The 56,982-nt window shown below is 71.3% G+C and carries 51 protein-coding genes and 1 pseudogene; 31 read left to right on the top strand and 21 right to left on the bottom strand.

The genetic code is table 11. The features are described from left to right. The 13 genes from AIIKEEIJ_RS14385 to atzF all read left to right on the top strand — a co-directional run. Window positions 1-1,165, top strand: a 1,165-nt coding sequence (locus tag AIIKEEIJ_RS14385) for a short-chain fatty acyl-CoA regulator family protein (protein ID WP_161995936.1), incomplete at its 5' end; no start/stop codon positions are given. A 197-nt stretch (window positions 1,166-1,362) separates the two neighbouring features. After that, the gene (locus AIIKEEIJ_RS34030) at window positions 1,363-1,725 is read left to right on the top strand and encodes a hypothetical protein (protein WP_338020955.1); all 363 of its coding nucleotides are present in this window, start codon (window positions 1,363-1,365) and stop codon (window positions 1,723-1,725) included. Next, the gene (locus tag AIIKEEIJ_RS34025; protein ID WP_338020954.1) at window positions 1,698-2,255 is read left to right on the top strand and encodes a hypothetical protein; all 558 of its coding nucleotides are present in this window, start codon (window positions 1,698-1,700) and stop codon (window positions 2,253-2,255) included. The genes AIIKEEIJ_RS34030 and AIIKEEIJ_RS34025 overlap by 28 nt, the downstream gene beginning before the upstream one ends. Window positions 2,256-2,517: 262 nt before the next feature. Beyond that, window positions 2,518-3,786, top strand: coding sequence for an urea ABC transporter substrate-binding protein (urtA, locus tag AIIKEEIJ_RS14375; RefSeq protein ID WP_006932975.1), 1,269 nt, complete (start codon window positions 2,518-2,520; stop codon window positions 3,784-3,786). A 37-nt stretch (window positions 3,787-3,823) separates the two neighbouring features. Further along, window positions 3,824-4,708, top strand: coding sequence for an urea ABC transporter permease subunit UrtB (urtB, locus tag AIIKEEIJ_RS14370; protein WP_006932965.1), 885 nt, complete (start codon window positions 3,824-3,826; stop codon window positions 4,706-4,708). Beyond that, on the top strand, window positions 4,708-5,826 hold the full coding sequence (gene urtC / locus AIIKEEIJ_RS14365) for an urea ABC transporter permease subunit UrtC (RefSeq protein WP_006932963.1): 1,119 nt from the start codon (window positions 4,708-4,710) through the stop codon (window positions 5,824-5,826). Before urtB ends, urtC begins: the two co-directional genes overlap by 1 nt. Then, window positions 5,823-6,605, top strand: a complete 783-nt coding sequence (gene urtD, locus AIIKEEIJ_RS14360; RefSeq protein WP_006932961.1) for an urea ABC transporter ATP-binding protein UrtD — start codon at window positions 5,823-5,825, stop codon at window positions 6,603-6,605. The genes urtC and urtD overlap by 4 nt, the downstream gene beginning before the upstream one ends. A gap of 1 nt (window position 6,606) precedes the next feature. Beyond that, complete coding sequence (gene urtE / locus AIIKEEIJ_RS14355; protein ID WP_006932959.1) at window positions 6,607-7,299, top strand: urea ABC transporter ATP-binding subunit UrtE; 693 nt, start codon at window positions 6,607-6,609, stop codon at window positions 7,297-7,299. Then, the gene (locus AIIKEEIJ_RS14350; RefSeq protein WP_006932958.1) at window positions 7,299-7,988 is read left to right on the top strand and encodes a GntR family transcriptional regulator; all 690 of its coding nucleotides are present in this window, start codon (window positions 7,299-7,301) and stop codon (window positions 7,986-7,988) included. Before urtE ends, AIIKEEIJ_RS14350 begins: the two co-directional genes overlap by 1 nt. Before the next feature lie 5 nt (window positions 7,989-7,993). Continuing rightward, window positions 7,994-8,524: a carboxymuconolactone decarboxylase family protein gene (locus AIIKEEIJ_RS14345; protein WP_006932956.1), complete on the top strand. Its 531-nt coding sequence runs from the start codon at window positions 7,994-7,996 to the stop codon at window positions 8,522-8,524. A gap of 70 nt (window positions 8,525-8,594) precedes the next feature. Beyond that, window positions 8,595-9,290, top strand: coding sequence for a GntR family transcriptional regulator (locus tag AIIKEEIJ_RS14340; RefSeq protein ID WP_029545262.1), 696 nt, complete (start codon window positions 8,595-8,597; stop codon window positions 9,288-9,290). 53 nt (window positions 9,291-9,343) lie between these two features. Then, window positions 9,344-12,949: an urea carboxylase gene (uca, locus tag AIIKEEIJ_RS14335; RefSeq protein ID WP_161995935.1), complete on the top strand. Its 3,606-nt coding sequence runs from the start codon at window positions 9,344-9,346 to the stop codon at window positions 12,947-12,949. Next, a complete protein-coding gene (gene atzF / locus AIIKEEIJ_RS14330) occupies window positions 12,946-14,673 on the top strand; it encodes an allophanate hydrolase (RefSeq protein ID WP_161995934.1) in 1,728 nt (575 codons plus the stop codon). The genes uca and atzF overlap by 4 nt, the downstream gene beginning before the upstream one ends. 53 nt (window positions 14,674-14,726) lie before the next feature. Here atzF and AIIKEEIJ_RS14325 read toward each other — a convergent pair whose 3' ends face one another. Continuing rightward, window positions 14,727-15,620, bottom strand: coding sequence for a hypothetical protein (locus tag AIIKEEIJ_RS14325; RefSeq protein WP_161995933.1), 894 nt, complete (start codon window positions 15,618-15,620; stop codon window positions 14,727-14,729). Window positions 15,621-15,779: 159 nt separating this feature from the next. Further along, window positions 15,780-16,628: an SDR family oxidoreductase gene (locus tag AIIKEEIJ_RS14320; RefSeq protein WP_050035653.1), complete on the bottom strand. Its 849-nt coding sequence runs from the start codon at window positions 16,626-16,628 to the stop codon at window positions 15,780-15,782. Between the two features lie 115 nt (window positions 16,629-16,743). Between AIIKEEIJ_RS14320 and AIIKEEIJ_RS14315 the strand changes: the two genes are divergently transcribed. Next, entirely contained in the window at window positions 16,744-17,124 is a 381-nt protein-coding gene (locus AIIKEEIJ_RS14315) for a winged helix-turn-helix transcriptional regulator (protein ID WP_029545273.1), read from the top strand. 9 nt (window positions 17,125-17,133) lie between these two features. Here AIIKEEIJ_RS14315 and AIIKEEIJ_RS14310 read toward each other — a convergent pair whose 3' ends face one another. The 7 genes from AIIKEEIJ_RS14310 to AIIKEEIJ_RS33055 form a co-directional block, all read right to left on the bottom strand. Continuing rightward, a complete protein-coding gene (locus AIIKEEIJ_RS14310) occupies window positions 17,134-18,543 on the bottom strand; it encodes a fatty acid desaturase (protein WP_161995932.1) in 1,410 nt (469 codons plus the stop codon). Between the two features lie 16 nt (window positions 18,544-18,559). After that, window positions 18,560-19,657 (bottom strand): 2Fe-2S iron-sulfur cluster-binding protein, encoded by a 1,098-nt coding sequence (locus AIIKEEIJ_RS14305; RefSeq protein WP_161995931.1) that lies wholly within the window; start codon window positions 19,655-19,657, stop codon window positions 18,560-18,562. A gap of 150 nt (window positions 19,658-19,807) precedes the next feature. Next, window positions 19,808-21,211, bottom strand: coding sequence for a dihydrolipoyl dehydrogenase (gene lpdA / locus AIIKEEIJ_RS14300; protein ID WP_029545277.1), 1,404 nt, complete (start codon window positions 21,209-21,211; stop codon window positions 19,808-19,810). A 281-nt stretch (window positions 21,212-21,492) separates the two neighbouring features. Continuing rightward, on the bottom strand, window positions 21,493-22,332 hold the full coding sequence (locus tag AIIKEEIJ_RS14295) for an SDR family oxidoreductase (RefSeq protein WP_161995930.1): 840 nt from the start codon (window positions 22,330-22,332) through the stop codon (window positions 21,493-21,495). A gap of 105 nt (window positions 22,333-22,437) precedes the next feature. Beyond that, window positions 22,438-23,754: a wax ester/triacylglycerol synthase domain-containing protein gene (locus AIIKEEIJ_RS14290; protein WP_161995929.1), complete on the bottom strand. Its 1,317-nt coding sequence runs from the start codon at window positions 23,752-23,754 to the stop codon at window positions 22,438-22,440. 123 nt (window positions 23,755-23,877) lie between these two features. After that, on the bottom strand, window positions 23,878-24,546 hold the full coding sequence (locus AIIKEEIJ_RS33060; RefSeq protein WP_338020957.1) for a transposase: 669 nt from the start codon (window positions 24,544-24,546) through the stop codon (window positions 23,878-23,880). A gap of 27 nt (window positions 24,547-24,573) precedes the next feature. Then, the gene (locus AIIKEEIJ_RS33055) at window positions 24,574-25,062 is read right to left on the bottom strand and encodes a hypothetical protein (RefSeq protein WP_238406361.1); all 489 of its coding nucleotides are present in this window, start codon (window positions 25,060-25,062) and stop codon (window positions 24,574-24,576) included. On the opposite strand from AIIKEEIJ_RS33055, the gene AIIKEEIJ_RS14280 reads away from it, so the two are divergent. Beyond that, entirely contained in the window at window positions 24,975-27,170 is a 2,196-nt protein-coding gene (locus AIIKEEIJ_RS14280) for a prolyl oligopeptidase family serine peptidase (RefSeq protein WP_338020953.1), read from the top strand. The genes AIIKEEIJ_RS33055 and AIIKEEIJ_RS14280 overlap by 88 nt on opposite strands. Before the next feature lie 10 nt (window positions 27,171-27,180). Here the strand turns inward: AIIKEEIJ_RS14280 and AIIKEEIJ_RS14275 are convergent, their stop codons facing one another. Next, complete coding sequence (locus AIIKEEIJ_RS14275) at window positions 27,181-28,032, bottom strand: alpha/beta hydrolase family protein (RefSeq protein WP_006932928.1); 852 nt, start codon at window positions 28,030-28,032, stop codon at window positions 27,181-27,183. A gap of 9 nt (window positions 28,033-28,041) precedes the next feature. Continuing rightward, window positions 28,042-29,073 carry a patatin-like phospholipase family protein gene (locus AIIKEEIJ_RS14270; protein WP_161995927.1) on the bottom strand — a complete coding sequence of 344 codons (1,032 nt, stop codon included), beginning with the start codon at window positions 29,071-29,073 and terminating at the stop codon, window positions 28,042-28,044. A 174-nt stretch (window positions 29,074-29,247) separates the two neighbouring features. On the opposite strand from AIIKEEIJ_RS14270, the gene AIIKEEIJ_RS14265 reads away from it, so the two are divergent. The 3 genes from AIIKEEIJ_RS14265 (at window position 29,248) to AIIKEEIJ_RS14255 (ending at window position 30,383) form a co-directional block, all read left to right on the top strand. Further along, window positions 29,248-29,595 carry a PASTA domain-containing protein gene (locus AIIKEEIJ_RS14265; protein WP_029545288.1) on the top strand — a complete coding sequence of 116 codons (348 nt, stop codon included), beginning with the start codon at window positions 29,248-29,250 and terminating at the stop codon, window positions 29,593-29,595. A gap of 112 nt (window positions 29,596-29,707) precedes the next feature. Further along, window positions 29,708-30,091, top strand: coding sequence for a phage holin family protein (locus tag AIIKEEIJ_RS14260; RefSeq protein WP_029545290.1), 384 nt, complete (start codon window positions 29,708-29,710; stop codon window positions 30,089-30,091). Window positions 30,092-30,176: 85 nt separating this feature from the next. Then, window positions 30,177-30,383 (top strand): PspC domain-containing protein, encoded by a 207-nt coding sequence (locus tag AIIKEEIJ_RS14255; RefSeq protein WP_029545293.1) that lies wholly within the window; start codon window positions 30,177-30,179, stop codon window positions 30,381-30,383. An 81-nt stretch (window positions 30,384-30,464) separates the two neighbouring features. Here the strand turns inward: AIIKEEIJ_RS14255 and AIIKEEIJ_RS14250 are convergent, their stop codons facing one another. After that, window positions 30,465-31,322 carry a LysR family transcriptional regulator gene (locus AIIKEEIJ_RS14250; RefSeq protein WP_029545295.1) on the bottom strand — a complete coding sequence of 286 codons (858 nt, stop codon included), beginning with the start codon at window positions 31,320-31,322 and terminating at the stop codon, window positions 30,465-30,467. An 84-nt stretch (window positions 31,323-31,406) separates the two neighbouring features. On the opposite strand from AIIKEEIJ_RS14250, the gene AIIKEEIJ_RS14245 reads away from it, so the two are divergent. Then, complete coding sequence (locus AIIKEEIJ_RS14245; RefSeq protein ID WP_029545298.1) at window positions 31,407-32,396, top strand: bile acid:sodium symporter family protein; 990 nt, start codon at window positions 31,407-31,409, stop codon at window positions 32,394-32,396. A gap of 1,182 nt (window positions 32,397-33,578) precedes the next feature. Here AIIKEEIJ_RS14245 and groL read toward each other — a convergent pair. From groL to htpG, 4 genes are all read right to left on the bottom strand, one after another. After that, on the bottom strand, window positions 33,579-35,204 hold the full coding sequence (groL, locus tag AIIKEEIJ_RS14240) for a chaperonin GroEL (RefSeq protein WP_006932397.1): 1,626 nt from the start codon (window positions 35,202-35,204) through the stop codon (window positions 33,579-33,581). Between the two features lie 249 nt (window positions 35,205-35,453). Beyond that, the gene (locus AIIKEEIJ_RS14235) at window positions 35,454-35,981 is read right to left on the bottom strand and encodes a DUF6764 family protein (RefSeq protein ID WP_065923411.1); all 528 of its coding nucleotides are present in this window, start codon (window positions 35,979-35,981) and stop codon (window positions 35,454-35,456) included. 109 nt (window positions 35,982-36,090) lie between these two features. Continuing rightward, entirely contained in the window at window positions 36,091-36,867 is a 777-nt protein-coding gene (locus AIIKEEIJ_RS14230) for an HAD-IIA family hydrolase (protein WP_006932403.1), read from the bottom strand. Window positions 36,868-36,973: 106 nt separating this feature from the next. Beyond that, on the bottom strand, window positions 36,974-38,905 hold the full coding sequence (gene htpG, locus AIIKEEIJ_RS14225) for a molecular chaperone HtpG (protein WP_161995926.1): 1,932 nt from the start codon (window positions 38,903-38,905) through the stop codon (window positions 36,974-36,976). 212 nt (window positions 38,906-39,117) lie between these two features. Between htpG and hutU the strand changes: the two genes are divergently transcribed. From hutU to AIIKEEIJ_RS14205, 4 genes are read left to right on the top strand one after another with little or no spacing between them, the layout of a single operon-like run. Beyond that, the gene (hutU, locus tag AIIKEEIJ_RS14220; protein WP_161995925.1) at window positions 39,118-40,800 is read left to right on the top strand and encodes a urocanate hydratase; all 1,683 of its coding nucleotides are present in this window, start codon (window positions 39,118-39,120) and stop codon (window positions 40,798-40,800) included. A 4-nt stretch (window positions 40,801-40,804) separates the two neighbouring features. Further along, a complete protein-coding gene (gene hutI, locus AIIKEEIJ_RS14215; RefSeq protein ID WP_161995924.1) occupies window positions 40,805-41,989 on the top strand; it encodes an imidazolonepropionase in 1,185 nt (394 codons plus the stop codon). Continuing rightward, window positions 41,986-42,981 carry a formimidoylglutamase gene (gene hutG, locus AIIKEEIJ_RS14210; RefSeq protein WP_161995923.1) on the top strand — a complete coding sequence of 332 codons (996 nt, stop codon included), beginning with the start codon at window positions 41,986-41,988 and terminating at the stop codon, window positions 42,979-42,981. Before hutI ends, hutG begins: the two co-directional genes overlap by 4 nt. Window positions 42,982-43,018: 37 nt before the next feature. Next, window positions 43,019-44,257, top strand: coding sequence for an NAD(P)/FAD-dependent oxidoreductase (locus AIIKEEIJ_RS14205; RefSeq protein ID WP_065922271.1), 1,239 nt, complete (start codon window positions 43,019-43,021; stop codon window positions 44,255-44,257). 3 nt (window positions 44,258-44,260) lie between these two features. On the opposite strand, the gene hutH is transcribed toward AIIKEEIJ_RS14205, so the two are convergent. From hutH to AIIKEEIJ_RS14190, 3 genes are read right to left on the bottom strand one after another with little or no spacing between them, the layout of a single operon-like run. Further along, window positions 44,261-45,808: a histidine ammonia-lyase gene (gene hutH / locus AIIKEEIJ_RS14200; RefSeq protein ID WP_161995922.1), complete on the bottom strand. Its 1,548-nt coding sequence runs from the start codon at window positions 45,806-45,808 to the stop codon at window positions 44,261-44,263. A gap of 17 nt (window positions 45,809-45,825) precedes the next feature. Continuing rightward, entirely contained in the window at window positions 45,826-46,389 is a 564-nt protein-coding gene (locus AIIKEEIJ_RS14195) for an AAA family ATPase (protein WP_037201076.1), read from the bottom strand. Beyond that, a complete protein-coding gene (locus AIIKEEIJ_RS14190) occupies window positions 46,386-46,958 on the bottom strand; it encodes a helix-turn-helix transcriptional regulator (RefSeq protein WP_161995921.1) in 573 nt (190 codons plus the stop codon). Before AIIKEEIJ_RS14190 ends, AIIKEEIJ_RS14195 begins: the two co-directional genes overlap by 4 nt. A 111-nt stretch (window positions 46,959-47,069) precedes the next feature. Here AIIKEEIJ_RS14190 and AIIKEEIJ_RS14185 point away from each other — a divergent pair, with 111 nt between their 5' ends. The 6 genes from AIIKEEIJ_RS14185 (at window position 47,070) to AIIKEEIJ_RS14160 (ending at window position 53,178) form a co-directional block, all read left to right on the top strand. Next, the gene (locus AIIKEEIJ_RS14185; RefSeq protein WP_161995920.1) at window positions 47,070-47,582 is read left to right on the top strand and encodes a DUF1707 domain-containing protein; all 513 of its coding nucleotides are present in this window, start codon (window positions 47,070-47,072) and stop codon (window positions 47,580-47,582) included. Between the two features lie 52 nt (window positions 47,583-47,634). Continuing rightward, window positions 47,635-48,102, top strand: a complete 468-nt coding sequence (locus tag AIIKEEIJ_RS14180) for an SRPBCC family protein (RefSeq protein WP_006932414.1) — start codon at window positions 47,635-47,637, stop codon at window positions 48,100-48,102. Between the two features lie 74 nt (window positions 48,103-48,176). Next, a complete protein-coding gene (locus tag AIIKEEIJ_RS14175; RefSeq protein WP_006932415.1) occupies window positions 48,177-48,890 on the top strand; it encodes a phosphatidylserine decarboxylase in 714 nt (237 codons plus the stop codon). Beyond that, a complete protein-coding gene (locus AIIKEEIJ_RS14170) occupies window positions 48,887-49,801 on the top strand; it encodes a CDP-alcohol phosphatidyltransferase family protein (protein WP_317550423.1) in 915 nt (304 codons plus the stop codon). Before AIIKEEIJ_RS14175 ends, AIIKEEIJ_RS14170 begins: the two co-directional genes overlap by 4 nt. 21 nt (window positions 49,802-49,822) lie before the next feature. Continuing rightward, complete coding sequence (locus AIIKEEIJ_RS14165) at window positions 49,823-52,003, top strand: AAA family ATPase (RefSeq protein WP_161995919.1); 2,181 nt, start codon at window positions 49,823-49,825, stop codon at window positions 52,001-52,003. 2 nt (window positions 52,004-52,005) lie between these two features. Beyond that, a complete protein-coding gene (locus AIIKEEIJ_RS14160; protein WP_161995918.1) occupies window positions 52,006-53,178 on the top strand; it encodes a hypothetical protein in 1,173 nt (390 codons plus the stop codon). A gap of 11 nt (window positions 53,179-53,189) precedes the next feature. Here the strand turns inward: AIIKEEIJ_RS14160 and AIIKEEIJ_RS14155 are convergent, their stop codons facing one another. Continuing rightward, entirely contained in the window at window positions 53,190-53,612 is a 423-nt protein-coding gene (locus AIIKEEIJ_RS14155) for an NUDIX hydrolase (RefSeq protein ID WP_006932425.1), read from the bottom strand. Between the two features lie 229 nt (window positions 53,613-53,841). Here AIIKEEIJ_RS14155 and AIIKEEIJ_RS14150 point away from each other — a divergent pair, with 229 nt between their 5' ends. Next, a complete protein-coding gene (locus AIIKEEIJ_RS14150; RefSeq protein WP_029545324.1) occupies window positions 53,842-56,679 on the top strand; it encodes a Na+/H+ antiporter subunit A in 2,838 nt (945 codons plus the stop codon). Continuing rightward, window positions 56,676-56,867 (top strand): annotated as a pseudogene (locus AIIKEEIJ_RS14145) (NADH-quinone oxidoreductase subunit K); the annotation flags it as partial. The gene AIIKEEIJ_RS14150 and the pseudogene AIIKEEIJ_RS14145, both read left to right, overlap by 4 nt. Here AIIKEEIJ_RS14145 and AIIKEEIJ_RS33050 read toward each other — a convergent pair. Next, window positions 56,812-56,979 carry a DUF4913 domain-containing protein gene (locus tag AIIKEEIJ_RS33050; protein ID WP_338020956.1) on the bottom strand — a complete coding sequence of 56 codons (168 nt, stop codon included), beginning with the start codon at window positions 56,977-56,979 and terminating at the stop codon, window positions 56,812-56,814. The pseudogene AIIKEEIJ_RS14145 and the gene AIIKEEIJ_RS33050 overlap by 56 nt on opposite strands. Between the last annotated feature and the right edge of the window lie 3 nt (window positions 56,980-56,982).

Below are 56,982 nucleotides of genomic sequence, written 5' to 3'. Positions count from 1 at the left end.
GGAGATGGGCATCGACGCCGACGCCCAAGAGATCGCCGCGATGGTGTCGGCGCACCCCGGGCTGGCGCGGGCCATGGTCAACATGCACCGGCGGTTCCGCAACACCACCGCCCAGCTCGCCGCCGCCACCGAGGACCGCTACAGCGACGGCAGCGGCAGCGGCACCATCACCATGCCGCACGAAGAGGTCCGCGACTACTTCTACCAGCGGCAGAACTACCTGCACGATCTCGACACCGCCGCCGAGGAACTCGCCACCCGGATCCGCTTCCACCGCGGCGACATCTCCGGCGGCATCATCAAGCGCATGGAGACGGTGCACGACGTACAGCTCGTCCGTCGCGTCGACCTCGGCGAGAACGTCCTGCACCGGTTCGACCCCACCACGCGCGTCCTCGAGATCTCCGCGCGGCTGTCGGGCGGCCAGCAGGTCTTCAAGCTCGCCACCGAGCTCGCCTACCTCGAGTGCGGGGAGCTGATCGAGAAGCTGGTCGCCGAGGGCGCGTTCACCAGCGAGGCCTCCCTCGCCCTGGCCCGCCACGGCCTCGCCAACTACTTCGCCGCGGCGATCATGCTGCCCTACGCGCAGTTCCACGAGATGGCCGAGGACTTCCGATACGACGTCGAGCGGCTCTCCGCCTTCTACGCCGTCAGCTACGAGACCATCGCCCACCGGATGTCGACCCTGCAGCGGCCGAAGCTGCGCGGCGTGCCGTTCTCGTTCGTCCGCGTCGACCGGGCGGGCAACATGTCCAAGCGCCAGTCCGCCACCGGCTTCCACTTCTCCACCAGCGGCGGTACCTGTCCCCTGTGGAACGTGTACGAGACCTTCGCGTACCCGGGCAAGATCATGACCCAGCTCGCGCAGATGCCCGACGGGCGTCGCTACCTGTGGGTCGCCCGCACGGTCGAGCGCCGCGCCGCCCGCTACGGACAGCCGTCGAAGACGTTCGCGATCGGCCTCGGCTGCGAGCTGCGCCACGCGCACCGCCTCGTCTACGCCGACGGCCTCGACCTCGACGACAGCAACCCCGGTACCCCCATCGGCTCCGGCTGCCGTGTGTGCGAGCGGCTGAACTGCCCCCAGCGCGCGTTCCCGCCCCTCGGGAAGGAGCTCGTCATCAACGAGCACCAGAGCTCCGTGTCCCCCTACCTCATCAAGTGACACCCGCGCGACGGCCGGACAGCCGCGCGCCCAACCCGGCTGATTGCCAGGATGGTCGTGAGACGGCGCGGCAGTGCGTCATCGATCTTCTCCACAACCGGACGACCGCTCCCCAGATCCGGTCCGGAGCGCGGAGTTCACGCCGAAGGGCCCCTCCGTCGGGGCACCGTGTTCGCCATGACCGACCACACCCGATCATGCGGCGCGACGCTGTCCGCTCCGGGCTCACCGAGGACGAGATCCGCCGAGCACTGCGCACCGGCGCCCTCGAGCGTCTCGACGCAGGCGTCCACCTGCCCAGGGAGATCGCAGCCGACCTCGACGACGCCGGCCGGCACCTGGTGCGCGTACGCGCGGCCGCCGCCAAGCTCGGCCCCGAGGCCGTGATGAGCACACCTCCGCCGCCGTCGTGCACGGGTTCGCTCTGTGGCGTCCGGACCTCACGCTGGTCCACGTCAGCCGGAATCGACCCTCCGGTGGCCGTCGCACCTCCCAACTACACGTGCACGCAACACCTTTCGCACCAAGCGATGTGGAGATCGTGGACGGGATACGGGTGACCTCGGCGGCGCGCACGATCGTCGACACGGCACGCTGCCTGGATGCCGACCGTGCAGTGGTGCTGGGCGACTCTGCACTGAGGCTGCGGCCTGCGGCCCACCCCGCCCTCCCGGCCGCCTTGACAGCAGCCGACACGCGAACCGGAATTGCGGCGGCTCGACGAATGTGCGCATTCCTGGACGGACGAAGTGGGAGTCCGGGCGAGTCGATCAGCCGCCTCCGCATTCGGGCGGCAGGTCTGCCCGACCCGGTCCTGCAATTCGAGATACGGACAGCCGGTGGCGCATTCGTCGCGCGCACCGACTTCTTCCGGGAGGAGTTCGGCGTCGTCGGCGAGTTCGACGGCATGGGCAAGTACCGGTCTGCGGACCCCGGCGCAAGCGCCGAGACGGTGCGTCGCGAGAAGCTTCGTGAAGACGCGATCCGGGCACAGGGATACGAAGTGGTGCGCTGGACGTGGTCGGAACTCTTCCACTTCGACGACGTTCGCGCGCGAATCGACGCCGCCGCCCGTCGTCGCTGGCGGTAGGTCGTCCGGAAACCCGCACGGCGGCAGGACAGCCGCGCGATGAAAGGAGCGCGCCGCTGTCCTGCGGAGGCGCGGATACATCCGGACCTCGGCGTGTGCGCGTTCGGAAATCGAGCCGTAACACGGGTCACGAACTCGTCACCGCAGGACATTCCCATGCAACACCGGCCGCCTACTCTTCGGTCCACGGATACAGCGCTGTATACGCAGCCCGGATACACCGGGCCCCGTCCGGCTCCCACCTTCGAAGAAGGGCACCTCCATGCCAGTTGCCACGTCCAAGTTCGCCAAGCGCGCCGTCGCCGCGCCGGCCGCGCTGGCCGCCGTCGGCCTCGTGCTCAGCGCCTGCGGCAGCAAGGCCACCGACAGTACCGACGCTGCCGGGTCCGCCTCGTGCGTCGACACCTCCGGCGACACGATCAAGGTCGGTTCGCTGAACTCGCTGTCCGGCACCATGGCGATCTCCGAGGTCACGGTGCGTGACTCGATCGCACTGGCCGTCGAGGAGATCAATGCGAACGGCGGCGTTCTCGGCAAGCAGATCCGGATCGTGGCCGAGGACGGCGCGTCGGAGCCGACGGTGTTCGCCGAGAAGGCCGAGAAGCTGATCAGCTCCGACTGTGTGGCCGCGGTGTTCGGTGGGTGGACGTCGTCGAGCCGCAAGGCGATGCTGCCGGTGTTCGAGGACAACAACGCGCTGCTGTACTACCCCGTGCAGTACGAGGGCCTCGAGTCGTCGCCGAACATCTTCTACACCGGCGCGACCACCAACCAGCAGATCGTGCCGGCGCTGGACTACCTGAAGGAGAAGGGCGTCAAGTCCCTCTACCTCGTCGGCAGCGACTACGTCTTCCCGCAGACCGCGAATCGCATCATCCGCGCGTACGCCGAGGCCAACGGCATCGAGATCAAGGGTGAGGACTACACCCCGCTCGGGTCCACCGACTTCTCCACGATCGTCAACAAGGTCCGCACCGCCGACGCGGACGCGGTGTTCAACACCCTCAACGGCGACTCGAACGTCGCCTTCTTCCGCGAGTACTCCAACGTCGGCCTCACCGCCGCCGACATGCCGGTGATCTCGGTGTCGATCGCCGAGGAGGAAGTGGTCGGAATCGGCGCGCAGAACATCACCGGCCAGCTCACCGCCTGGAACTACTACCAGACCGTGGACGGCCCCGAGAACACGGCGTTCGTCGACGCGTACAAGGCGAAGTACGGTGCGAACAAACCCACCTCCGACCCGATGGAGGCCGCGTACGCGTCGGTGTACCTGTGGAAGAACACCGTCGAGAAGGCGGACTCGTTCGCCGTCGCCGACGTGCAGGCCGCGGCCGACGGCGTCTCGTTCGACGCACCGGAGGGCACCGTCACGATCGACGGGGACAACCACCACATCACCAAGACGGCTCGCATCGGCGAGATCCGGGGCGACGGACTGATCTACACGGTGTGGGAGTCGAACGGGGCGATCGAGCCGGACCCGTACCTCGAGAGCTACGACTGGGCCGCCGGCCTGTCCGGCAGCTGACCACCGTGACCGGGAAGCCGACGAGAAGGGAGGCGACATGGATGTCGTTGTAGGACAGTTGTTCACGGGCCTGAGCATCGGTTCGATCCTGCTGCTGGCGGCGCTGGGCCTGTCGCTGACGTTCGGGCAGATGGGCGTGATCAACATGGCCCACGGCGAGTTCATCATGGCCGGCTCCTACACCGCGTACGTGGTGCAGCAGGTGGTCTCGGCCGCCGGGGTGTCCCTGCTGGTGTCGCTGCTCGTCGGTTTCCTGGTCGGCGGCGTGATGGGGGTGCTGCTCGAGGTCACCCTCATCCGCCGTATGTACCACCGCCCGCTCGACACCCTGCTGGTGACCTTCGGCGTGGGCCTGCTGCTGCAACAGGCCGCCCGCGACATCTTCGGCGCACCCGCCGTCAACGTGGTTGCGCCGCAGTGGCTCTCCGGTGGCGTGGAGATCCTCGGGGCGGTGGTGCCCAGGACCCGGCTGTTCATCCTCGCGCTGGCCGTGGTGTGTGTGGTGATCCTGATCGCGGCGATGAAGTTCACCCCGATGGGCCGGCGCATCCGGGCCGTCGTGCAGAACCGCGATCTCGCCGAGACCGTGGGCATCTCGTCGCGGCGCACCGACATCACCACCTTCTTCCTCGGCTCCGGCCTGGCCGGCCTGGCCGGAGTGGCGCTGACCCTGATCGGCTCCACGAGTCCCACCATCGGCCAGTCCTACCTGATCGACGCGTTCCTGGTGGTCGTCATCGGCGGCCTCGGACGGATCGAGGGCGCCGTCATCGCGGCCGTCGCGCTCGGCCTGCTCAACTCGTTCATCGAATACTCCACCACCGCATCGATCGCGAAGGTGATCGTCTTCGTGCTCATCGTGATCTTCCTGCAGGTCCGGCCGCAGGGCCTGTTCGCGGTCAAGACAAGGAGCCTGGTCTGATGCCTGCCCCGACACGTCTGCCGGCGCTCACCCGACCCGGACCGGCCCGCACGTGGGCCGGGTTCGCCCTCGCCGCACTCGTTCTGTTCGCCCTCGCCCCGGCCGTGCTGTCGGACTTCCGCCTGAACCTGCTCGCAAAGTTCCTGTGCTTCGCGATCGTCGCCGTCGGCATCGGTCTCGCGTGGGGCCGCGGCGGCATGCTCACCCTCGGCCAGGGCGTCTTCTTCGGCCTCGGTGCCTACCTCATGGCGATGCACCTGAAGATCGCCGACGCCGGGCTGCGCGGCGACACCGTCCCGGACTTCATGCAGATCGCCGGCATCCGCGAATTGCCCGGCTACTGGGCGCCGTTCGCCTCTCCGCTGGTGACGATCGTCGCGATCCTGGTGCTGCCCGCCCTGGTGGCGGTGCTGCTCGGGCTCGGCGTGTTCAAACGCCGCGTCAAGGGCGCGTACTTCGCGATCCTGTCCCAGGCCCTGACCGCCGCCTTCGCGATCCTGCTGATCGGCCAGCAGTCGATCGGAGGATCGAACGGGCTCAACCGCTTCCGCAGCTTCTTCGGCCTGTCCCTCGCCGACCCGGCCAACAAGCGGATGCTGTTCTTCGTCGCCGCGGGCGTCCTGCTCGCCGTCGTCGCGCTCACCCGGCAGCTGATGTTCTCCCGCTACGGGGAGCTGCTCGTGGCCGTGCGCGACCAGGAGGAGCGGGTCCGCTTCCTCGGCTACGACCCCGCCAACGTCAAGGTCGTCGCCTACGCCGCGGCGGCCTTCTTCGCCGGCATCGCCGGGGCGCTGTTCGTGCCCATCGTCGGCATCATCTCCCCCGCCGATGTCGGCATCGTCCCCTCCATCGCATTCCTCATCGGCGTCGCCATCGGCGGACGCACGACCCTGCTCGGCCCGGTCCTCGGCGCCATCGGCGTCGCGTGGGCCCAGACCGCCCTTTCGGAGAACTTCCCCTCCGCGTGGACCTACGCCCAGGGCCTGCTGTTCATCGTCGTCATCGGGTTCTTCCCCGCCGGCCTGGCCGGGCTGGCGACGTTGCGCCGGCGACGCACCCGCACCGGCCCGGCACAGCCGATTCCCGAACCGACCACGACGATGGAGCCGGTGAGATGACCGAACCCCACTACGGCGGCAACGCCGGCATGTCCAGCGAGTACCTCGAGATCCGCGACCTGCGGGTCAGCTTCGACGGCTTCACCGCCGTCGACGGGGTGGACCTGACCCTGTTGCAGGGCGACCTGCGCTTCCTCATCGGCCCCAACGGCGCCGGCAAGACCACCCTCGTCGACGCCGTCACCGGCCTGGTGCCGGCCACCGGGTCGGTCACCAAGTCCGGCATCGAACTGCTCGGCAAGAAGGTGCACAAGATCGCCCGCCTCGGTGTGGGCCGCACCTTCCAGACCGCGTCGGTGTTCGAACAACTCACCGTGCTGCAGAACCTCGACATCGCCGCCGGCTCCGGCCGCTCCCCGTGGTCGCTGCTGCGCCGCCGCACGACGGTGCTGCCGCAGATCGAGGAAGCCCTCGAGACGATCGGCCTGACCGACCTGCGCGACGTGCCCGCCGGCATCCTCGCGCACGGGCAGAAGCAGTGGCTCGAGATCGGCATGCTGCTCGTGCAGAACTCCGACGTGCTGCTGCTCGACGAGCCGGTCGCCGGGATGAGCCACGACGAACGCGAGGAGACCGGCCAGCTGCTGCGCCGGATCGGGGCGCAGCGCACCGTCGTCGTCGTCGAACACGACATGGACTTCATGCGCGCCTTCGCCACCTCCGTCACCGTCCTGGCCCGGGGCCGGGTCATCGCCGACGGCACCGTCGAAGAGGTGCAGAACAACCCCCAGGTCCAGGAGGTCTACCTGGGCACCGCGACCGCCGCGCAGGAGGCCTGACATGCTCGAGCTCGTCGACGTGCGCACCGGCTACGGCCGCACCGAGATCATCCACGGGGCCACCCTCACCGTCCCCGCCGACGGGGTCGTCGCCGTCATGGGCCACAACGGGGCCGGCAAGACCACCCTGCTGCGCGCCGCGGTCGGCCTGCTGCCCACCACCTTCGGCCGGATCGTGTTCGACGGCGAGGACGTCACCGCGCTGCGGCCGTCCGCGCGCGTCGCCCGCGGCCTGGCCTACGTCCCCCAGGGACAACAATCCTTCGGCCAGCTCACCTGCGCCGAGAACCTGCAGGTCGTCGCCGACGGGCGCAGACGCGGCAAGCAGCTCGTCGCCGAGATGCTCGACCTGTTCCCCGCCCTCGTGCCGCTGCTGGACCGACGCGCCGGCCTGCTCTCCGGCGGCCAGCGCCAGCAGCTGGCGATCGCCCGCGCCCTGATCACCGAGCCCCGCATGCTCATCCTCGACGAACCCACCGAGGGCATCCAACCGTCGGTCGTCGCCGAGATCGAGAACACCGTCGTCGAACTCAGCCGGCGCGGCGACCTCGGGGTGCTGCTCGTCGAGCAGCACATCGGCTTCGCCCTGCACGCCGCCCAGCGGTACTACGTCCTCGAATCCGGTCGCATCACCGCCACCGGCGACGGCGGCACGGATGCCGCCGGCACCGTCCGCGCGGCCATGGCGATCTGATGAGCACCGGTGGCACGCGGCGCGACCGGGTCTACCGGGCGCTGCGTTCGGACCTGATGACGGGCGTCCTGCCGCCGGACGCACGGCTCGGCGAGGAACGCCTCGCCGAGCAGTACGGGGTCTCCCGCACGCCGGTGCGGGAGGCGCTGGCGCGGCTGGTGTCCGACGGGCTGGTCGAGCGGCGCGAGCAGGGCCTGTTCCCCTACCGGCCGCGCTTCGACGACCTCGCCGATCTGTACGAGCTGCGGACCACGTTGGAGCTGCGCGGGATCCGTCGCGCGCTGGCCGATCCGTCGATCCGGCACGATCCCCACGTGCTCGGCGCCGAGCTCGACCGGTGGTATGCGCTGCGCCGTGACCTGCCCGAGCCGGATGCGGGCTTCGTCGGCCTCGACGAACAGTTCCACCTGGCGTTGCTGGCCTCCGCCGGCAATCCGGCCCTGTGCGACGCGCTGGCCACCGTGAACGCGAAGGTGCGGCCCGTGCGCATGTTCGACTACCTGACGCACGACCGGATCACGGCGACCGTCGACGAGCACATCTGCGTGGCGGAGTCGGTGCTCGCGGGCCGCCTCGAGGACGCCCACGCCCAGCTCCTCGCCCACATCGACACGTCCCGGGCGGTGGTGGTGCAGCGCGCCGAGCAGGCCCGGACGATGGCCCGATTGGCGCGCGCCGTGCGAGACTGACCGGCATGTCACCTCGCATCCGGCCCGGACGGTTCAGGGAGCTCGGCCCGCTCAACTGGGCGGCCTGGCGCGTGCTCTCGACGGTGGCCGGCACGAAGGACGCGCAGCTGTTCAGCACCCTGGGCCGCACCGGTGGCCTGTTCCGCGGCTGGCTGCACTACTCCGGGAAGCTCATGCCGTTCGGGCGGTTGCCCCGGTTCGAATCCGAACTGGTCATCCTCCGCGTGGCGCACCTGCGCGAGTGCGGCTACGAGCTGGACCACCACACCCGGCTCGGCCGCCGCGCCGGGATCACGCCGGAGATCCTGCAGCGCATCCTCGACGGGCCCGGGGCCCCCGGCTGGAGCCCGCGGCACCGGGCGATGCTCGCGGCCGTCGACGAGCTGGTCACCACCAGGGACCTCGCCGACGGGACGTGGAAGGCGCTGGCCGCTCACCTCGACGACCGGCGGATGGTCGAATTCTGCCTGCTGGTAGCGCAATACGACGGACTTGCCACCACCATCGGCGTGCTGCGCATCGAGCGGGACTTCTGAGAGTTCTTCCTAACCGCCGCTTTACCGCGGGCAATCTCGGCGAAACACGACGTCCATAGCGTATACAGCTATGTCGACACGTACGGATACAGCCACGGCGCAACCGCTCCGGACGCGGGTGTACCGGGAACTGCGCACCGAGCTGATGAACGGCTCGATCCCGGTCGGTGAGCGGCTGACCGAGCCGAAACTGTCCGCGCGCTTCGGCATCTCCCGCACCCCGGTCCGGGAAGCCCTCGCGATGCTGTGCGCGGACGGCCTGCTGCGCCGCGAGGAGTACGGATTCTCGCCGGTGCCGCCGAGCATCCCCCGCATCCGCGACCTCTACGAGCTGCGGATCACCCTGGAACTGCAGGGCATTGCGCGGGCGATCGACAATCCCGATGTGCGGCACGACCGCGCCGCCCTCACCGCCGAACGCGAACGGTGGTTGCGCCTGTCCGCCGACCCGCCGCAGCAGGAACCGGGCTTCGTGGTGCTCGACGAGGAGTTCCACGTCGCACTGCTCGCCGCATCGGGCAACGCGGAACTGGCGGGCTCGCTCGAGTCGGTCAACTCCCGGATCCGGCACGTGCGGATGTACGACTTCATGGTCAACAGCCGGATCGAGACGTCGATCGCCGAGCACCTCGCCATCGTCGACGCCGTGCTCGGCGACGAGCTCGAGCGTGCCCACCGGTTGCTGCACCGGCACATCGGTGAATCCCTCGCGGTGGTGCTCGACCGGGTGACCCGCGCCGTCACCGCGATGTCGTTCGCGCGCTGACATCCGGTTCCGCCCCCATACCTTCCTCTTCCCCGTCACCGAAGGAGCCTGTCGTGACGTTCGCTTTCGACACCCTGCTCGTCGCCAACCGTGGCGAGATCGCCTGCCGGATCATGCGTTCGGCGCACACACTGGGGCTGAAGACCGTCGCCGTGTACTCGGATGCGGACGCGTCCGCCGCCCACGTCGAAATGGCGGACATGGCCGTGCGCCTCGGTCCCGCCCCGGCCGCGGAGTCGTACCTGCGGGCGAATCTGGTGATCGAGGCCGCCCTCGCGACCGGTGCCGGCGCGGTCCACCCCGGGTACGGGTTCCTCTCGGAGAACGCGGAATTCGCGGCCGCCTGCGAGGCGGCCGGCATCGCGTTCATCGGGCCCACGCCCGAGCAGCTGCGGGTCTTCGGCGACAAGCACACCGCTCGCGAGGCGGCGCGCGCCGTCGGCGTCCCGCTCGTCGAGGGCAGCGGCCTGCTCGCGTCCGTCGACGCCGCCGTCGCCGCGGCCGAAACCGTCGGATACCCCGTGATGCTCAAGGCCGTCGGCGGCGGGGGCGGCATCGGCATGCAGGCCTGTCACACCCCCGACGAGCTGCGGGACGCGTACGAGCGGGTGCAGCGCCTCGCGTCCGCGAACTTCTCCTCGTCGGGCGTGTTCCTCGAACGGTTCGTCGCCCACGCCCGCCACATCGAGGTGCAGGTGTTCGGCGACGGCTGCGGCCGCACGATCAGCCTCGGCACGCGCGACTGCTCGCTGCAGCGTCGCAACCAGAAGGTCGTCGAGGAGGCGCCCGCCCCGAACCTGCCCGACGCGGTCGTCGAGGAACTGCTCGCGGCGTCGCGCCGGCTCGCCTCGTCGGTGAGCTACCGCTCCGCCGGGACCGTCGAATTCGTCTACGACGTCGAACGCGGCGAGGCGTCGTTCCTCGAGATGAACACCCGCCTGCAGGTCGAGCACCCGGTCACCGAGGAGGTCACCGGTGTGGACCTGGTCGAGTGGATGCTGCGGCTGGGCCGGGGCGAGACCGAGATGCTCGACGCGCTGCCCGACGGCGGACCGCGGATCACCGGTCACGCCGTGGAGGCGCGCGTGTACGCGGAGGACCCGGGGCACGACTACCGGCCCAGCGCCGGACTGCTCACCGCCGTGGAGTTCCCGGCCCACACCCGCGTCGAGACGTGGGTGGACACCGGCACGGAGGTGAGCTCGTTCTACGATCCGATGCTCGCCAAGATCATCGTGCGCGGCGAGTCCCGGCGCACCGCGTTCGCGGCGCTCGCCGAGGCGCTCGACGACACCCACCTGTACGGCGTGCAGACGAACCTGCCACAGCTGCGGCGCATCTGCACCGCCGAGCCGGTGCTCGAGGCCGCACACACCACCGCGACGCTGCGGGACATTCGGGCGACGGGCCACCGCATCGACGTGCTGCGCGCGGGCACCATGACCACGGTGCAGGACTTTCCCGGCCGGATCGGCCTGTGGGAGGTCGGCATTCCGCCGTCGGGCCCGATGGACGACCTGTCGATGCGCGCGGCCAACGGCGCCGTCGGCAACCCGGAGGGGGCACCGGCGCTGGAATGCACGCTGCAGGGCCCGCGCCTGAAGTTCTCCGACCCGACGCTCGTGTGCGTCACCGGCGCCCCGGTCGTCGCCACCGTGGACGGGGTGCCCGTGCCGATGTGGGAGCCCGTGGAGGTGCCGGCCGGCGGCGTGCTCGACGTCGGCGCCCCGGCCGAGCAGGGCCTGCGCACCTACGTCGCGGTGCGGGGCGGGCTCGACGCCCCGCTCTACCACGGCAGCGCCGCCACGTTCACCCTCGGCGGCTTCGGCGGCGTCACCGGTAGAGCCGTGGCCACGGGTGATGTGCTCGGCGTGGCGGAGTCGCCCGCCCCTGCCGGCCCGGCACCCGTACCCGTGGACCGTCGCCCGGAGTTCACCCACACGTGGCATCTCGCCGTCACCGAGGGTCCGCAGCCCGCCCCGGCCTACTTCACCGAGGACGACCTGGCCCAGTTCTACGACACCACGTGGACGGTGCAGTCCCACGCGAACCGCACCGGCATCCGCCTGGACGGCCCCAAGCCCACCTGGTCGCGGACGGACGGCGGCGAGGCCGGGCTGCACCCGTCGAACCTGCACGACAACCCCTACTCGGTGGGCGCACTCAACGTCTCCGGCGACACCCCGATCCTGCTCGGTCCGGACGGCCCGAGCCTGGGCGGGTTCGCGTGCCCGCTCACGGTCGTCTCCGGTCACCGCTGGAAGATGGGGCAGATCCGGCCCGGGGATTCGGTGCGGTTCGTTCCCGTGACCGACGAGGCGGCGGTCGAGCTGCGCGGCGCGGCGGCCCGCGCCCGCGACGTCCCGCCCGTGGCGCGGCCCGCCACCCTCGACGGCGGCCGGCTGGCCGGTACCCCGGCGTTCCTGGACCGTCCCGAGGTGGTGTACCTGCGCGGCGGCGACGACAACATCCTCGTCGAGTACGGCGACATGGTGCTCGACCTGGGGTTGCGGATGCGGGTGCACGCCCTGTCCGAGGCGCTCGCGGCCGTGCGCCTGCCGGGGATCGTCGACGTCACGCCGGGGGTGCGGTCGCTGCACGTGCACTTCGACCCGGAGGTGCTGCCCCAGCACCGGCTGCTCGGGACCCTGCAGGACCTCGAGACGGAACTGCCGGCCACCCACGATCTGGTGGTGCCCAGCCGCACCGTCCGGCTGCCGCTCTCGTTCGACGACCCGTCGATCTCCGAGGCGATCTCCCGCTACCACAGCGGTGTGCGCGACTCGGCGCCGTGGCTGCCGTCGAACACCGAGTTCATCCGGCGCATCAACGGACTCGACTCGGTCGAGCAGGTCCGCGACACGGTGTTCGACGCCGAGTACCTCGTCCTCGGCCTCGGCGACGTGTATCTCGGTGCGCCCCTGGCCGTTCCGCTCGATCCCCGGCACCGGCTCGTGACGACGAAGTACAACCCGGCGCGCACGTGGACCCCGTCGGACGCCGTGGGCATCGGCGGGAAGTACCTGTGCGTCTACGGCATGGAGTCCCCCGGCGGCTACCAGCTGATCGGGCGGACGGTGCCGATCTGGTCGGGGTACCGGCAGGCCGGCCCGTTCGAGGACGGCAAGCCGTGGCTGTTCCGCTTCTTCGACCGGATCGTGTGGGAACCGGTGAGCCCGGAGCAGCTGCTCGAGTACCGCGCCGCGTCCCTGGCGGGCCGGTTCGACGCCGAGGTCTCCGAGGGCACGTTCGCCCTCGCCGACCACCTGCGGTTCCTGGCGGAGAACGCCGAGTCCATCGACGCGTTCCACGAGCGTCAGTCCGCGGCGTTCGAAACCGAGAAGCAGGCGTGGCACGCGGCCGGTGAGTTCGACCGCACCGAGCCGGCGCCGATCGAGGTGGTCGAGCCCGTCGACCCGCTCGCCGGGATGCCGGCGGGATCGGTCGTCGTCGAGGCCCCCATGGTCGGCAACGTGTGGCGGGTCGAGGTGGCAGAGGGCGAACGGGTCGCCGCCGACGACACCGCCGTCATCCTCGAGGCCATGAAGCTGGAAATGCCCGTGCCGGCAGCCGTCGAGGGGACCGTCCTGAAGGTCCTCGTCGGGCCGGGCGCGAAAGTCGCCCCCGGCACCCCCCTTCTCGTGATCGGAGCAGCATGAGCATCGTTGTGGAAAATGGACTTTCGGCTGCGCCGTCGTCGAGCAGGGCCCGGGCGGAGGCGGCGCTGCGCCGCCTCGGCGAGGTGGACCGGCCCGAGGTGTGGATCGCGCTGCGGCCGGCCGCGGATGTGCTCGCCGACGCCGACGCCGTGGACGCGCGCGTCGCGGCGGGCGAGGACCTGCCGCTCGCGGGTCTGCTCGTGGCGGTGAAGGACAACGTGGACGTCGCCGGACTACCCACCACGGCCGGCTGCCCCGAGTTCGCCTACACCCCCACGGACACCGCGTCGGGCGTCGCGCGCCTCGTCGCTGCCGGTGCGGTGATCCTGGGCAAGACCAACCTCGACCAGTTCGCCACCGGACTCGTCGGCACCCGCAGCCCGTACGGGGCGGTGCGCTGTTCCTGGGATCCCGAACGCGTATCGGGCGGATCGAGTTCGGGCTCGGCGACCGCGGTCGCGCTGGGCATCGCGGACATCGGGATCGGCACGGACACCGCGGGATCCGGCCGGGTCCCGGCCGCGCTGCAGGGACTGGTGGGCATCAAGGCCACGCTCGGCGTGATCCCGGCCCACGGCGTGGTGCCGGCGTGCGTGGACTACGACTGCCTCACCGTGTTCGCCACGTCGCTCGACCTGGCCGTGACGGCGGCGAAGGTGATGGCCGGGCCGGAACCGCGCGACCCGCGCTCCCGGAGGTGGCCGTCGGACGTGCCGTTCGCCGCGCCGTCCACGCCGCGTGTGGCGGTGCCGCGCGCGGAGGACCTCGTCGAGTTGTGCGACGAGTATCGAGAGGCGTTCGCGCGCACCGTCGCCGCAGGGCGTGCGGCGGGACTCGACGTGACCGAGGTCGACGTCTCGCCGCTGCTGGACGCGGCGACACTGCTCTACGACGGTGCCGTCGTCGCGCAGCGGTACGCGGCCGTCGGAGAGTTCCTGGCGACGAACCCCGCCGGGGCGGATCCGACGGTCGCGGCGATCGTCGCGGCCGCGGAGCGCCCCGCGGCGCACGAACTGGTGGCCGATCTCGACACCCTGACCCAGGCCAAGGCGTTCGCGGCGGACCTCCTCGACGGATTCGCCGGACTGCTGCTGCCCACCACCACCGAGCATCCCACGATCGCGGCGGTACAGTCCGACCCGATCGGGATCAACCGGCGGATGGGCACATTCACGAACTTCTGCAATCTGCTCGACATGGCCGCGGTCGCGGTACCGGGTGCACCGACCGCCGAGGGCCATCCCTTCGGGGTGATGGTCGTGGTGCCGGCCTTCGCCGACCAGGTCGCCGTGGACCTCGCGGCGCGGTTGACGGGCGTCGCCGCGCCGGGATTCGCCTCCGGCGGGGTCGAGCTGGCGGTGTTCGGGGCGCACCTGCGCGACCAGCCGTTGCACTTCCAGCTCGAGGAGATCGGTGCCCGGTTCGTCGAGGAGGTCCACACGTCCGACGCGTACCGCCTGACGGCGCTGAACACCACTCCCCCGAAGCCCGGTCTCGTCCGCCACGGCGCCGGCCGGGGCGCGCCGATCGCCGGCGAGGTGTTCCGGGTCTCGGAGGCCGGCCTGGGCCGGTTCCTGGCCGCGCTGCCCGCGCCGATGACGCTGACCAGCGTCGAACTCTCGGACGGGCGGTGGGTCGTCGGATTCGGTTGCACGCACGACGCCGCGGCGGACGCCGTCGACATCACCGAGTTCGGCGGCTGGGTGGCCTACCGGACTCGCTGAATTCCCGCGCTGAACCGGAATCCGCTCAGGCTGTGTCGTGGGCGGATTCCGGTTCAGCGCGTGGATCTTCGAGCGACGGCCCGGGCGAACCTCCGGGCGACGACCTCGAACCGATCCAGGTCGGCCCATGTCCACCGCACGACCTCGAAGCCGAGGTCACGCAGAGCGTCCTCGCGGTGCTTCTCGGCGACGAGGTCGCGGCGGTCGGCGTACTTCCCGGCACCGTCGAATTCGCCGACGACGCCCTGCGATTCCCAGAAGAAGTCGACGCGGTACCGGCGCCCGTCCCGAGCCACGACCTCGTGTTGCAGGGCAGGTACCGGCAGGCCGAATCGCGCCATGCGCAGGCGCGACACCGACTCCCCGACGCTCTCGCTCCGTCCGTCGAGCAGGTCCACGACGGCGGCGGCCCGGGACACCCCGGTGCGGTGACGGGCCGCGGCGAGAACTGCGGGCAACCGGTCGCGGGCGGACGCATCGGCACGCAGTCCGGAGTCCCCGGCGACGACCGCCTCCTCGAGTGGCAGCGACCGGCCGAGGTCGACGATGGTGCGCGCCACCGAGGTGACGCGGACACCGTCGAGCGTGACGACATCGCCGTCGCACCAGTCGGTTGCATGGACGTGGAGGTACGTGACCCTGCGCCCACTCGCGGACGTCCGCGAGACGTGTACGCGGCGCAGATCCGCGTTCCACACGTCCAGGCCCAGCAGGACGGCGGCGGACACGTGGCTGAGCGCATCCCCCGGGCGGAGACCCGAGCCGACGTGCCGTGCCAGGATCCGGTGCCGGCCGGTGTCGTCGAGCGGGCCGTCGTCCGCCCGCCGCAGATACACGCCCCGTTTCAGCGCGACGAGGTCGCCTGTCCGCAGCGCGGCGCGGAGCCGGTCGTCGGTGACACCCTGCGCCAGCAGATCCCGTCTGGTCAGGGCTGTGGGATCGGTCATGGACCGAGCGTGGCGCATGCGCCGAGTCGAGCCGGCGCAGATCGGGACGCACCGGCACATCTGGGGATGAAGCGGCCGCCTGTGGACAACCTGGATCCGCTCGCGGCGCCGGAATCTGCCCATGCTGTGTCGTGGGCGGATTCCGGTTCGCCGCGTGGATTACCGGCTCAGCGCCGTGGCCACCGGCGTGCTCGGGCGTCCGATGAGTCGCTGCAGGTCGCCGCTGTCGGTGTCGAGGGCGCCGACGGCGATGCCCGCGTCGGAGTCCGCGAGGATAGCGGCCATCGGAGCGGGCACCCCGGCGCTCTCGAGGACCTTCGTGTACTCGTCCCGGGGCAGGTCCTTGTAGGCGACGGGCGCGCCGACGATCCCGGACAGGACGTCGGCGAGTTCCACGTAGGTGAGGCGCTCGTCGCCGCCGAGCTCGTAGATCCGGCCGGCCTGGTCGTCGGCGAGCAGCACGGCGGCGGCGGCCTCCGCGTAGTCCTTGCGGGCGGCACCGGCGACGCGGCCGGTGCCGGCGGCGCCGAACAGGGCGCCGGTCGCCTTCGCCGTGTCGACAGCGGCGGCATAGTTCTCCCAGTACCAGCCGTTGCGCAGCAGCACGACGTCCAGGCCGGAGGCGGCGAGCAGGTCCTCGGTGGTCTTGTGCTCGGCGGCCAGGGCCAGGGGGCTGCGCTGCGCGTCGAGGACGCTGGTGTAGGCTACGAGGCCGGCCCCTGCGGCCTTCGCGGCCTCGATGACGTTGGTGTGCTGCGCAATCCGCCGGCCGACCTCGCTTCCGGAGATCAGCAGGAGCTTGTCGACGCCGGCCAGGGCGGCGACGAGTGCGTCCCGGTCGCCGTAGTCGGCGACGCGCACCTGCACGCCCCGGGCGGCGAGGTCGGCAGCCTTCGCGGCGTCGCGGACGATCGCGACGACGTCGGACGGCTCGGCACCGCGGTCGAGCAGGGCGGTGACGACGTGGTGGCCGAGGTGGCCGGTGGCACCGGTGACGGCGATGGTCATGAGATCTCCTCGAGAACGGAAGTCGGGAACACCGCCATCAAACCACTTACTAATCGTAAGTGCAACCCATCAAGTAAGTACGCCACGAAGTGTTCGCACATGTACGCTGGGGGGCGTGACGACGGATCCCGCACTCGAAGCGAACGTGTTCGCCCGCGCGTGCACGTCCCGGCAGGTCCTGCAGAACGCGACCGGCCGCTGGGGCGTGCTCGCCCTGGCCGCCCTGGGCGAGGGCCCGCACCGGTTCGGTGAACTGCGCCGCCACGTCGACGGGGTGAGCGAGCGCATGCTGTCCCAGACGCTGCAGCAGCTCGAGCGCGACGGCCTCGTCCACCGGCGGGTGGAAACGACCATTCCGCCCAAGGTCGAGTACAGCCTCACGCCGCTCGGCGCGCAGGTCGCCGAGCACCTGCGCGCCCTCATCGGGGTACTCGAGTCGAGCATGCCGGAAGTGCTTGCGGCACAAGCAGAGTACGACCGAACCCATCGGCCGTAGCAACGATCGTCAGCGCGGCGGCGGTTCGACCTCCACACCACCGTGCTCGTGCTCCGGGCCTGCTGCGGGATGGTCCGCGGGCAGTCGGCTGCGGAACCGGGCGGCCTCGCTCGTCGCCGGCTTCCGTGACGACGGATCGTCCGCGCTGCGATACGGACCGGGCTTCGGCCGCGGCTTGCCGCCGGGGAACGCGAGGCGCAGGATCGTCCGGTGCACGGTGCCCCACTGCCTGGACAGGGGCCCGGTGTTGTACGGCAGTCCGTACCGCTCGCAGATGTCCTTCACCTCGGGCGCTACCTCGGAGTACCGGGTGCTCGGCATGTCGGGGTAGAGGTGGTGTTCGACCTGGTAGCCGAGGTTCCCGCTGATCACGTGGAACAGCGGACTGCCCTCGATGTTGGCCGCACCGACCAGCTGGCGGACGTACCATCCGCCGCGGCTCTCGTTCTCGACCTCCTTCCGGCTGAAGGTGTACGTCTGGTCCGGGAAGTGGCCGCAGAAGATGATCGCGTGCGACCACACGTTGCGGATGATGTTGGCGGTGAAGTCCGCCGCCAGGGTGGCGAGGAACGTCTTCTCCACGCCCGGCAGGACCTTGTCGAGCACGTCGGCGACGAGGTCGGCCCGGCGGCCGGCCGCGCGGCCACCCCCGAGGCGGCCGAGTCCGCGCAGCCGGCGCCCGATCCGGGAGTTGGCCGGCTGCGGAATCCGGCCGCCCGACAGCAGCTGCACGGCGGCGAACGCGCCGGCGGAGACCAGGGGCCAGCCCACGTAGTCCTTGACGAATTGCCGCCGCGCCTTGCCTGCGATGCCCTTCAGTTCGCCGAGCACCTGCGCCGGGGTCTTCTCCCCCGCCCACAGCGCATCGAGATCCAGGTCGTGCAGCGCCACGCCCCACTCGAAGAACGCCATGAGCAGCACGTTGTAGAACGGCTGCGCAAGGTAGACCGGATGCCACTTCTGGTGCGGGTCGATCCGCATGATCTCGTACCCGAGATCCTTGTCCTTGCCGCGGATGTTGGTGAAGGTGTGGTGAATGTAGTTGTGCGAGTGTTTCCAGCCCGCCGCGGTCGACGCGGTGTCCCAGTCCCACACCGACGAGTGGATGTCCGGATCGTTCATCCAGTCCCACTGCCCGTGCATGACGTTGTGGCCGATCTCCATGTTCTCGAGGATCTTGGCCATGCCGAGGCATGCGGTGCCCGCGACCCACGCCGGCTTGGACGCCGACCCGAGCAGCAGGGCACGGCCGGCGACGGCGAGCTGTCGCTGCGTCGCGATCACCGTCTTGATGTAGCGGCGGTCGCGCTCCCCCAGGTCGGCGTAGACCCGGTCGTGGATGGCGTCGAACTCCTTCGCCAACGCCTCGAGCGTTTCCTCGCTCAGATGCGCGAGCGGACTTTCGATCTCCGTCGTCATCTCGCGTTCCTTTCGTTCACAGCTCGATTTCGATGTCGCCTTCGGCGGTGTGGATGCATGTGCGGACCGCGGCGCCGACGGGTTCGGCGACCTCGTCCGTGCGCAGGTCCCGCACCCTGCCCGACCGCAGGGTGCCCACGCAGGTATGGCAGATTCCGATCCGGCATCCGTACGGAAGCTGCAGGCCGGCCTTCTCGCCCGCCACCAGGATCGGCGTGCCGCCGTCGCATTCGACGTCGGCCTCGCTGTCGAGGAAGTGAACCGTGCCGCCCTCACCCGACCCCGCATTCCCGCCGATGATCGGCTGGAAACGCTCCATGTGGAGTTTTTTCGGATCACCGTGCTCGTTCCAGTGCTCGACGAACGCATCGAGCATCTCGCCGGGTCCGGAGCAGAACGCCTCCCGCTCCCGCCAGTCGGGGCACAGCTCGTCCAGATCGGCCGGCGTCATGCGGCCCTGCTCCGCGGTGAGCCGCAGCACCAGGCGGAACCCGGGACGACGCGCATCGAGGTCATGCAGCACGGGCGCGAAGATGACCTCGTCGGCGGTACGGGCCGAGTGCACCAGGACGACGTCGTCGAGGGCGTCGCGGTGGTCCAGGCTGCGCAGCATGCTCATGATCGGCGTGATACCGCTACCGGCACTGACGAACAGCATCTTCCCCGGCAGCGGATCGGGCAGGGTGAACACACCCTCGACCTCGCCGAGCCGCACCACGTCGCCGGGCCGGATCCGGCGCACCAGGTGCGGCGAGACCACGCCGGACTCGACGACCTTCGGGGTGACGCTGATCAGCCCGTCCTCGGGGTCGGGATCGGAGGTCAGCGAATAGGCGCGCCAGTGGTAGACGCCGTCGATGATCACCCCCAGCCGCACGTACTGGCCGGGACGGTGCCCCCGCCACTCGTACGCGGGACGGATCAGCACGGACGCCGCACGGGAACCTTCGGGCACCACCCGCTCGACCCGGCCCCGCAGCTCCCTGGTGGTCCACAGGGGATTGATCATCTCGAGGTAGTCGTCGGGACGAAGGGGGGTGAACAGGTGGCGCACGGCACGCAACATCATCCTGCGAATCGGATGTACCTCGGGTCGCGCGCCGCGTTCCGCCATGGGGGGAAGGTACCCCGCGTCACGGGTATCGAATCAGGTTTCGTCTCCGAAGACGACGACAGCCCGCGGCGACGTTTCGGTCGCCACGGGCTGAGGCCGGTACATCCGAACGGGGATCTGCCCGTGCGGAGGATCTTCGACGCGCTGGGATCAGAAGTTGATCATGTGCCCTGCGAGGCCGTGGATGGCCTCCTGCAGCGCCTCGCTCAGCGTCGGGTGGGTGTGGACGTTGCGGGCCAGTTCGTTGACCGTCAGGTCCCACTTCTGCGCGAGGGTCAGCTCGGGCAGAAGTTCGGAGACGTCGGGGCCGATCAGGTGGCCGCCGAGCAGTTCCCCGTGCTTGTTGTCGGCGATCAGCTTGACGAAGCCGTTGGGGTCGCCGAGGCCGTGGGCCTTGCCGTTCGCGGTGAAGGGGAAGGTCGCGACCTTGACGTCGTAACCCTCGTCGCGCGCCTGCTCCTCGGTCAGGCCGAAGCTGGCGACCTGCGGCTGGCAGAACGTCGCGCGCGGCATCATCCGGTAGTCGTCGAAGGTGAGGGTCTCGGCGCCGCCGATGGTCTCGGCCGCGACCACGCCCATCGCCTCGGCGACGTGCGCCAGCATGAGCTTGGCGGTGACGTCACCGATGGCGTAGATGTGCGGCACGTTCGTGCGCATCACGTCGTCGATGGCGATGGCGCCGCGGTCGGTGAGGGCGACACCGGTGTTCTCGAGGCCGAAGCCCTCCACGCGCGGGGCGAACCCGACCGACTGCATGACCTTGTCGACGACGACGGACTCGACGTTGCCGGACTTGTTGTCCTTGATCGCGACGGTCACCTTGTTGCCGTCGTCGTCGATGGACTGCACCGCGGCACCGGTCATGATCTTCACGCCGAGCTTCTTGTACGCCTTCGCGATCTCCTTGGAGATGTCGGCGTCCTCGTTGGGCAGCGCACGGTCGAGGAACTCGACGATGGTGACGTCCACGCCGTAGTTGGCCAGCACGTAGCCGAACTCCATACCGATGGCGCCGGCACCGACGATGAGAATCGAGCCCGGCAGCTCACGGGTGAGGATCTGCTCCTCGTAGGTGACCACGTTCTTGCTCAGCTCGGTGCCGGGCAGCAGCTTGGTGACCGAACCGGTCGCGATGATCGCGTTGTCGAAGGTCACCGTCTCGGTCCCGCCCTTGTTGAGCTCGACGGAGATGGTGTTGGCATCGACGAAGGAACCCGCACCGTCGTATTCGGTGATCTTGTTCTTCTTCATCAGGAAGTGCACGCCCTTGACGCGGCCGTCCGCGACCTTGCGGCTGCGGTCCACGGCGGCGCCGAAGTCGAAGGACACGTCCCCGGACATGCCGAACGTCTTGGCCTCTTTCGTGAAGAGATGCGCCAGTTCGGCATTGCGGAGAAGCGCCTTGGAGGGAATGCAGCCCACGTTCAGGCAGACACCACCCCAGTACTTCTTCTCGATGATGGCGGTACTCAGTCCCAGCTGTGCCGCGCGGATAGCAGCGACGTACCCACCGGGACCGGCTCCGAGGACAACGACGTCATAGTGTGAGGTCACGAACAAACAGGGTAGACCTGCCGCTCCGGCGTGTCTGCGGATGGTCCGGTTACTTGCCGGTAGCCCCGACATGAGGCACGAATCGGGCAGGCGCACGGCGTCGAGCGGGTGATCACCGAGGCCGAGGGGACGCTGCCGCGGGCGAGGGGGGACGCTGCCGCGGGCGAGGGGGGACGCTGACGCGGGCGAGGGGGGACGCTGCCGCGGGCGAGGGGGGACGCTGCCGCGACGAACATCGAGAGCCGCCCGCGACAACCGCCCCCTCGGGCGCAAGCACTTCCTCAGCGGCGGAAGCTCCGCATCCGCCGCACGTACCGCAGCACCTTCCGCACCGGCACCGGTCGCGGCCAGTCGACGGCACGGAACCACGCCTCGCTGCCGCCGTCGACCACCACGACGGAGCCCACGAGGAAGTCCGCGGCCGGCGAGAGCATGAACTCCACCCACTCGGCGATCCGGTCCGGATCACCGAACCCGCCGATCGGAACCGGAAAACTCCTGACCCGCTTACCTTCCGGGCTCGCGAGCTGAGTCTCGAGCAACGGCGTCGCCACCGCGCCCGGCGCGAGGACGTTCAGCCGGATCCCCGACCCCGCCCAGTCCGGGGTCACCGCATTCCGGCGTGCCCAGTGGGTGACGGCGATCTTCGACGCGGCGTAGGTGAACGGGGCGGCCGCCGGCCGGATCCGGCCCGCCCGCCGCACGCCCTTCTCCAGGTCGCCCGCGAGAAACGCCCGCACCGCCGACATCGGGACGGCCGGGGTGGTGGTCGTCGAATTCGACCCGAACACGACGACCTTGCTGTTGCCGGTCGCGGCGAGCGCCGGCCGCCACCCCTCGAGCAGCTCGATCACGCCCCGGACGTTGACCTGGGCGATGGCCTGTTCCATGCCGGGCACCGGACCGAGGCCCGCGGCGAGGACCGCACCGTCGAGCCGGTTCCCGGCCCGCTCGAGGGTCTGCCGCACCGCGTCGGAACGTCCCGCCGGGGTCGAGAGGTCGGCGACGACGTCGCCCTCCTTCAGGTCGATCCCGATCACCGTGTGACCGGCTGCCCGCAGCCGATCCGCGGCGGCCCGGCCCATCCCCGACGCCGCACCGGTCACCGCATACACACCCATCGTCACTCCCTCGTCGATCCGGTTCCGACCGGCACGCTACAGTCGCAACCGTCCCGAACCAAGCAGTTGCTCGACAGCGCCCGGGGCGGTTCGGGCACACCTTCCCTACGCGCGCGCCACCTGCGCGACGGCGGCACGCAGCACGGTCTCGTACCGGTCCAGTTCCCCGGGCTCGAGCACCTGCGGACTGGTCGTGACCGACAGCGTGACCACGTCGCCGATCCCGTGCACGCCGTGGGTCAGTCCCATGACGGGCGACAGGCCCGGGAACCCGGCGGTGAAGCGCACGACGGCGCCACCGAGCACCAGATCGCCCGCGCCGCGGTACACGCTCGACACGACCGTAGTGCCGGTGACGGTCCGCGGCACCGCGCCGAAGTCGGCGCGGGCGAGCCCGAACCGCAGCAGTGGGGCCGGGACGTGCGCGAGCGGACGATCCCGCAGATCCATGGCCGGATGCGTGATCCGTCGCCGCCGCTGCGCCAGGTCGTCCGCGATGGCCGCGGCGCGTTCACGGGGATCGCGCACGTGCGCGAACAGCCGGACGCCGGTGCTGCGGTAGGCATTGCGCGACAACCCGTTTCCGGCGAGGGAGACGGGCACCTCCGCGCCGAGCCGGTCGGCCGGGAAGTCGCCGAGGAACTCGGCGAGCGCGGACCCGATCGCGGTCAGCGCACCGACGGTCACGGTCCCCACCGTGCGCAGGTCCGTCGCCGGGCACACGATCGTCCGCACGGCACGCCGCGGGCCGGGATCGGTGTTCACGGCGCTCGGCGGGCAGCCCGGGGCCGGCGGCGGGACGGCCGGATCGGCCAGTTCCCGTTCGGCGCGACCCGCGCGTGCCCCCGTCACCAGCAGCGAGCCCAGCTGGAGCGGCACCCGGGCCGCGGCCCGCAGCAGCATCACCGGCACCGCCGGCGCCTCCGGCCCGGCCGGGGCCCCGTCGCCGGCGGGGGCGGTGCCGGACAGCAACGCCCGGGCCAGGGCGGACGCGCGGGTCCCGTCCGCGAAGGCGTGCGAAACCTGCAGCACGACAACGGTTGCGGCCGCGGCGCAACGCGGTGCCCCCGTCACGCCGGGCAACAGGTGCAGCCGCCACGGCGAGGCCCGGATGTCGAGCCGGCCGGTGAGCAGCTCACCGAGGGCCTCCTGCACGCCCGGCCAGGACGGATCCGGCAGCCGGTGCACGACGAACCGGTCGGCGCCGACGGGCCCGGTCGCCCAGTACGGATAGTCCAGATCGCCCGGCACCGCCACGGCGTGCAGCCGCAGCTCGGCGACGGCCGACGCCCGTCGCCGCAGCTCCGCTACCAGACGGTCGGGGTCGCCGGCCGGCCCCTCGAAGCAGAACAGCAGGAACTGGTCGCTGCGGACGCGGTCGTCGAGCCAGTCCCGCTGGGCGTCGGAGGGGTGGAGCTGCATGCCGCCAGTGTGGCGGGTGCGGCGTTTGCGTCGCGCGCCGCGGTCCCCACCGGGTCGCCCGGGGCCGGATGGGTAACAATTGCCCTCAACGCCTCTCCTGCCTGAAGGCAGGAGATTCCCAGCTCAGACCGCAACCGCAGCACCGACCCGAAGGAGGTGATCCGATTGACCGACGTCGTCGACACCGGTGTGGCCACGCTCCGCCACAGCCGGAACCACTCTGGCAGCGTTCCGGTCCCGGCATGCGATATAGCCGCAGCCCTGGCACCGGAAGATCCGTTCTGCGAGTTCGAGACGCTGCTTGGTTCTCGCGAAACACCTCGAACACGTCATGGTCGTGTACGCGGGTCGCACCATCACCACCTTCCGGCCGGCCCGCCTGCCCCGCTCGATCAACTCCCGTTTCGCCGACCCGATCGCCGCGTCCGCGGCCTGACGAGCCATCGTCGACCTCGCCGGAAACCGCGGCCGGAAATCCTCCACCGCAATCAACTCATGGTTGTCGACCACACGTTTCGCCCACACCCGCGCCTCGTGCCGGTTCCGGCGCGCGGCCTTCGTCACGATCTTCGCCGCGTGTGTGCGGGCGCGCCGGTAGCCCTTCGACGGCGGGTGGCCCTTCCCGCGGCGGCGCGCCGTCTTCCGTTGGGCTTTCGCCGGCTCCGCCGCGCAGCGTTTCCGATGCCCACCGTAGGACAGGTCGAATCTCTCGTCGGTGGTCGTCGCGGTCCGGGCCACACCCCAATCCACACCGATCCCGGAACCGCCCGGGGCTCCCGGTGCCGGTTCCACCTCGCGGGTCACCACGAACGAGGCGTATCAGTGCCCCAACGAATCGCGGGTGATGCGCACACTCGACGGCTCCGACGGCAACTCCCGCGACCACACCACCGGGATGCTGACACCCTTGGCGAGCACCAACCGCCCGTCCCGGATCCGGAAGCCGCGCCGGGTGTACTCGAGCGACGGCGACGTCGTCTTCCGCGACTTGTCTCTGGGGCGGCCACGCCCTTGCACCGTGAAGGATGCCTCCAACGCTTGTGCGTAGGTTCGCAGCGTCTGCTGCTGCGCCACCTGGGAACCGTCCCGCAACCACGACGAGCGTTTCCGCGCTTCGGTCAACTGCTTGGCCTGCTTCCCGAGCGTAGGCCTGCCACCGGCCTTGTGTTGGTGCACCGCCTCGTTCCACAGGAATCGGCAACGATGCCACTCCTGCATCAGTGCATGTTCGGCGATACTGCCCGGCCGCAACCGGTAGTTGTAGCGCACCACCTCGACCCCCATACCGGGCACGCCAACCGGACCCACCGACAGGTTTCCCCGACACCCTCACACCCCTCGAGAGGAGGACGGCGCCTTCTCTCCCCCGTGCACGAGGGAGTATCCGCGCCGAACACCAGATGACCGACGACACGAACGACCCGTACCTCTGGCTCGAGGACGTCACCGGCGACGAGCAACTCGGGTGGGTGCGCGCGCACAACGACCGCACCGTCGACGAGTACACCCGCACCGAGGCGTTCGAGACGCTGCAGTCCCGGATCCGGGAGGTCCTCGACACCGACGCGCGCATTCCGTACGCGCGGCGTCGGGGCGAGTACCTGTACAACTACTGGCGCGACGCTCGGCACGTGCGCGGTCTGTGGCGGCGCACCACCATGGAGCAGTACCTGCGCGACGCCCCGGACTGGGACGTGCTGGTCGACCTCGATGCGGTCGCCGAGGCGGAGGGCGAGAACTGGGTGTGGTCGGGCGCGCAGGTGCTGCGGCCCGACCAGTCCCGGGCCCTGATCGGCCTGTCGCGCGGCGGCGCCGACGCCACCGTGATCCGCGAGTTCGATGTGGAATCAAGGAAGTTCGTCGACGGGCCGGACAGTTTCACGGTGCCGGAGGCGAAGACCGACATCGGCTGGATCGATGCGGACACCGTGTACGTCGGCACCGATTTCGGCGACGGCTCGCTCACCGACTCCGGATATCCGCGCCTGGCCAAGCGCTGGCGCCGCGGTACCCCGCTGTCCGCGGCCGAAACGGTGTACGAGGGCGACAAGTCCGACGTCGCCGTCTCCGCCTGGTACGACCGCACCCCCGGCTTCGAGCGCAGTTTCGTCGAGCGCGCGATCGACTTCTACACGTCGCACCGTTTCGAGTTGCGGCCCGACGGGGAGCTCGTCCGGATCGAGGCCCCGGACGACGCGAAGGTCTCCGTGTACCGCGACCACCTGCTGATCAGGACCCGGTCGCCGTGGCTCGGACATCCGGCGGGCACCCTGCTGGCCGCGAACTACCCCGAGTTCCTGGCCGGGTCGCGCGAGATGACGGTGCTGTTCGCCCCGGACGCGCACACCTCGCTGGAACAGTACGCCTGGACGCGGAACCACCTGCTGGTGGTCGCGCTGCGCGACGTGCAGACCGAGGTGCGGATGCTCACCCCGGGAGCGGACGGGTGGACCGATCGGCCCCTCGAGGACGTGCCGGCCGCGACCTCCACCTCCGTGATCGACGTCGACCCGCTCGAGAGCGACGAATTCTTCCTCAACTCCAGCGGTTTCACCGTGCCCGCGACGCTGCTGTCCGGCACGGTCGGCAGCCCGCTGGAGTCGATCAAGCAGGCCCCGGCGTTCTTCGACGCCGAGAACGTGACCGTCACACAGTATTTCGCCACCTCGGACGACGGAACCCAGGTTCCGTACTTCGTGGTGGGCCGCAACACCTCGTCCCCGGCGCCGACCCTGCTGTACGGCTACGGCGGATTCGAGAACTCGATGGTGCCGGCGTACAGCGGCGGCGTGGGCCTGGCGTGGCTCGAACGCGGGTACACCTACGTGATCGCCAACATCCGCGGCGGCGGAGAGTACGGGCCGCAGTGGCACACCCAGGCGCTGAAGGAGAACCGGCCCCGGGTGTTCGAGGACTTCGCCGCGGTGGCGCGGGATCTGGTCGCGCGCGGCATCACCACCGCCGACCGGCTCGGCATCCAGGGTGGCAGCAACGGCGGTCTGCTCATGGGCGTGATGCTCACCCGCTACCCCGAACTGTTCGGGACGATCGTGTGCCAGGTGCCGCTGCTGGACATGAAGCGGTATCACCTGCTGCTCGCCGGGGCGTCGTGGATGGCCGAGTACGGCGACCCCGACGACCCCGACGAGTGGGCCTTCCTGCGCGAGTACTCGCCGTACCAGAACACCGACCCGGACGCGGCGTACCCGCCGATCCTGATCACCACCTCGACCCGGGACGACCGGGTGCATCCCGGTCACGCCCGGAAGATGGTGGCCCGGCTCGAGGAACAGGGGCACGAGGTCTGGTACTACGAGAACATCGAGGGCGGGCACGGCGGTGCCGCGGACAACGCCCAGGCCGCGTTCAAGGCGGCACTGACGTTCACGTTCCTCGAGCGCATGCTGTCCCGGTAGGAGGCCGCGCTCACCGGTCCTTCAACCAGGCGGAGATGCGGTCGACGGTGTCCGCGTTGTCGCGGATCCACCCGTTGTGCCCCAGCGGCCGGGACTGGTGCCACGTCGTCACGTCCGCGGCGGGCATCTTCTCGAGCAGGTGCCGGGCGGCGGGGACGGGCGTCATGTCGTCGCCCTCGACGGTGACGGACAGGACCGGCAGGCTCAGCTCGGCCAGCCGCTGCTCGTAGTCGACGTCGGCGCCGCGGGGCTCGAAACGTCCGCTGCGGGCCAGGCGCGCCCAGTCCGAGATGAGCAGCCGGGACTGGCGGCCGAAACCGGCGACGTCGAGCCGATCGCCGGGCCAGAACCCGGCCACGCTCGCGGTGATCGACATCGCCGCGGACCCGAGGAGCAGACCCGGCCCGCGGATGCCCGCGTGGTGACGGTAGTAGGGGGTGCCCGCGGCGACGAGGATCAGCCCGCCGAGGCGTCCGGGATTGCGGGAGGCATAGAGCACCCCGAGCTGACCGCCCATCGAATGCCCCAGGAGGTACGGGGTGGAGTCGAGGAACCGTTCGTGCACCACCTCGAACATCGCCGGCAGGTCGACGGCCACCAGTTCCTGGTAGCCGTAGTCGCTGTCGGGTCCGGGACGGGGGCGGCTGTCGCCCTGCCCGGGCAGCTCGCAGAGCGCGGCGTCGAACCCGTGCCCGGTGAGCGCCTCGGCGACGGGCTCGTAGTAGCCCGCCGGGATGCCGAGGCCGGGCAGGATCACCACCACGGGCCGTGGCGCGTCGATGCGGGCCGGGTGTTCCGGACCGGGAAACAGGCGGACCGGCGTCGTCGTGCCGCCCGGCAGCTGGATCGGTACGGTCTCCACCGGCTCAGCCTAGGCGGTTCCGGTGTCCGGGTCAGCCGGTTCGGGGACCGGCGCGACGCCGAGCCCCGCGGCGTCGAGGGCGGACTCCGTGAGGCTGCGGCCGAGCGCGATCATCTCGGCCGCACGGTGGAAGTCGAGGCTGCGTCCCGACTTGCGAGGGACGCGGATGAGCACGTCCGGCGGGTACCCGGCGAGCTGATACCGGGCGAGGGCCGACTGCATCAGGTCGAGCGAACGGTTCATCACCTCGAAGCGGCTGAGCTTCGGGACCGGTACCGGATCGTCGACGACCTCGGTCTCCTCGGGCGCCACGTCCTCCACGGCATCGCTGCGTGCCACCTGCCCGCTGCCGAAGCGACCGACCACCGAGCGGACGACGTCGCGCTCGAGCAGTTGCGCGGCGCTGCGGCGGAAGCGGCCGATCCACTCGTCGACCGGTCGCGGCTCCGCACTCGCGTGGGCCGGGGCGCCGCCCTCGACGTCGCGCTCCTCCGCCCCGAGGCTGACACCGATGGTGACGTCGGCACCGGCGGCGAGGATCGGGGCGAGTGGCAGCGGATCGAGGATTCCGCCGTCCGCGAGCACCCGCCCGTTGAGCACGTACGGGGTGATCACGCCGGGGATCGCGATGGAGGCGCGGATCGCCACGTCGACGGGGCCGCGCTGGAACCACACGGACCGGCCGGCGGCCAGGTCCGTCGCGACCGCCGTATACGGGATCCGCAGCCCCTCGATGGGGGTGTCGCCGAGGATCTCGCGCACCTTGTCGAGGATCTTCTCGGCGTGGATGGCGCCCGGCGCGGACAGTGACACGTCGAGCAGGCGCAGCACGTCGAGCTGGGTCAACGACGTCGCCCAGCGGGTGTAGTCGTCGAGCTTGCCCGCCGCGTACAGCCCGCCGACGAGCGCGCCCATGGACGAGCCCGCCACCCCGGTGATGTCGAAGCCGCGTTCCTCGAGCACCTCGATCACGCCGATGTGGGCGTAGCCGCGGGCACCCCCGCTGCCCAGGGCGAGCGCCACACGCGTCGGTCCGGCCATGCACAGATCCTACGGAGCACACGGCGCGCGAACCCCGAGACGAAAGATCAGGGTAGGGATCGGGGCGTCACCCGATGTGGAGCCGGCCCGCCGGTCGGCACGCTGAAAGGCATGACATCCACCACGAGCAGTTCCCACTCCGTTCCCGAAAGATCCCGCCGTGGAAGGGGTTTGCTGCGCACCTCCGTCACCGCGGCCGTGTGCGCGGCGGCCGCGTCGGTGTTGCTGGGCGCCGGGACCGCGGTGTTGCTGGGCGCCGGGACCGCGGCGGCGGCCCAGCCGGCTCCGAACGTGGTCGGCATGAGCGAACACAGCGCCCGGGCCGCGCTCGAGGCACAGGGCGTGCCGTACGGCGTGGTCAACCGCGCCGGCACGGCATCCGGCGACTGCCACGTCACCGAACAGCGCGACAGGGGCTACCGCACCGAGATCGACATGCGGTACAACCACGACAAGGACGAGTTCGAGCGCGTCGAGACGCAGGTCTGGCGGGGCGTGGGCCTGGCGGTGGTCTGCATCTGACGAGTTCTCGCGCCGCGCCGACGATCCGGCGCCTCGAGGCGGGCCGGGATTCCGGCCCGCCTCGTCGGCTTGTCGGTTCACCCTCCCGGCCGGTGGGGACTAGTCTCCTGGCATGGTCCGTCTGCTCGCGTCCGCGGTCGTCGCACTGCTCGCCAACGCTCTGGCGCTGCTCGTCGGTGCCTGGGTCCTGCCCGGCATGACGCTCGACGGCGTCGCCTTCGTCATCGCCGTCGTCCTGTTCACCGTGGCCGCGATGCTCGTCGACCCCCTGCTGCGTCAGCTGGCGGTGACCAAGACCCCTGCGCTCCTGGGCAGCAGCGCGCTCATCTCGACGCTGGTGGCGCTGATCGTCACCTCGCTCGTCAGCGACGGCCTGCAGATCCGGGGCGCGGCGACCTGGATCCTCGCGACGGTGATCGTGTGGGCCGTCGCGCTGATCGCCCGGATGCTGCTGCCCCTGGTGATCTTCAAGAAGACGCTCGCCAAGCGCCGCTGAGGACGAACCCCGAGACGAAAGATCAGGGTAGGAATCGGGGCGTCACCCGATGTGGCCGGCAGGCCCGCGGCGGCACGCTTGTCGCATGACATTCGAGAACAGCACCCCCGGTCCCCGTCCCTTCGCCCGTTCCCGCTCGCAGCGCATGCTCGGTGGCGTGTGCGGCGGTCTCGCCGAATACTTCGGCATCGACGTCAACCTCGTCCGCGCCGGTGTGGTGGTCGCCGCGTTCGTCACCGGAGGCGGTGCGGCGCTGGTCTACCTGGCGCTGTGGATGCTGCTGCCCGAGTGAGAGGGACGAGCTCACCGCTCTCCCCCGCGGCGTGCGCCCGCTCCGCCGGCCGGAACGGGCGCACGCCGCGCACAACGACGGTCAGCCGTCCCGGCCGAGCCGGTCGGCGTTCGCGAGGATCACGGCACGCAGTGCCCGCTCGGGTTCGTTGAGGACCGAACGCCGCGACAGCAGCACGAACTCGACCTCCCCCGCGTCGGGCAGTCGTCCCGCGCGCACGGGAACGAGCCCCGCCGGCGGCAGCCGGGCAGCGTGGAGCACGACGCCGAGCCCGGCGAGGACGGCTGCGCGCAGGCCGTTGAGGCTGTCGGTGGTGCAGGTGATGCGCGCCCCGAGTCCGGCGCGCCGGAGCGTGTCGAGGGCGATCTCGCGGGTCAGCGCCGGCGGCGGATACGTCACCAGCGGGATCGGCCCGTCGGGCTCGACCACGAAGTCCGGTGCGGCGTGGAACACCAGCCGGTCCCGGAAGATCAGCTCCCCGTGTCGTTCCCCCGGCCGGCGCTTGCCGAAGACCAGGTCGAGGTCCCCGTCGTCGAGGCGCCGATGCAGGTCCTCGCTCAGCGCGACGGTGAGCTCGAAATCCACCCGCGGATGACTGCGCCGGAACTCCGCGAGGATGGCGGGCAGTTCGTGCAGCACCAGGTCCTCCGAGGCCCCGAAGCGCAGCCGCCCGCTGATCGGCGACTCCGAGAAGTACCGCCGGGCCGCGTCGTGCCGATCGAGGATGTCCCGGGCGAAGCCCAGCATGGCTGCGCCGTCGGCGGTGAGATCGACCGCGTGCGTGTCCCGCAGGAACAGCCGGCGGCCGGCGGCCTGCTCGAGCTTGCCGACGTGCTGACTGACCGTGGACTGGCGCAGGCCGAGCCGTCGCGCGGCGAGCGTGAAGCTGCGGGCGCGTTCCACGGCCAGGAAGCTGCGCAGGTGGACGGGATCGAACACCACGGTATTCAATCACGATTCGTGATGACAGTAATCGCGGTGATCGGTTTCCTGGATGGGCGTGCGGTGGCCTAGCGTCGACTCATGTTCTCCAGGATCCCCGTGCTCGGACGCCTCGACCCCTTCCTCGTCGGCATCCTCGCCACCGTCGCGATCGCGGCGCTGCTGCCGGCCGAGGGCACGGCCCTGACCGCCGTCACGTGGGCCTCGAAGATCGCCATCGGCCTGCTGTTCTTCCTCTACGGAGCTCGCCTGTCCACGCACGAGGCCCTCGAAGGCCTCAAGCACTGGCGCCTGCACCTGACGATCCTCGCCACCACGTTCGCGGTGTTCCCGCTGCTCGGTCTGGCGACGAAGGTCCTCGTGCCGGCGGTCCTGACCGAGCCGTTGTATCTCGGCGTCCTCTACCTGTGCCTGCTGCCCTCGACGGTGCAGTCGTCGATCGCGCTGGTCTCGGTGGCCCGGGGCAACATCCCGGGGGCGGTCGTCTCCGCCAGCGCGTCGAGCCTGCTCGGCATCTTCGTCACGCCGCTGCTCGTCGCGCTGACGATGACCACGCAGGGCGTGACGTTCAGCGCCTCTGCGGTGCTCGACATCGTGCTCATGCTGCTGGTTCCGTTCCTCGCGGGCCAGCTCGTGCGCCGCTGGATCGGCGGGTGGGTCAAGGCCCACGGCAGGCCGCTGAAGATCGTCGACCGCGGTTCGATCCTGCTCGTCGTGTACGTCGCGTTCAGCCGCGGCATGAACGAGGGCATCTGGTCGAGCCTGTCGCCCGCGCGGCTGCTCGCCCTCGTGGGCGTGTGCCTCGTGCTGCTCGCGCTGGTCCTGGCGATCACGTGGTTCGGCGCACCGCGCCTGGGCTTCTCCTACGAGGACCGCGCGACGATCCTGTTCTGCGGCTCGACGAAGTCGCTCGCCACGGGCCTGCCGATGGCGACGGTGCTGTTCCCGGGCCAGCCGATCGGGCTGATCGTCCTACCGCTCATGTTGTTCCACCAGATCCAGCTGCTGGTGTGTGCCGCGATCGCGGCGCGGCTGGCGAAGCGTGCGGTCGCCGCGGCCGTGGCGGTGTGAACCGGCCGGACACCTCACGACCGCAGCCACAGCGGCAGGAGATCCTGCGGCTGCGGCTGCGATTCGACTGCGGTCTCGGGCCCGGGACTAGTCCGTGCTGCCGGAGCCGAGGTCGGCGATCAGTTCGAGGATGGGCGTGATGAGGTCGAGCAGGCTGCCGATCATGATCTTCTCCGTCCAGGTGGTGGGTGGCTGCTAGTCGTCGCCGGCGCTCAGCGAGTCCAGAACCTCCAGCAGATCGAAATTCTCGAGTACCCAACCGATGATGTCCGCGAGAGACCCCATGGCGACTCCTCCTTGATTTCGTCGGTGTCACGGATGCGCGGCCTGGAACTGCGACCGCGACGCCATTGTTACAACATGTCACGAGTCGAGAACGCAGAAATCGGAAAAATCACCCCTCGATAGGAACGGGCCGGTCACACCGGAAACCCCGGACAGCACTCGGCCGCAGCGACGACGTGTGCCGCTGCGGCCGAGTGCTGTGGATCGAGGCAGCTCGAGAAGGGAAACCCTCCGACTCCCTCTCGGGCCGACGATCAGCTCACGGCCTGCTGGGTGGTCTCACCGGCCTCCGCGCTGCCCGTGCCGAGGATGTCGGCGAAGTCACCGAAGGTCTCCAGCAGGAGGTTGAGAATGTCCTGAACGGATCCGAGCATTGTCCGACTCCTTTGTCTCGCGTTTCTCGACCGGCCGGAATTTCCGGCCCGCCGCTTCTGCACGCGACCGGATCGTTCCCGATCACAATTCCGAGTGTGGCACGGGCCCCGCGAATTGTGCGCTGCGAGCCGGCGAATTCAGGGCGTGAGACAATTCACACCCCGGAAATGCGGCCTTGTTCTCGATGCATTTCCGCGGCATTTATGCAGGTGCAGAGCGGAAAATTCCGGAACGCGAAGATTTCCGCATTGTGAGTGCGGAAAAACGGAATGTTTAACGAAAAGAATTGCGTCCCCGGCCGCCCGGGAAGCGCCGCGCGGCCGCCCCGAACTGCACTTCAGCACTCGGCGCGGCGGAACATTTCCCCGATTTCCCGGCGGCGGCAGGCATTCCTGCACCCGTCGGAACTTCGCGCACGCCGGGGCCTGCGCTCCCCGCCGCTCGGCCCGGGCCGAGCCCTCGACGCCACGAGGCCCGGCCCCACCGAAGTGGAACCGGGCCTCGAAGACGGTCGGGCGTGGATCAGAAGTCCATGCCACCCATGCCGCCGGTCGGGTCGCCGGCGGGAGCGGCGGCCTTCTCCGGCTTGTCGGCGACGACAGCCTCGGTGGTCAGGAACAGGGCCGCGATGGACGCCGCGTTCTGCAGCGCCGAGCGGGTGACCTTGACCGGGTCGTTGATGCCGGCAGCCAGCAGGTCCTCGTACTCGCCGGTGGCGGCGTTGAGGCCGTGGCCGGCGGGCAGGTTGCGGACCTTCTCGGCGACGACGCCGGGCTCGAGGCCGGCGTTGAAGGCGATCTGCTTCAGCGGGGCCTCGAGGGCAACCTTGACGATGTTGGCACCGGTGGCCTCGTCACCCTCGAGCTTCAGGTCGTCCAGAACCGGCGCGGCCTGCAGCAGCGCGACGCCACCACCGGCGACGATGCCCTCCTCGACCGCAGCCTTGGCGTTGCGGACGGCATCCTCGATGCGGTGCTTGCGCTCCTTGAGCTCGACCTCGGTGGCGGCACCGGCCTTGATGACCGCAACGCCGCCGGCCAGCTTGGCCAGACGCTCCTGCAGCTTCTCGCGGTCGTAGTCCGAGTCCGACGCCTCGATCTCGGCGCGGATCTGGTTCACGCGACCGGCGATGGCGTCGGCGTCGCCGGCACCGTCGACGATGGTGGTCTCGTCCTTGGTGACGACGACCTTGCGCGCACGGCCGAGCAGCTCGAGACCGGCGGTCTCGAGGGAGAGACCGACCTCTTCGCTGATGACCTCGCCACCGGTGAGGATGGCGATGTCGGCGAGCTGGGCCTTGCGGCGGTCACCGAAGCCGGGGGCCTTGATGGCGACCGACTTGAAGGTGCCACGGATCTTGTTGACGACCAGGGTGGACAGAGCCTCACCCTCGACGTCCTCGGCGATGATCGCCAGCGGCTTGCCGGACTGGATGACCTTCTCCAGCAGCGGCAGCAGGTCCTTGACGGTCGAGATCTTGCCCGACACGAGCAGGATGTAGGCGTCCTCGAGCACGGCCTCCTGACGCTCGGCGTCGGTGGCGAAGTACAGCGAGATGTAGCCCTTGTCGAAGCGCATGCCCTCGGTCAGCTCGAGCTGCAGGCCGAAGGTGTTGGACTCCTCGACGGTGATGACGCCTTCCTTGCCCACCTTGTCGATGGCCTCGGCGATCAGCTCACCGATCGCGGGGTCGCCCGCGGAGATGCCGGCGGTGGCGCCGATCTGCTCCTTGGTCTCGACCTCCTTGGCGGTGTCGAGCAGCTTGGCAGTGACGGCCTCGACGGCCTTCTCGATGCCGCGCTTGAGGCCGAGGGGGTTCGCACCGGCGGCGACGTTGCGCAGACCCTCGCGCACCAGCGCCTGGGCGAGCACGGTGGCGGTGGTGGTGCCGTCACCCGCGACGTCGTCCGTCTTCTTGGCAACTTCCTTGACCAGCTCGGCGCCGATCTTCTCGTACGGGTCCTCGAGCTCGATCTCCTTGGCGATGGACACACCATCGTTGGTGATCGTGGGGGCGCCCCACTTCTTCTCGAGCACGACGTTGCGACCCTTGGGCCCCAACGTCACCTTGACAGCGTCGGCGAGGCTGTTCAGGCCCCGCTCGAGGCCGCGACGGGCCTCTTCGTCGAACGCGATGATCTTGGCCATTGCGAAGTGATCCTCCGGATATGGGGGTGACACGCAGGGCGACCGCTCGTCGGGTCGCCCCATGTACGCCTTCGGCCGGAAGCAGTGCCCGCGACGGACGACCAGGGGTGTCGATATTCCCGGCCTCACCGTCCCGACCTGGCACTCACGTGTTGCGAGTGCCAAGAGCATTCTTAGCACTCGAGGGTGGCGAGTGCAAGGTCTGGAGCACCCGCCACCCCCGTCGCGCAAGACCGCTGCGGTGTGTTCTCAGCGACGCGTGGAACCGACGCCGACGGCGCACCACTGACCGGTGGCCGTGTTGACGGCGAACGACTGCGGGCCGACGCAGGTCACCCCGGTCGGATCGGCCGTCGCCCCCGACCCCCAGCCCGCGACCGACACCGTCGTCACCGGGCCCTGCGCCGAGGAATGGCTCAGTCCGCCGCCGAGGGCGTACGCGTAGGAGCGGCCACCGTTCTGGGCGCCGCTCAGGGCGGTCCCGAACCCCGTCGCGTGGGCCTCGGCCGCGCCGGCCGTCTGCGCCGCCGACACCGCGGTGCCGCTCTCGGAGGCGAAGGAGTGGGCCGTGCCGCCCTCGGCGGCCGTCGCGCCGCAGCTGGCGGCGTCGGAGACCAGGATCTCGTTGGCCGACGGCGGCGACACGCACGTCACCGGCGCCGCCGTCGCGGTACCCACGCCGAGCAGGGCGGCCGACGCGACGCCGAGAGCGGCGACGACACCGGCCCGGAGGAGGCGGCGGGGGACTAAGACGGCACGGATGGATCGGATGGACAACAAGGTCTCCTCTGCGCTGGGCCGGGACTCGCTGGGCTCGGATGCCCGGACGGGGGCGACTCCCCCGGCGGCGAGGGTACCGGTCACACCCGCCCGGGGCGAGACGGCGTCACAGCGTGTCGAGGAGCTCCGGCAGGGCGGCGACCGAATCGATCACCCGATCGGGACGCTCGACCGCGAGGTCGAGCACCGACTGCCGAAACTTGCCGGTGCGCACCAGGATTCCCGTCATGCCGAGGCGCTGGCCGGGGATGACCTCCGCGTGGAGATCGTCGCCCACCACGGCCATCCGGTCCGGTTCGGTGCCCATCAGCTCGGCCGCGGCGAGGAAGCCCCGCATCGACGGCTTGCCGACCGCGACGACGGTCTGCCCGGTGAGTTCCTCGAGACCGGGCAGGTACACGCCGGTGTCGATGCGCAGGCCGTCCGCGGACTGCCACGTGGAGCCGCGGTGCATCGCGACCACCGGCACCCCGTCGAGCATGAGCTCGGCGACGCGGCTGAGGGCGCGGTGGCTGAACTCCGGCCCGGCCCCGCCGAGCACGACCACCTCGGGATCGTCCTCGTCGCGCACGATGCCCTCGAGGTCCGCCTCCACGTCGCCGTGGTTGAGCACCCAGCAGCGCCGGTCCGGGTAGGTCTGGCGCAGGTACTCGGCGGTGAGGGACGCGGCCGTCACGATCTCGGCGGGCTCGACCGGCATGCCCAGCCCGGTGAGGCTCTCGGCGATCTGCGCGCAGGTCCGCGACGTGGTGTTGGTCAGGAAGGCCCGATGCACCCCACGCTCGCGGAGCCCGGCAAGCACCTCGGCGGCGCCCGGCACGGGTTCCCACGACGTCACGATCACGCCCTCGATATCGAACAACACCCCGTCCACGCCGGCCATGGTGTGAGCCTATCGGGTCGCCGCACCCCCACCACGCACGGACCGAATGTCACACCACGTCGATTCGATCGACGCGATGTGACGTTCGGCCGGAAGGGGTGAGCGGTTACAGCGTGCGCGCGAGGCGATCGGCGAGCAGACGGGCGAACGCCGCCGGGTCCTCGAGTTCGCCGCCCTCGGCGAGCAGCGCGGTGCCGTACAGCAACTCGGCGGTCTCGCCGAGCGTCGGGTCGTCGGCCTGCCGGGCGTGCGCGTCGCGCAGCGCCGTGACCAACGGGTGGTCCGGGTTGAGCTCGAGGATGCGCTTGGTGTGCGGGACGGGCTGGCCCGACGCCCGGTACATCCGTTCGAGGGCGGGCGACATGGCGAACGTGTCGCCGACGAGGCACGCGGGCGACGTGGTCAGCCGCGACGACAGCCGCACCTGCTTCACGTGCTCGTCGAGCGTCTCGCCGAGCCACGACAGCAGGTCGGCGTACTCCTTCTCCCGCTCCTCACGCTCGGCCTCGGCGGCCTTCTTCTCGTCCTCGGTACCGAGATCCACCTCGCCCTTGGCGATCGACTGGAACGGCTTGCCCTCGAACTCGGGCACGGACCCCACCCACATCTCGTCGACCGGGTCGGTGAGCAGCAGCACCTCGAAGCCCTTGGCGCGGAAGGCCTCCATGTGCGGGGAGCTCTCGATCTGCTGCCGGGACTCGCCGGTCATGTAGAAGATCTCGTCCTGGCCTTCCTTCATCCGCGAGACGTACTCGGCGAGCGTCGTCGTCGAGTCCTCGCTGTGCGTGGACTCGAAGGAGGACACGGCGAGCAGGGTGTCGCGGTTGTCGAAATCCGAGAGCAGACCCTCCTTGAGGACCCGGCCGAACTGCGACCAGAAGGTCCGGTACTTCTCCTTCTCGGTGGTCGCCATGTCCTGGATCGTGGACAGCACCTTCTTGGTGAGCCGCCGGCGGATCGCGCGGATCTGCCTGTCCTGCTGCAGGATCTCGCGCGAGACGTTGAGCGACAGGTCCTGGGCGTCGACCACGCCCTTGACGAACCGCAGGTACTCCGGGATCAGCTCCTCGCAGTCGTCCATGATGAACACGCGCTTGACGTAGAGGTGGATCCCGGTCTTGCGCTCGCGCATGAACAGGTCGAACGGCGCCTGCGACGGGATGAACAGCAGCGCCTGGTATTCGAATGTGCCCTCGGCCTTCATCGGGACGACCTCGAGCGGCTCGTCCCACGCGTGGCTGACGTGCTTGTAGAACTCGCTGTACTCCTCCGCGGAGACGTCGTCCTTCGAGCGCGCCCACAGCGCCTTCATCGAGTTCAGGGTCTCCGTCTCGCGGATCACTTCGGCGACGGACCCCTCCCCCTCGGCGGGCTTGGTGCGTTCGACCTGCATCCGGATCGGCCAGGCGATGAAATCCGAGTAGCGCTTGACGATCTCCTTGATCTTCCACTCGGCCGTGTAGTCGAACAGGTGATCCTCGGTGTCCTCCGGCTTGAGGTGCAGCGTCACCGACGTGCCCTGGGGTGCGCCCTCGACCGTCTCGATCGTGTAGGTCGACTCGCCGCTCGACTCCCACCGGGTGCCGTCGTGCTCGCCGGCCTTGCGGGTCAGCAGGGTCACCTTGTCGGCCACCATGAAGGTCGAGTAGAAGCCGACCCCGAACTGGCCGATGAGTTCTTCCGGCGCGGCCGACTCCTGCGCCTCGCGCAGCTTGCGCCGCAGTTCCGCGGTGCCCGACTTCGCGAGGGTGCCGATCAGGTCGACCACCTCGTCCCGGGACATGCCGATGCCGTTGTCGCGGACGGTGAGGGTGCGCTGCTCCTTGTCGACCTCGATCTCGATGTGCAGATCCGAGGTGTCGACCTGCAGGTCCTTGTTGCGGAACGCCTCGAGCTTGAGCTTGTCCAGCGCGTCCGACGAGTTGGAGACGAGTTCCCGGAGGAAGGTGTCCTTGTTCGAATACACCGAATGGATCAGCAGATCCAGCAGCTGACGCGTCTCCGCCTGAAACTCGAGCTGTTCGATACCCGTGGTCATGGATGGTTCCCTTCGACAGCAGAACGTTCGACGAAATCGTACGACCGCGCCGCCCCCCTGTTCCAAGGGGCCGCCGGGGCGGGCCGCGGCCGGCCGCTCGGTCTCGGATCCGACACATCCGCCCGGACCGGTTGTCGCGGGGCGGTCCGCCGCAGTGTCATGGGATGGAGTCGCGGCGCCGGCGCGCCTCGCCGGTTTCGAGAGGAGGCCCCATGGCCACCGGAACGACCCCCTCCGCCCTCCCGGGCCCGCGGCCCGTGCGCGCCCCGCGCGGTCCCGGGCTGCGGTGCCGGGGCTGGCAACAGGAGGGCGCGTTGCGCCTGCTGATGAACAACCTCGATCCCGACGTCGCCGAACGGCCGGACGACCTGGTGGTCTACGGCGGCACCGGCCGGGCGGCCCGCAACTGGGCCGCATTCGACGCGATCGTGCGGACCCTCGAGACCCTCGGCGGCGACGAGACGCTGCTCGTGCAGTCCGGCAAGCCCGTCGGGGTGCTGCGCACCCACGAGTGGGCACCGCGCGTGCTGCTGGCCAACTCGAATCTGGTCGGCGACTGGGCGAACTGGGAGGAGTTCCGCCGCCTGGAGGCGCTGGGGCTGACGATGTACGGGCAGATGACCGCCGGATCCTGGATCTACATCGGCTCGCAGGGCATCCTGCAGGGCACCTACGAGACGTTCGGGGCCGTCGCCCGCAAGCGGTTCGGCGGCAGCCTCGCCGGCACCGTCACCCTGACCGCGGGCCTCGGCGGCATGGGCGGGGCGCAGCCCCTGGCGATCACGATGAACGAGGGCGTCGCAATCTGCGTCGAGGTCGACGAGGCCCGGGTCGACCGCCGGCTCGCGCAGGGTTTCCTCGACGCCAAGGCCGACAGCGTCGAGGCGGCGCTGGCCTCGGCGCTCGCGGCACGGGATGCGCGCGAGCCCCGCTCGATCGGGGTGGTCGGCAACGCCGCCGACGTCGTGCCGGCGCTGCTCGCGCTGCAGGCCCCCATCGACATCGTCACCGACCAGACCTCCGCCCACGACCCGCTGTCCTACCTGCCGCTCGGGGTGACGGTCGAGGAGTGGCACACCCTCGCGGCGAAGGACCCCGTGTGGTTCACCGAGCAGGCCCGCCGGTCGATGGCCCGGCACGTGGAGGCCATGGTCGGGTTCCTCGATCGCGGCGCCGAGGTGTTCGACTACGGCAACTCCATCCGCGACGAGGCCCGCAAGGGCGGCTTCGACCGGGCGTTCGCGTTCCCCGGCTTCGTACCCGCCTACATCCGTCCGCTGTTCGAGGAGGGCCGCGGGCCGTTCCGCTGGGTCGCGCTGTCGGGAGATCCCGCGGACATCGCGGCCACCGACCGTGCCGTCCTCGAGCTGTTCCCCGAGAACGAGCATCTCGCCCGATGGCTCACCCTGGCCGGGCGCGCGGTGCCGTTCCAGGGGCTGCCGGCCCGCATCTGCTGGCTCGGCTACGGCGAACGGGACCGGGCCGGGCTGAGGTTCAACGAGATGGTCGCCGCCGGAGAGGTCGCCGCTCCGATCGCCATCGGCCGCGACCACCTCGACGCCGGGTCGGTCGCCTCGCCGTACCGCGAGACCGAGGCGATGGCCGACGGTTCGGACGCGATCGCCGACTGGCCGCTGCTCAACGCCCTGGTCAACACGGCGTCCGGCGCGTCGTGGGTGTCGATCCACCACGGTGGCGGGGTCGGCATCGGCCGGTCGCTGCACGCCGGGCAGGTGTGCATCGCCGACGGCACCGACCTCGCCGCGCGCAAGCTCGAGCGGGTACTGACGAACGACCCCGGCACCGGCGTCCTCCGGCACGTCGACGCCGGCTACCCCCGTGCCGCCGAGGTCGCCGCGCGCCGCGGACTGCGCATCCCGATGCGGGAGGGCTGACGCCGTGTCACCCGGGCGGAACTGGACACTGCTCGACAACATCGGCTGCCTCGTCACGAACGACCCGGAACTCGACCGGGGCCCGCTGGGGGTGCTCGTGGACGCCGCGGTGGTCGTCGGCGAGGGTCTGATCCGGTGGGTGGGGCCGCGCGACCGGGTCCCCGAGGGGGCCGCCGCGGACCGGCACGACCTGCAGGGCCGCGCCGTGCTGCCCGGATTCGTCGACAGTCATACGCATCTCGTGTTCGCCGGGGAGCGCGCCGAGGAATTCGCCGCCCGCATGGCCGGTGCCCCCTACACCGCCGGCGGCATCGCCACGACGATCGCGGCGACCCGCGCGGCGACCGATCGCGCGCTGGGGGCGACGGTGTCGCGGCTCGTCGCCGAGGGGTGGCAGGCCGGGACGACCACGGTCGAGTGCAAGTCCGGGTACGGCCAGTCCGTCGCCGACGAGCTGCGTTGCCTGCGGGTGGCCGAGGTGTTCACGCCGGAGACGACGCTGCTCGCCGCGCACGCCGTGCCGCCGGAGTTCGCGGGCCGCCCCGACGACTACGTCCGGCTGGTGTGCGAGGAGATGGTCCCCGTGTGCGCGCCGCACGCGAAGTGGATCGACGTGTTCTGTGAGCGGGGCGCGTTCGACGCCGACCAGTGCCGGGCCGTGCTGCAGGCAGGGATGGCGCACGGCCTCACCCCGCGGGTGCACGGCAATCAGCTCGGTCCCGGGCCGGGCGTGCAGCTGGCGGTGGAGGTCGGTGCGGCATCGGTGGACCACGTCACCTACACGACGGCGGCGGACGTGGCGGCGCTCGCCGGCTCGGGCACGGTGGCGACGCTGCTGCCGGGCGCCGACTTCTGCACGCGCAACCGGTATCCGGACGCGCGGGCACTGCTGGACGCGGATGTCACCGTCGCGCTGGCCACCGACTGCAACCCCGGCACCTCTTACACCACGAGCATGCCGTTCTGCATCGCGCTGGCGGTGCGCGAGATGCACATGAGCCCGGAGGAGGCGGTCCACGCGGCGACCGCCGGGGGCGCCGCGGCGTTGCGCCGGGACGACGTCGGCGTCGTCCGGGAGGGCGCACGGGCAGATCTGATCGCGTTGGACGCGCCGTCGTACCTGCACCTGGCGTACCGGCCGGGAGTGCAGCTGGTCCGGGAGGTCTGGCAGGAAGGACTGCGGATGTGAGGATTCCGGTCGACGTGCCGCCGGCGCCGTGGACAGGCCGCGACGACGGCCCCGGTCCCGAGCACCTGCGCTGGCACGACGTGGTGGCGCCGCTGCCCGCGGACGCCGCGCGGGCGCAGGTCCTGATCGGATTCCGCAGCGACGAGGGCGTGCGCCGCAACCAGGGGCGGCCCGGCGCGGCGGACGGGCCGGTCGCGTTGCGGCGCGCCCTGGCGTCGCTGGCGCTGCCGGCGCCGGCGACGATCCACGACGCGGGCGACGTCGCGGTGCGCGGCGGCGCCCTCGAGGACGGGCAGCGCCGCCTCGGCGCGGCGGTCACCGCGCTGCTCGACGCGGGGCATGCGGTGGTGGTGCTCGGCGGCGGGCACGAGGTGGCCTTCGGCAGCTACCTGGGCTGGGCCGGGTCCGCGGCCGCGCGGGCCGGGACCCGCTGGGGCGTGCTGAACCTGGACGCGCACTTCGACCTGCGGGCGGCGCCCGTCGCCACGTCGGGCACCCCGTTCCGGCAGATGGCCGAACGCGAACGCGAACAGGGCAGGTCGCTGCGCTACGCGGTGCTGGGCATCGCGCAGCCGAGCAACACGGCCGCGCTGTTCGCTGCCGCGGACGAGTTCGGGGTGCGGTACCTGCTGGACGACGAGTGCCGCGCGACGAACCTGCCCGTCGTGGAGACGTTCGTCGAGGAGTTCGTCCGCGCGGTGGACGCGGTGCACCTGACGATCGACCTCGATGTGCTGCCCGGCTGGGTGGCGCCCGGGGTGAGCGCCCCGGCGGCCTGCGGGGTCGCGTTCGAGGTGGTGCAGCACGTGTGCGACGTCGTGGCGCGCAGCGGCAGGCTCGCGCTCGTCGACGTCGCCGAGCTGGCGCCGGCCGTCGACGACGACGGGCGCACGGCCCGGGCGGCGGCCCGGCTGATCCACCGGATCGTCACGGGGCGGCCGGCGGGCGACCACCCCCGGTTCGCGGGCACCGAGCCCGGCGACGGTCCATGATGGAGGTGATGGGGTACCTCGAGATCGGGAGTGCGTCATGGCGATTCGTCGGGTGGTCGTCGTCGGGGCGGGCTTCGTCGGGTTGTCGGCGGCCTGGTTCCTGCAGGAGCGCGGCGTCGAGGTCACGGTGCTCGACCGCACCGGGGTGGCCGCCGATGCGTCGTGGGGCAATGCGGGCTGGCTGGCCCCCGCGCTGACCCTGCCACTGCCGGAACCGGCGGTGCTGCGGTACGGGATCCGTTCGATGCTCACGCCGTCGTCCCCGGTGTACGTGCCGCCCGCGGTCGACCTGCGGTTGTGGCGGTTCCTGGCGGGATTCGCGCGGCACTGCACCGCCCGCCGGTGGCGCGCGGCGATGGCGGTGTTCGCCGAGGTGAACCGGATGGCGCTGGGCGCCTACGACGATCTGGCCCGCGGCGGTGTCGTCGAACAGACCCGCCCGGCGGATCCGTTCCTGGCAGCGTTCGCGTCCGAGGACGACCGTCGCGTGCTCGTCGAGGAGTTCCGGCAGGTGGTCGCGGCGGGCGGCGAGGTGGATTTCGACCTGCTCGACGGGGACACGATCCGCACCCTGGAGCCGCTCCTCGGCGACGGGGTGCGGGCCGGGATCCGGCTGCGGGGGCAGCGGTTCGTCGACCCGCCGCGGTTCGTCGCCGCGCTGGCGGAGTCGGTGCGCGACCGTGGCGGTGAGGTCGTCACCGGGTTCGAGGTGCAGGCGGTCCGGGACGGCCCGCGGGACGTGCGCGTGGTGGGCACCGGCGGCGGGGACCGGGCGGCGGATGCGGTGGTGCTGGCCACCGGGGCCCGGCTGAACGACCTGGCCCGGCCGTTCGGGGTCCGGATGCCGGTGCAGGCCGGTCGCGGCTACAGCTTCAGCGTGCGCCCGGCGCACCTGCCGAAGAACCCGATCTACTTCCCGGCCCAGCGGGTCGCGTGCACGCCGCTGCACGATCGGTTCCGCATCGCCGGGATGATGGAGTTCCGCCGGCCCGACGCCCCGCTCGACCCGCGGCGGATCCAGGCCATCGTCGACGCGGCGCGGCCGCTGCTGACCGGCGTCGACTGGGCCGCCCGGGCGGAGGAGTGGGTGGGCTCGCGTCCCTGCACCCCGGACGGTCTGCCGCTGGTCGGCGGCACCCGCTCCGCGCGCGTGTTCGTCGCCGGCGGTCACGGCATGTGGGGCGTGGCGCTGGGCCCGCTGACCGGCCGCCTGCTGGCCGGCGCGATGACCGGTGCGCGGGCGGCGGTGCCGCGGCAGTTCGACCCGCTCCGCTGACGATCAGTCCAGGGCCCCGATCGCGGATTCCGCCGCGGCGACGAGTTCTCCGCTCGCGGCGAGCCGGGCCGCGGCGTCGATCTCCGGGGCGAGATGCCGGTCCGGGCCGGGCCCGGCCACGTGCCGGCGGAGCGCGGCGACCACCGCGCCGGTGCCGGGGGCCGGGGTGAGCGGGGCGCGCAGGTCCAGTGCGCGTGCCGCGGTGAGTGCCTCGATGGCCAGGACACGGGTCAGCGCGGCGAGGCCGCGGCGCAGCTTGCGGGCGGCGGACCAGCCCATCGAGACGTGGTCCTCCTGCATGGCCGACGACGGGATCGAGTCGACGGCGGCGGGCACGGCGAGGCGCTTGAGGTCGGCGACGAGCGCGGCCTGGGTGTACTGGGCGATCATGTGCCCGCTGTCGACGCCGGGATCGTGGGCGAGGAACGGCGGCAGGCCGTGGCTGCGGGCCACGTCGAGCAGCCGGTCGGTGCGGCGCTCGCTGATGTTCGCGACGTCGGCGACGACGACGGCGAGGAAGTCGAGGACGTACGCCAGCGGGGCGCCGTGGAAGTTGCCGTTCGACTCGATCCGGCCGTCGCGGGTGACGACCGGGTTGTCGATCGCGGCCGCGAGTTCGCGTCCGGCGACCTGCTCGGCGTGGGTCAGGGTGTCGCGCGCGGCGCCCGCGACCTGCGGGGCACACCGCAGCGAGTAGGCATCCTGCACCACCGGGCAGTCCGGGGTTCGGTGGCTGGCCACGACGGCGGAGCCGGCGAGGAGCCGGGTCATGTTGGCGGCGGCCACGGCCTGGCCGGGGTGCGGCCGCAGGGCGTGCAGGTCGGCGGCGAAGACCCGGTCGGTGCCGAGCAGGGCCTCGACGCTCATCGCGGCCGTGACGTCGGCGAGCCGCAGCAGGGCGCGCAGGTCGTGGCAGGCAAGGACCAGCATGCCCAGCATCCCGTCGGTGCCGTTGATGAGGGCGAGCCCTTCCTTCTCGGCGAGCACGACGGGCGCGAGGCCCGCCGCGGCGAGGGCCTGCGCGGCCGGCACGAGCGTGCCGGCGGCGTCGCGGGCCTCGCTCTCGCCGGTGAGGACGAGGGCCACGTGGGCGAGCGGCGCGAGGTCCCCGGAACAGCCGAGGCTGCCGTGCTCGGGCACCACCGGCGTGATTCCCGCGCTCAGCATCGCGGCGTAGGCCGTGGCGGTCCCGGGGCGGACCCCGGTGTGCCCGGTGGCGAAGGTGGACAGGCGCAGCAGCATCATCGCGCGGACCACCTCCCGTTCCACCTCGGGACCGGTCCCGGCGGCGTGAGAGCGGATCACGCTGCGCTGCAGATCGATTCGCGATTCCGGGGGAATGTGGCGGGTGGCGAGCGCCCCGAACCCGGTGGTGATGCCGTACGCGGGCCGGGGGTCGCGGGCGAGCGCGTCGACCACGGCACGGGCCGCGCCGATGAGGGCGAGCGCGTCCGCGGAGAGCCGGACCGGCGCGCCGGACCGCGCCACCCGCAGGACCTCGTCCGTCGAGACGGGACCGACCCCGACGACGACCTCCTCGGCCACGGCCACCTCCCGATCGATACGCGCTATCCGGATTGTGTCCCCGGCACCGGCCGGCGCGCCGCCGAATCGGGGTCGAGAAGGCCGGCTTCGCGCCGGATCGTGGTGACCGCATCGTCGGGACCGGCCACAGCCGTGTCGATCGTCAGGTGGGCACGGTCCCACGCCTCGTAGTGTCGTCCGCGGATCTGCTGCCACGTGGGGAGCGCGAGGCCGGCGATGTCTCCGGCACGCCGCTCGGCGCGTCTGCGATGTTCGGCGGGGTCGGTGCAGACCAGTTCCACTTCGAGCACCCGGGCCCCGGCCCGGTGCGCGGCGGCGCACCAGGCGTCGCGGGTGAGTTTCACGGGGTTGACGCACTCGACGACGGTGGTGAGTCCGAGCGCGAGCTGGTCGCGGGCGAGGGCGTAACCGGCGTCGTATCCGGCGGTCCGGGGCGGCCGGGGCAGTTCACCGGAGTCCACCAGGGCCTGCTCGATCGTGTCGATCCGCAGATAGGCGGCGGCGATCCGGGCCGCCAGGCGACGGGCGACGGTCGTCTTCCCGGTCGCGGGCAGGCCCCCGATCACGATCAGCCAGGGCCGGTTCACGAGGCCGGCCCCAGCGTGTCCGCCACCCGGCCGAACCACTCGAGCACGGCCCGTTCGTAGACGATGCCGAAGTCCAGGGTCGCCGACGAGTACGGGTCCGCGCAGTGCTCGGCGGCGGCGCGCTCGTAGTCGGCGAGCCGGCGTTCGTGGGCGGCGCGGTGGACGGCGAGCATCTCGGCCAGCCTGCCGGGCGGCAGGTGCCTGCCGAACGCGACGGTGAGCAGCAGCGGGTAGCGGATGTTCTCCGGTCCGGGTTCGCGTTCGATCCACTCGGCGAATGCGGCGCGGCCGGAGGCGGTGAGCGCGAAGGGCTTGCGGTCGCGCGGGCCCACCTCGCCCGCCTCGACGAGACCGGACCGTTCCATGGCGGCGAGTTCGCGATACACCTGACTGGTCGTGATCGACCAGAATTTCCCGATCCGCTCCTGCGCGGTCACCACCAGATCCCACCCGGTCTTCGGACCCTCGTGCAGGAATCCCAGCAGCGACGCCGCGGTGGCGTTGAGCGGACGAGCCGCGGGGGCGTCGAGCGGACGAGCCGCGGGGGCATCGAGCGGACGGTCGACCATGGCGGACACCTTTCCCGGGGGCTTGACATTCCACTGTGGCATATCCACCATGGTGGTATCGACATTCCACTGTGGAACCTCAGTGGTCTCGACCCTCCGCAGGAGGCAGCGATGGAATACGTCAACGGTGTCCGGATCTCCGACTCCGAACGCGAGCGGCTCGTCGACGAGCTGGGCCGGCATCTCACCGCCGGCCGGCTCACGATCGGCGAGTTCGACCAGCGGGTCGGCGAGGTGTACCGGTCCGTCACCACCGACGAGGCGCACCGGGTACTGAGCGACCTTCCGGCCGCACCCCCGGCCTCACCCGCACCCCCGCCCGCCCGGGCCCGCACCGCGGACCGCCGGCTCCCCCTGCATCAGCGGATCGAGTGGGGAGCCTGGGCCGCAGCCGGGACGGTCAACCTCGTGATCTGGGCGATCGTGTCGATCGCCGTCGGCGCGGCCGTGCACCCGTGGCCGGTCTGGGTGATCGGGCCGTGGGGCCTGGTACTGCTCGGCCGGACCCTCGCCGGACGGGAAGGCGCCGGCCACCGGGCGCACCCCGGCCGCGGCTCGTCGCGGGCCCTCCCCGCCGGCGGGTGGTGCACGTCCGGGTGGCGGGCGTCACAGACTCGGATATGATCGACCGGCAGTATTTGTAACTCGCGGTTACGCGAAGAATCAGGGAGGCCCCGTGTCGAAGACCCTCGAAGCCACCGTCGAGATCGCCGCATCGCCACAGCAGGTGTGGCATGTGATCTCCGACCTGAAGCGGATGGGCGAGTGGAGCCCGCAGTGCCGGAAGATGGCCGTGCTGGGCGGACCCGTCGGAGTCGGGACCAAGACGATCAATGTCAACCGCAAGGGCCTGCTCGTGTGGCCCACCACCGCCAAGGTGCTCGCCTTCGAACCGGGGCGCCTGCTCCGCTTCCGGGTCAACGAGAACCGCACCGTCTGGTCGTTCACCCTCGAGCCCACCGACACCGGCACTCGGGTGATCCAGCGACGGGAGGCGCCCACCGGGACCAGCAAGGTCTCGCAGTTCCTCATCGACAAGGTCCTCGGTGGCGCGACCGCCTTCGACGACGACATGGTGGTCGGCATGAACGCCACCCTCGCGCGCATCAGGAACGAGGCCGAGGGCGCGGCCCTCGCACGGTGACCCTCCTCGCGTAGGCTGTGTTAGCCCGCGGGCCGCACGCCCGCGGGTCACACCGCGCGACACTAAGAGGAGCCGTGGCCCGAAAGCCCACACCCCCCGGAACCCCACCGCCCACCAGCGTCGAGCACGTTCTCGAACTGGTCCGCAAGACGATTCCACCGCTCCACCCGGCAGGCATCCCCTTCGTCGCCGCCCCGCTCGCCGTCGCGGCGCTCGGCCGCAACCGCAAGTGGGTCCGTCGCGCCGGCCTCGTCTCGGCCGCCGCCACCGCAGGATTCTTCCGCCACCCCCACCGGGTGCCGCCCAACCGGGTCGGCGTCGTCGTGGCCCCGGCGGACGGCGAGGTGGCCCTCGTCGACACCGCGGTGCCGCCCGCCGAACTCGAGATGGGCACCGAGCCGCGGCCGCGGGTGAGCATCTTCCTGTCCGTGCTCGACGTGCACGTCCAGCGCAGCCCCGTCGGCGGCACCGTCACCAAGGTCGTGCACCGCCCCGGGCAGTTCCTCTCGGCCGACCTCGCCGATGCCAGCGAGGTCAACGAACGCAACAGCATGCTCCTCGAGACCCGCGACGGCGCCGACGTGGCCGTCGTCCAGATCGCCGGGCTGCTCGCCCGCCGCATCGTGTGCGACGCGAAGGCGGGCGACACGCTGCCGATCGGCGACACCTACGGCCTGATCCGCTTCGGTTCCCGTGTCGACACCTACCTGCCCCCGGGCAGCACCCTCCTCGTCGAACGCGGGCAGAAGACGATCGGCGCCGAGACCGTCATCGCCCAGCTGCCGTGAGCCCGTCCGCCGCCTCCCCGGCAGCCCCGGAACGCAAACGCCGCAGTCGCCCGCAGGCCGTGCGGCTGCTGCCGAGTGTCATCACGATCCTCGCGCTCTCCGCCGGCCTGTCCGCGGTGAAGTTCGCCCTCGACGGCCAGCTGGGCACCGCCCTCGGCATGATCGGCGCGGCAGCGGTGCTGGACTCCCTCGACGGGCGCATCGCCCGCCTGCTGGACGCCACGACCAAGATCGGCGCCGAGCTGGACTCGCTGTCCGACGCGGTGGCGTTCGGCGTGGCCCCGGCCCTCGTGCTGTACGTGACGCTGCTGGACGGCAGCCCGTTCGGCTGGATCATCTCCCTGCTGTACGCGGTCAGCATCGTCCTGCGCCTCGCCCGGTTCAACACCCTGCTCGAGGACGACACGGTGCCCGCGTACGCCCGCGAGTACTTCGTCGGCGTGCCGTCCCCCGCCGGCGCCCTCGTCGCCCTGGCGCCGGTCGCCGCGCACATCCAGTGGGGTGAGGGCTGGTGGGACTCCTACCCCGTCGTGGCCGCCTGGACGCTGCTCACCGCCGCCCTCGTCGTCAGTCAGATACCGACCCTGGCGATGAAGTCGGTGTCCGTGCCGCCCCGCTACGCGGTGATCCTCCTGGTACTCGTGGCGGTCGCGGCGGCCGCGCTGGTCACCTACCCGTACGTGCTCATGCTCGTCCTCATCGGCCTGTACCTGGCGCACATCCCGTTCGCGATCCGCTCCAAGCGCTGGGTGGCGGCGCGGCCGGAGACATGGAACATCAAGCCGTCCGAGCGGCGCGCCCTGCGCGCCGAGCACCGCGCCCTCAGGCCACGGCGGGTCGCGATCCGGCGCGCCCCGCAGCCCCGGCAGTCCGCCGCGCGACTCGGTCTGCGCCGCCCCCGCGGACGCTGACGACGCTCTAGGCTCGGCGGGGTGAGCAGCCCCGAACTCGCGTTGACTGTCCGCCTCAACACCTCCGCGGCCGATGCGCGCCGCGGCGTCGTCCGCGTGCACCCGGAGGTGCTCACCGCGCTGGGCCTGCGCGAATGGGACGCGATCGCGCTGATCGGGGGGCGCCGCACCGCGGCCGTCGCCGGCCTCGCCCCCGCCGGCACGCCGACCGGCACGATCCTGCTCGACGACGTGACGCTCTCCAACGTGGGGCTGCGCGAGGACGCCACCGTCCTCGTCGGCCCGGTCGTCGTCCACGGCGCCCGCACGGTCGCGGTCACCGGATCGGCACTCGCCACCCACACGATCGACGACGTCACCCTGCGCCAGGCACTGCTGGGCAAGGTCCTCACCGTCGGCGACGCGGTGTCGCTGCTGCCCCGCGATCTCGGACCGGGCACGAGCACCGCCCCCACCACGCGCACCCTGTCCCGCACGTTCGGGATCGCCTGGACCACGGAACTGCTCACCGTCACCGCCGTCGACCCCGCCGCACCGGTGAGCGTGCAACCGAACACCGCGGTGGGCTGGGGCACCACCCCGGCCGGGCGGGCCGTCGCCGGCCCCCGCCCGGCCGCCGCCCCGTCGGCCCGGCCCGCGATCCCCGCACCGCCGCCACCACCGGTGGAGGACCTGGTCGGCGTGCAGACCCAGGCCGGCAGGCTCACCGAGTGGCTGAAGCTGGCCCTCGACGAGCCCGAACTGCTGCGCACCCTCGGCGCCTCCCCCCACCTCGGAGTGCTGATCACCGGGCCCGCCGGCGTCGGCAAGGCCACCCTCGCCCGCGCAGTCCTCGCCGGCCGTCGCGTCGTCGAGCTCGACGGGCCGAGCGTGGGCGCCACTGCCGCCGACGATCGGCTGCGCCGCGTGACCACCGCCGTCGCCGACCTGGCCCCCGGCGGGGTCCTGCTCGTCACCGACATCGACGCCCTGCTGCCCGCCGACCCCGAACCGGTGTCGGCGCTGATCCTCGACCAGCTGCGCCGCGCCGTCGACACCGTCGGGGTCGCGCTCGTCGCGACCACGGCGCACCCCACCGAGGTGGACTCGCGGGTCCGCTCCCCCGAGATCTGCGACCGGGAACTGGCCCTGCCCCTGCCCGACGGCGCCACCCGTCGCGCCCTGCTCGACGTGCTGCTGCGCCGGGTGCCCACCGACACCCTCTCGCTCGACGCCGTCGCCGCCCGCGCGCCCGGCTTCGTCGTCGCCGACCTGGCCGCCCTGTGCCGGGAGGCGGCGCTGCGGGCGGCGGCGCGGGCGAGCCGCGACGACACCGAGCCGAGGCTCACTCAGGATGACCTGCTCGGTGCGCTCGAGGTGATCCGCCCGCTGTCGCGATCGGGCACCGAGGAGCTGGCCATCGGCAGCGTCACCCTCGACCACGTCGGCGACATGGTCGACACCAAACAGTCGCTCACGGAGGCGGTGCTGTGGCCGTTGCACCACCCCGACTCGTTCGCCCGCCTCGGCGTCGAGCCGCCGCGCGGTGTACTGCTCTACGGGCCACCGGGTTGCGGCAAGACCTTCCTGGTGCGCGCGCTGGCCAGCTCGGGACAGCTGAGCGTGCACGCCGTCAAGGGCGCCGAGCTGATGGACAAATGGGTGGGCGCCTCGGAGAAGGCTGTGCGGGAGCTGTTCCAGCGGGCCCGCAACTCCGCACCGGCGCTGGTGTTCCTCGACGAGATCGACGCGCTCGCCCCGCGCCGCGGGCAGAGCTCCGACTCCGGCGTCACCGACCGGGTGGTGGCCGCCCTGCTCACCGAACTCGACGGGGTCGAACCGCTGCGCGACGTCGTGGTGCTCGGCGCCACCAACCGGCCCGACCTGATCGATCCGGCCCTGCTGCGCCCCGGCCGGCTCGAGCGGCTGGTGTTCGTGCCGCCGCCGGACGCCGAGGCGCGCGCCGCGATCCTGCGCACCGCGGGCAAGTCGGTGCCGCTGGCCGACGACGTGGACCTCGGCGCCCTCGCCGCGGACCTCGACGGCTACTCCGCGGCGGACTGCTCGGCGCTCCTGCGGGAGGCCGCGCTCGCGGCGATGCGCCGCAGCGTCGACGCCGCGGCCGTCACCGCCGACGACGTCGCGGCGGCGCGGAAGGCGGTGCGCCCGTCGCTGGAGGCCGCGCAGGTCGAACACCTGCGGGCCTACGCCGAGGGGCGCTGACGATGCCGGCGGCGACAGTGCGGTTGGACGAGCCGGTCGCGGGTCTCGCGGCATTGTGCGCGGGCGCCCTCGCCGGCTTCGCCGTAGCGGTGGACGGGGTGGCGCTCCCCGCCGCGACGGGCAGCGCCACCGGGCCGATCGTGTTCGCGGTGGCGGCGGTGCTGGCGGTCGCGGGCCTGCAACGCTCGGGGTCGCGCCGTACGGCGTGGTTGCTGGCGGCCGGCTGCACGGTGGTGCTGGGGACGGTGCGGTTCGCGGTATCTGCCGCCGACCCCGACACCCTCACCGTGCTGCCCCTGATCAGTGCGGGAGCCGCCGGGATCCTGCTCGGGGCGGCGGTCGCCGCGGCGTGGGGCGAACCGATCGGGCAGTGGGCGGTGGTCGTCGGGGCGTGGGCGGTGTTCCTGCTCGCCGGCCCGATGGGGACGTCCCTGCAGTCGTCGGCGCTGCCGTCGCCGCTGCAGTGGCCGCTCGCCGTCGCAGCCGGGGCCGTGGTGCTCGCCGCATTCGTCGCGGGGGCCGGGGCCCGGGTGCAGCGGCCGGAGGCGCGGCTGCCGATCGTCGCGGTCGGGGCGACGGCGGCGCTGACCGTCGGCATGCACGTGCTCGCCGGCTGGGCGGGCGAGCAGGCCACCTCGGCTGCGGCGTGGATGTGGCTGGCCGCCGCGGCCGTGCTCGCCGCGACGGTGTTCGGTGCGGAGGCCGTCGGCCGTTTCCTGCCCTTCGCAGACGGCCGGTTCCCCGTCGCCGCGATCGGGGCGACGGCCGCGGCGTACCCGCTGGTCGACGACCTGGCCGGGAGGGAGGTGTCCGCGTGGGTTCCCGCGGCCGGGGTGCTGGCGGTCGCGGCGGGAGCCGCGCTCGCGTGGCGGGTCCCGCGGGTCGAGCTGGGCCTGGGGGTGGCCCTGGTCGTCACGCTGACCGCGGCGCTGTGGCCCGACACCGCGGCGGACGGCCCGCAGTTGCTGGTGCGCGTGGCGCTGGTCGCCGCGGGCACCGGCCTGGCGCTGGGGGCGGCGCTGCCGGGTGCGGCACCGGTCGCCGCGATGGGCCTGGTGCTGCCGGTCGCGGCCGCCACGGTGGCCGCGGTCTGGGCGCTACCCGCCGACCCGCGGCTGCTCACCGGTGCGCTGGCGGCGACGGGCGCGGTATGCGCGTGGCGCTGCCGGAGCTGACGTGGCCGGTCTCACTCGGCCCGGACGAGACCGAGGGCGTGCAGGTGCTCGAACACCAGCATCGAACCCGGCGCGACCTCGGGCAGGGCAGCGTACTCGGCGACGGTGAACCAGCCGAGTTCGGCGATCTCCGCCGCCGGGCGCGGTTCCCCGGCCAGCTCGGCCGTGAAGCAGGTCATGTGCAGGCGAGTGCCGACCGGATGGCCGAAGGCCTCGGCCTCGAAGATCCCGACCTCGGCGACGGTGCCGTCGACGAGGCCGACGCCGAGTTCCTCGCGGATCTCCCGGTGCAGGGCCTGCTCGGGGGTCTCGCCGGGATCGATCTTGCCGCCCGCCATGTAGAAGGCGGTCTTGCCGGCGGAACGGGTCTGCAACAGGCGTCCGTCGCGGACGTACGCGAGCGCGGCGGTACGGATCGGTCCGGTCTCGGGCATGGGGGCACTCTACGATGGGAATCGGACATCGGAGCGTCGGCGGCCGATTCGCAACCGTGCGAATGCTGCCGGTAAGCTGACACCGAATCCGATTTGTCCATTTGCAGAGCAGCACGTGCATCGGGATTTCCCGGGTCCGCGCGGCTCGGGCATCGCCCCCTGTGGGTGCTGCACAACACTTGCAAGCCTGTTACACCCCGCCGCCAGGCCCGACCCCGACGGAGTGCCTTTGCTCGCCATACTCATCGCCCACGCGGTCGCCGCTCTCGTTGCGCCGCCTCTGGTCAGAGTCATGGGGAGAAATGCGTTCCTACCGCTGGCGCTCGTGCCACTGGCGAGCCTCGGTTGGGTGATCGGCAACTGGGGCACGGAACGCACGCTGCACATCGCGTGGGCGCCGGGCCTGTCGATGAACATCGACATGCGCTTCGACTCCCTCGCGGCGATCATGTCGGCGCTGGTGCTGGGCATCGGCGCGCTCATCCTGCTCTACTGCGCCCGGTATTTCACCGACGACGAGCCCCGCCTGGGGATCTTCGCCGCCGAGATGGTCGCCTTCGCCGGCGCCATGTTCGGCCTGGTGACCAGCGACAACATGCTGGTCCTCTACACGTTCTGGGAACTGACCACCGTGCTGTCGTTCCTGCTGGTCGGCCACTACGCGGAGCGGGCGTCGAGCCGCCGCGCCGCCACCCAGGCCCTGCTCGTCACCACCGCGGGTGGCCTCGCGATGCTCGTCGGCATCATCGTGCTCGGGCAGCTGGTGGGCAGCTACAACCTCTCCGACGTGATCGCGGCCGCCCCGAGCGGCTGGCTGGCCGGGGTGGGCGTCGCCCTGGTGCTGGTCGGCGCCCTGTCGAAGTCCGCGGTGGTGCCGCTGCACTTCTGGCTGCCCGGCGCGATGGCAGCCCCGACCCCCGTCTCCGCGTACCTGCACGCCGCCGCGATGGTGAAGGCGGGCATCTATCTGGTGGCGCGGCTGGCTCCGGCGTTCGCCGATGCGGCGCCGTGGCGGCCCATCGTCGTCACCCTCGGCCTGGCATCGATGCTGCTCGCCGGCTGGCGCGCGTTCCGTGCCTTCGACCTGAAGCTGATCCTGGCGTTCGGCACCGTCAGCCAGCTCGGTTTCCTCATCGCCCTGGTGGGGATCGGCAGCCGGGAGGCGGCGCTGGCCGGCATGGCCATGGTCGTGGCCCATGCGATGTTCAAGGCCTGCCTGTTCATGGTGGTCGGCATCGTCGACCACGGCGCCGGCACCCGCGACATCCGCAAGCTCGCGCACCTCGGGAAGCGGGCGCCGTTCCTCGCGGCCGTCGCGGCCGTCGCCGCGATGAGCATGGGCGGCCTGCCCGTGTTCATCGGGTTCGTCGGCAAGGAGGCCGCCCTCGAGGCCGTGCAGGTGACGACCCTGCTGAGCCCGTGGGCCCGGATCGCGGTACTCACCGCGATCGTCGCCGGGTCGATCCTCACCCTGGCGTACAGCATCCGGTTCGTGTGGGGCGCCTTCGGACGCAAGCAGCTCAAGCGCCCGAGTCCGGCCGTGCAGAACTTCCACGCCGCCGGCCCGCTGCTGCTGTTCTCCCCGACCGTCCTGGCCTTCGGCGGGTTGGCCGCCGGACTCGCGGCGCCGTGGCTCGACACGCTGCTGTCCCCCTACGCGGACACGCTGCCCAGCACCCTGGACAAGCCCTACCACCTCGCGCTGTGGCACGGCGTCGGCCTCCCCCTCGTGCTGACCGCCGTCGTCGTGGCCGGTGGCACCGCGCTGTACTTCGCCCACCGCGCGATCTCCCGCGTGAAGTTCGAGCGTCAGCTGTTCGGCAACGCCGACCGCATGTACGACGCGACGCTGCGCTTCATGGACACCGTGTCGATACGGCTGACCGGTTCCACCCAGCGGGGCTCGCTGCCGCTGACCCAGGGCATCATCCTGGTCACCCTGGTGGTGCTGCCCACCACGCTGCTGCTGGTGTTCGGCCCCGAGCGGGACATGGCGGTGCGGTGGTGGGACTCGTCCGTCCAGTTCGCGGCGGCGGCCATCATCATGTGCGGCGCCCTGGCCGCGACGGTGATGCGCAACCGCCTCGCCGGCGTGCTGCTCGTGGGCCTGACCGGCTACGGGTGCGGATTCCTGTTCGCCCTGCAGGGCGCCCCGGACCTCGCGCTCACGCAGTTCCTCGTCGAAACGCTGACCCTCGTCATCTTCGTGCTGGTGCTGCGCAAGCTCCCCGCCGAGTCCCGTCCCGAACACGTGGTGGGCCGGAAGCTGCCGCGCGCCCTGCTCGGCATCGCCGTCGGCGTCGCGGTCACGACGATCGGGGTGTTCGCCACGAACGCCCGCACCGCCGACCCGATCGCGCTGCTGCTGCCGGAGGCGGCCTACGAACTCGGCAACGGCAAGAACGTGGTCAACGTGCTGCTCGTCGACATCCGGGCGTGGGACACCCTCGGGGAGATCTCCGTGCTGCTCGTCGCGGCGACGGGTGTGGCGAGCCTGGTGTTCCGCACCCGCCGCTTCGGTTCGGCGCCGCGCGTCTCGGACGCCCCCGCGGCGCAGCTCGACGCGATGTCGTCGAGCACCGAGACGACGTGGCTGCGCGGCGGGGACCTCATCGACCCGCGGCACCGCTCGCTGGTCCTCGAGGTCACGACCCGCCTGGTGTTCCCGACGATGATGGTGCTGTCGGTCTACTTCTTCTTCGCCGGGCACAACGCGCCCGGCGGCGGCTTCGCCGGCGGCCTGATCGCGGGGCTTGCGCTGGTGCTGCGGTATCTGGCCGGTGGCCGTTACGAGCTCGGCGAGGCGGTGCCCATCGACGCGGGCAAGATCCTCGGCCTGGGTCTGACGTTCTCGGCGGGCACCGCCCTGGTCTCCCTGTTCCTCGGTGCGCCGCCGCTGTCGTCGGCGACCGTCGAGATGACTCTGCCGCTGCTCGGCGACATCAAGCTCGTCACCGCACTGTTCTTCGACCTGGGGGTGTATCTGATCGTCGTCGGCCTGGTACTCGACGTGCTCCGCAGTCTCGGCGCGCGTCTCGATGCGGAGATCGTGGGTGAGAAGCGATGAGCGCGAATCTGACCATGCTCGCTCTGGTCGGGGTGCTGGTCGCCTCCGGGGTGTACCTGCTGCTCGAGCGCAGCATCATCAAGATGCTGCTGGGGTTGCTGCTGATCGGCAACGGCATCAACCTGCTGATCCTCACCCTCGCCGGCCCGGCCGGCGGCCCGCCCGTGGTCGGTGCCCGCAACGATCTTCTTCCCATGCCTGGTGCAGTGCTGTCAGGCGGGCGACGACTTCGGGGTAGGCCCACCATCTCGGGTCCCAGGACAGGCCGCCGTCGTTATCGCTGATCCGGCGGCGGATCACGGG

It is taken from the genome of Rhodococcus sp. YH1 (genome assembly GCF_009939605.1).
In the GTDB taxonomy this organism is placed as follows: Bacteria; Actinomycetota; Actinomycetes; order Mycobacteriales; family Mycobacteriaceae; genus Rhodococcus; species Rhodococcus aetherivorans.
The sequence above is the reverse complement of the archived record's forward strand: the minus strand, read 5'-3'. Positions and strand labels throughout refer to the sequence as shown.

Excerpts from the sequence above, each read along its gene's own strand:
- AIIKEEIJ_RS34030 (WP_338020955.1), top strand. The coding sequence starts at position 1,363 with ATGCGGCGCGACGCTGTCCGCTCCGGGCTCACCGAGGACGAGATCCGC.
- urtA (WP_006932975.1), top strand. The coding sequence starts at position 2,518 with ATGCCAGTTGCCACGTCCAAGTTCGCCAAGCGCGCCGTCGCCGCGCCG.
- urtB (WP_006932965.1), top strand. The coding sequence starts at position 3,824 with ATGGATGTCGTTGTAGGACAGTTGTTCACGGGCCTGAGCATCGGTTCG.
- urtC (WP_006932963.1), top strand. The coding sequence starts at position 4,708 with ATGCCTGCCCCGACACGTCTGCCGGCGCTCACCCGACCCGGACCGGCC.
- urtD (WP_006932961.1), top strand. The coding sequence starts at position 5,823 with ATGACCGAACCCCACTACGGCGGCAACGCCGGCATGTCCAGCGAGTAC.
- urtE (WP_006932959.1), top strand. The coding sequence starts at position 6,607 with ATGCTCGAGCTCGTCGACGTGCGCACCGGCTACGGCCGCACCGAGATC.
- AIIKEEIJ_RS14350 (WP_006932958.1), top strand. The coding sequence starts at position 7,299 with ATGAGCACCGGTGGCACGCGGCGCGACCGGGTCTACCGGGCGCTGCGT.
- AIIKEEIJ_RS14345 (WP_006932956.1), top strand. The coding sequence starts at position 7,994 with ATGTCACCTCGCATCCGGCCCGGACGGTTCAGGGAGCTCGGCCCGCTC.
- AIIKEEIJ_RS14340 (WP_029545262.1), top strand. The coding sequence starts at position 8,595 with ATGTCGACACGTACGGATACAGCCACGGCGCAACCGCTCCGGACGCGG.
- atzF (WP_161995934.1), top strand. The coding sequence starts at position 12,946 with ATGAGCATCGTTGTGGAAAATGGACTTTCGGCTGCGCCGTCGTCGAGC.
- AIIKEEIJ_RS14325 (WP_161995933.1), bottom strand. The coding sequence starts at position 15,620 with ATGACCGATCCCACAGCCCTGACCAGACGGGATCTGCTGGCGCAGGGT.
- AIIKEEIJ_RS14320 (WP_050035653.1), bottom strand. The coding sequence starts at position 16,628 with ATGACCATCGCCGTCACCGGTGCCACCGGCCACCTCGGCCACCACGTC.
- AIIKEEIJ_RS14310 (WP_161995932.1), bottom strand. The coding sequence starts at position 18,543 with ATGACGACGGAGATCGAAAGTCCGCTCGCGCATCTGAGCGAGGAAACG.
- AIIKEEIJ_RS14305 (WP_161995931.1), bottom strand. The coding sequence starts at position 19,657 with ATGGCGGAACGCGGCGCGCGACCCGAGGTACATCCGATTCGCAGGATG.
- AIIKEEIJ_RS14295 (WP_161995930.1), bottom strand. The coding sequence starts at position 22,332 with ATGGGTGTGTATGCGGTGACCGGTGCGGCGTCGGGGATGGGCCGGGCC.
- AIIKEEIJ_RS14290 (WP_161995929.1), bottom strand. The coding sequence starts at position 23,754 with ATGCAGCTCCACCCCTCCGACGCCCAGCGGGACTGGCTCGACGACCGC.
- AIIKEEIJ_RS14270 (WP_161995927.1), bottom strand. The coding sequence starts at position 29,073 with ATGGCCGGACCGACGCGTGTGGCGCTCGCCCTGGGCAGCGGGGGTGCC.
- AIIKEEIJ_RS14260 (WP_029545290.1), top strand. The coding sequence starts at position 29,708 with ATGGTCCGTCTGCTCGCGTCCGCGGTCGTCGCACTGCTCGCCAACGCT.
- AIIKEEIJ_RS14255 (WP_029545293.1), top strand. The coding sequence starts at position 30,177 with ATGACATTCGAGAACAGCACCCCCGGTCCCCGTCCCTTCGCCCGTTCC.
- AIIKEEIJ_RS14245 (WP_029545298.1), top strand. The coding sequence starts at position 31,407 with ATGTTCTCCAGGATCCCCGTGCTCGGACGCCTCGACCCCTTCCTCGTC.
- groL (WP_006932397.1), bottom strand. The coding sequence starts at position 35,204 with ATGGCCAAGATCATCGCGTTCGACGAAGAGGCCCGTCGCGGCCTCGAG.
- AIIKEEIJ_RS14230 (WP_006932403.1), bottom strand. The coding sequence starts at position 36,867 with ATGGCCGGCGTGGACGGGGTGTTGTTCGATATCGAGGGCGTGATCGTG.
- htpG (WP_161995926.1), bottom strand. The coding sequence starts at position 38,905 with ATGACCACGGGTATCGAACAGCTCGAGTTTCAGGCGGAGACGCGTCAG.
- hutU (WP_161995925.1), top strand. The coding sequence starts at position 39,118 with ATGGCCACCGGAACGACCCCCTCCGCCCTCCCGGGCCCGCGGCCCGTG.
- AIIKEEIJ_RS14205 (WP_065922271.1), top strand. The coding sequence starts at position 43,019 with ATGGCGATTCGTCGGGTGGTCGTCGTCGGGGCGGGCTTCGTCGGGTTG.
- AIIKEEIJ_RS14190 (WP_161995921.1), bottom strand. The coding sequence starts at position 46,958 with ATGGTCGACCGTCCGCTCGATGCCCCCGCGGCTCGTCCGCTCGACGCC.
- AIIKEEIJ_RS14185 (WP_161995920.1), top strand. The coding sequence starts at position 47,070 with ATGGAATACGTCAACGGTGTCCGGATCTCCGACTCCGAACGCGAGCGG.
- AIIKEEIJ_RS14160 (WP_161995918.1), top strand. The coding sequence starts at position 52,006 with ATGCCGGCGGCGACAGTGCGGTTGGACGAGCCGGTCGCGGGTCTCGCG.
- AIIKEEIJ_RS14155 (WP_006932425.1), bottom strand. The coding sequence starts at position 53,612 with ATGCCCGAGACCGGACCGATCCGTACCGCCGCGCTCGCGTACGTCCGC.